Here is a 54,498-nt window from a genome sequence, read left to right as displayed (position 1 = left end):
AAGTCGGGCAAAACCGGCGCCATGGAACGGCTCCCCGCGGCAAAGCCTGCCCGCATATCCGTCCCCCCTCCGTTCCCGCACGCGACACGCGAAACTGGAAATTACTGGAACTGTCTGGAAGCTGCGCTACTCTCACCCGCATGCCCCCGTCCCAAGGCGTTCCGAGCCCCGAAGCACTGGAGGCGCGCATCGCGGAATTGCGCACCGGTGTGCGGCGCGCGATGGCACGGAACGACCGGCAGGCCGCCCGGACGCTGCGCGCGGAGCTGCGCCGGGCCGAGGACGCCTGGGACGACGCGGTGCTCGGCGAGGGCGGCGCGGGCCCGGCCGAGGCCCCCGAGCGCGGCCTGGTCCCGGTCCGCGACCAGGTGCACCAGGCGCTGACGCTGCTCGGCGTCCCGGCCGCGCCCAAGCTGATCGGCTCTGTGTACGCGGCGTTCTTCCCCGGCGAGATCGCCGGGACCCGGCTCACCAGCCTGCGGCGTGACGAGGAGCGCTCGTTCCGTACCGCGCCCTATGCCCGGCCCTACTACCTGTGCGCCGCGCTCACCGCCGACCTGCTCGCGCCCGCACGCGGCCTGATCACGGTGAGCACCTGGCCGCTGGAGCAGCGGATCGTCGGCCCGCTGAGCGCGCGCACCGACTTCCTGCACGCCGCGCTGCGGATCGCCGAGCACGCCCGGCGCGGCAACGGCGTGGTCGCCCCGGCCGTCCAGCGGCTGCTGTGGCGGTTCGCCTCCAACATCCCCGGCACGCCCGCGGGCTCGGTCGGCACCGTCGACCCGAACGCGCTGGCCGAGGCCGCCGAGGCCGAACTGGAGGTGCACCGCAGCGCCGACGGGCGGCAGCGGCGGCAGGCCGCCGACCGCGCCCGCACGCAGCTCGACGACGCCGACCGGCTCTTCGGCTCGCGGCTGCGGGCCATGCGGGTGGCGGCGTCGGGCACCGACGGCCCCGCACCGGTACCGCCGGCGGGCCCGCCCGCGCCGACGCCGCTGCGGCCCCGCCGCAACGCGGCGCCGAAGGGATCCCGCAAACCCCGCAGGGCCGACGCGCCGGCTTCCCCGGCGTCGCGGCCGCACCGCACCACCCATGAGGACGACCGATGACCGAAACCGCTCTGGACCTGGACCTCGACCGGCTGCGCGGCGGCACGCCGCCCCGCAACCACGACGCGCGCACCATCGCCGCGCTCACCGCCAACCCCGGTTGCGCGCGGCGCGGGGTGATGGACGCCGCCGGGGTCGACAAGGACTTCCTGGCCCGCGAGCTCGGCTTCCCCGCGCCGTTCGGCCAGTCCCAGTTCGCGATCACGCGCGGCAACGCGTTCGAGGCCCAGGTGAAGGCGGACGGCTGCGCCGAGCTGCTCACTCTCCTGCGCGAGACGCTCGGCCTGGACGTCCCCGAGGTCGCCTACGACGATCTCGAGGTGGTGGCCGGCAACGAGGGCCGCGAGCTGCGGCACACCCGGACGCGGCTGCTGCTGGCCCGGGCGCTGGAGTCCGGCGAGGGCACGCTGTTCGACCATCCGCTGCTGCGGCTGGAGATCGCGGGCCGGATCGCCTACCTGGAGCCGGACGTGATCGCGTTCCAGTACGCGGGCCGGCTGCACGTCATCGAGATCAAGTCGTTCGCGGTGGTGGACGGGCAGGCCGAGCCCGAGCAGGTGGCCGCCGCCGCGCGGCAGTCCGCGGTGTACGTGCTGGCCCTGCGCGATCTGGTGGAGGAGCTCGGACACTCGCGCGAGCTGGTCTCGCACGAGGTGTTCCTGGTCTGCCCGGAGAACTTCTCCAACCGCCCGTCGGCGACGCCCGTGGACGTCCGGCCGCAGCTGGCGGTGCTGCGGCGGCAGCTGGCCCGGCTCACCCGGATCGACCGGATCCTGGGCGAGCTGCCCGACGACCTCACGTTCGCGCCGGGCGAGGCCCTGCCGGGCGCCGTCCGGGCGGTCGAGGCCCGGTACGCGCCGGAGTGCATGGCCAGCTGCGAGATGGCGTTCTTCTGCCGCGACGAGGCACGGGCCTGCGGCGCCACCGGCACGCTCGGCCGCTCGGTCCGCGACGATCTCGGCGGGGTCGACTCGATCCCGACCGCGCTGGCGCTGGCCGACGGGACGCTGGAGCCGTCCGACGACCTTGCCGAGACCGCCGCCCAGCTGCGTGCCGCCGACCGGCTGCGCCGCGAAGTCCTGGGCGGCGCAGCATGAGCCGTGTGAGCCGTTTGAGCTGTGTGAGCCCGACGATCCGCCGCACGAGCCCCATGAGCCCCATGAGCCCCATGAGCCCTGCGAGCCCTGTGAGCATGTGCCCGAGGCCTATGGCCGGCACGAGGCCCATGAGCCGTCCGAGCCCGATGAGCACGACCGGCGCGACTCGACGTCCCCGTACCCGTACCCCGACCCCGGAGGTCACCGCGACGTGAGCGTGCTCACCTCGCTCGCCCAGCTGGAGGCGACCGCCACCGGCCGCGCCCAGCCGCTGGCGACGGTCCGGCACCTGCACGTGTCCGACGCGCCGCTGGTCGTCATCCCGCTCAAGCTGGCGGGCGAGGCCGCCGCGCCGCTGGCGGTGATGCTGGGCACGGATCCGGCCGATCCGACGCTGCTGATCGTCCCGCAGCCGCGCAACCGCGACCTGCGGTTCGCGTTCGCCGCCGACCTGGCCAAGCTCGTGCTCAACCATGTCGAGACGAGCCGGGGCGCGGTGGAGGAGCTGCCACCCGGCAAGGAGGGCGAGGATCGGATCCGGTACGGGGACGCCCCGCAGCTGATGGTGCCCAACCGGGGCGGCGTCGGGTTCCTGCGGCTGCTCGGCCGCTCGACCCGGTTCCGCCGGACCGATGGCCCGTACGCGGTGGAGGCCGCGGTGCCGGTGCTAGGCCGCTGGCTGACCTGGTACGCCGACCGCAACGACCATCCGGGCTCGTCGATGCTGCTGGCGATGACCGAGGCGCTGCGCATGCACTGGGCCACCGGGCAGAGCTCGCTGGAGGACGGCAACCTGGCCGCGCTGATGGGCTGGATCGACCCGCCCGCGGGGCTGGACGGCCCGGCCGCCGCCGCGCGCGCCGAGGATCCGCTGACCGCTCCCCCGGCCGGCCCCGCGACCGATCCGACGTTCGACAACGAGGTGCTGGCCCCCGCGATCGCCGGGTACGACCACGCGCGCCGCGATCCGCGCGCCGAGGAACGGATCCGCCGCGCGCTGTCGGAGCAGCTCCTGCCGAACTGGGAGCTGATGTGGCGGGCCGTGGAGGTGCTGCGGGCCCTGCCGCCAGGCGCGAGCGTGCCCGCGCGCTGGGAACGCGACCGCGACTCGTTCACCTACTACCACCAGACGTTCGGCGAGGCGTACCCGCAGGCCCGCCGCGACCCTCCGGTACGCGCCGCTCGGCGGCTGCACGATCTGGAACGCGCCCAGGACGCCTACGACGCCCAGCGCGCCTTCGACGACCCGCTGGTGATGGCCGAGCACCGCCTGGCCGGCCAGGCGTTCGGCGGGACGGTCGTCGACAGCGACCCCACCCGGCTGGACGAGACGGGCAAGCGCCCCAAGCTGCGCCCGCACCTGCGGGTCCGTACCGAGGACCCGGTCCGGCTCGACCTCGGCACCACGGTGTGCAGCGCTGACCGCCCCGCGCTCAAGGGCAAGGTCGTCGAGGTCGACCGGCGGACCGCCAGCGTGCTGCTGGAGCTGACCGGCGGGATGGGACGCAAGCTCGTCCCCGAGGCCGGCGTCGTCCCCGAGATCGGGACGCGGGTGGTGTTCACCTCGCACACCGCCGACTCCTGGGGCGCGGCCAAGTTCCCCGACCGGGAGGAGACGCCGTGGACGCACGGCGGCCCGCCCGAGGAGTACGTTCCCAGCAACGAGGACGCGGCGGAGGAGTGGTCATGACCATCGACCCCTCGGTGGCGGCGACCAAGGTCGTCGAGCAGGTGCTGGCCGATCTGGACGGCGGCCACCGCGGCGTGGTGGTCGACTCCCCGCCCGGCGCCGGCAAGTCCACCCTCGTCGTCAAGGCCGCCGCGCACCTGGCCGCGGCCGGCGAGCGGCTGATGATCGTCGCGCAGACCAACGAGCAGGTCGACGACCTCATCGACCGGATCGCCGGCAAGCACCCGGACGTGACGCTGGGCCGCCTGTCCGCCTCCACGTACACGATCTCCGACCGCGTGCTGGCCCATCCGGCGGTCAAGGTCGCGACCAAGGCCGACCAGCTCGCCGAGCACATGGTCGTCATCGCCACCGGCGCCAAGTGGGCCACGCTCACGGACGGCACGTGGCCCTGGGCGATCGTGGACGAGGCGTACCAGATGCGCTCGGACATGCTGCTGCGCATCGCGGGACGGTTCGAGCGCGCGCTGTTCGTGGGCGATCCCGGCCAGCTCGACCCGTTCTCCACCGTCGAGGTCGAACGCTGGGCCGGCCTGTCCTGGGACCCGATGCGCAGCGCCGTCTCCGTGCTGCTCGCGCACAACCCCGACCTCCCCCTGCACCGGCTGCCGGTCTCCTGGCGGCTGCCCGCCTCGGCCGCGCCGGTGGTGTCGGACGCCTTCTACCCGTTCACCGGCTTCCGCTCCGGCACCGGCCCGGGCGACCGCCGCCTGGAGTACGGGGCGCGCGGCATGGGCACCAGCTACGACCGGGCCCTCGACGAGGCCGCGGCGTCCGGCTGGGCCCTGTACGAGCTGCCCGCCCGGCACACGATCCGTACCGACGCCGAGGCCGTCCAGGCGACCGCCGCGCTCGCCGTACGGCTGCTGCAGCGCGGCCCCGTCGCCCACTCGGAGCACGGCTCCCACCCGGTCGGCGCGGACCGCATCGCGATCGGCGCCGCGCACCGCGACCAGGTCACCGCGATCCGCGCGGCGCTGGGCCCGCACGGGCAGGACATCACCGTCGACACCGCCAACCGCCTCCAGGGCCGCGAGTACGACGTCACGGTCGTCCTGCACCCCCTGTCGGGACGGCGCGACGCCACCGCGTTCCATCTGGAGTCAGGGCGTCTCTGCGTGCTGACGTCCCGGCACCGCCACGCCTGCGTCGTCGTGGCACGCGCCGGAATCCCCGAGCTCCTGGACGCCCATCCCTCGACCGAGCCGGTCCACCTGGGCGTCCCGGTCAAGTTCCCCGACGGCTGGGAGGCCAACCAGTCCGTACTGGCCCACCTGGGCGAGCATCGCGTACGAGCGCACGATTAACTCCACGACCGAGCTGAGCCCTGTTTCACAGTCCCTACCCAAGGTGAGACAGGTCCTGGCTCAAATGCCCGCTGTCCAGCGGCCGTTGCGCCGCGCGATCGCGATGGGGTGGTCGAAGCATTCGCTGATCAGCTCGGTGGTGAGGACCTCGTCGGCCGGGCCGGCGGCGAGGACGGCGCCGTCGCGCAGCAGGAGGGCGTGGCTGGTGCTGCTGGGCAGCTCTTCCAGGTGATGGGTGACCAGCACGGTGGTCAGATCCGGCTTACGTTCGCGGATCTCGTCGAGCGCGGACAGCAGGCGCTCGCGGGCGGCGACGTCCAGGCCGGTGGCGGGCTCGTCGAGCAGCAGCAGGGGCGGGTCCGGCATCAGGGCGCGGGCGATCAGCGCGCGGCCCCGTTCACCCTGCGAGAGGTGCGGCCAGCGGGCTTCGGCCCGCCGGGTGAGCCCCATCAGCTCGATCAACTCGCCGGCGCGGCGCAGCTGATCATCGGACGGGGTCCAGCGCGGCACCAGCTCGATCGTGCCGGTCGCGCCGGTGAGGACGATCTCCCGTACGGTACGCGCCGACTCCAGCGGGTGGCGCGGGTTGACCTGGCCGATCATCGTGCGCAGCGTGTGGACGTCGACCCGGCCGAGCCGGTGCCCGAGGATCTCGGCGGAGCCCCGGGTGGGATGGGTGTACGCGCCGAGAATGCCCAGCAGCGTGCTCTTGCCCGCGCCGTTGGGACCGAGCAGGGCCCAGTGCTCACCGGTCAGGACGGTGAGTGTCACCCGGTCGAGGAGGGTACGGCCATCCCGGACGAGATCGAGCTTGTCGGCGTTCAGCACGACACCGTGCGGCGCCGGGAAGTCATGATCGGACACGGCCGCCAGGGTAACCGACGGCCTGGCCGATCCGGCGCGGGGGCGTGGGGGCGTCCCCCGACGGCGAAACCCCGGATACTGTGAGAGCCGGGACCTCAGAGCGACCAGGGAGGGACATGGAGGAGATCGGCTTCATGTGCGCCCGCTGCGGCGGCGAGGTCCATGATGTGACGCACAACCGCGAGGGATCCCTGGACGGCGTCGGCTACCGGCACAACCGGCGGGTCGAGCCCTGGGACCACGAGCTGGAACTCGCCGTCGGCACGGCCGCACCGCGGGCTCGCTCCTGCGACTTCTGCGACGTCGTCGGGCCGAGCTGGCTCTACCAACCGACGCTCGACCCCGAGGACACCGACATGTTCGAGGTGGAGCTCGACACCACCCGGCTGTCGGACGACGACACGGCGGTCGCCGTGCTCAACATGCTCTATCCCTGGTACGCCTGCGACACCTGCTCGGTCCTGGTCGCCGACCGCAACATCGAGCTGCTGATCGCCCGCGCATTGGACCGTACCCCCGTCCCGGACGACGGACCGGTGGACGAGGAGACCGTACGGGCGCGCCTCACCGGCTCACTGTCGGTCTTCTTCACCACCCGCCCCGGACGCCCCCAGCCGTCCCGCGCCGTCTGAACCCGATCCACCGGGCCCTCGTCCCGCCGTCCCTCGCCGCGTGGTTCCCTCGTCGCGCCGTTCGCGCGTCTCGTCTCTTCCTCGTCCAAGAGGGCGGGGCGGACGACGCTTCGTCGGACCCGCTCATTAGGATCGGTCCGGTTTCAGCAGGACGGGTGTTTCAGCAGGACGGGTGAAGGTCCGGGGGATGCAAGATGATCATTGAGAAGCGGTACCACGGCCCCGAGGGGTCGGGGAACGGGGGATACGTCGCCGGCCTGCTCGCGGGGCACGTGTCGTCCGACACGGTGACGGTCACGCTGCGGCGCCCGCCGCCGCTGGAGACGGAGCTGCGGGTCGGCAGCGACGACGACCGGGGCATCGGCGCCCGGCTGTGGGACGACGGCGAGCGGCTGGTCGCGGAGGCGCTCGCGGGCGCCATCGTGGTGCCGGCCGTGCCGCCGGTGTCCTACGAGGAGGCGCTGGAGGCGGCGGAGAAGTACCGGGTGGCCGAGCGGCATCCGTTCCCGGGGTGCTTCGTGTGCGGGCCCGCGCGGGAGCCGGGCGACGGGCTGCGGCTGGCGCCCGGGCCGGTGGCCGAGGGTACGGTCGCCGCGCCGTGGACGCCGGAGCGGGTGCCCGAGCCGGAGATCATGTGGGCCGTGCTGGACTGCCCGGGCGGGCTGGCGTTCGGCCAGGACGACCCGCCGCTGGTGCTCGGCACGATGACCGCGCAGGTCACGGAGGTTCCGGAGGCGGGCGAGCGGTGCGTGGTGATGGGCCTGGCGCGCAGCCGCGAGGGCCGCAAGCTGCACGCGGCGACGGCCGCGTACGGCGCGGACGGCCGGCTGCTCGGCCGGGCAGAGCAGATCTGGATCGAGGTCGACGCCGCCCACTTCGGAGCCTGACGCGGTGCCCTAGGGAGCCGACGATTCGGTCCCGGCCACGGGGGCGGCCGGAAGGATTGATCGGAAATTCTCGGCAGGTCATCCGATTCTGCCGGAAATCGTGCGTTTGTGTCGCATGACACGGATGGATCCGGCGCGGCGTCGTTCAATCTAGGTTTCGCGACCGAGGAGGTCGGACCTGGATGAACGGAAACGGATTCTGGCTCATCGTCGTGGCGGCGCTCGCGGCCTACATGGGTACCTCGTGGGAGCGCGCCCGGCGGGCCGGCAGTGACGCGCGGCTCACCCGGCAGCGGATGTCCCGGCTGCGGGCGACCGCGGGCCGGGAGCGGCTGCACGCACTGATGATCGCCGCCGCGGCGCTGGCGGTGATCATGCTGATCGGCAGCCTGGGCTGAACCGGGCCTGAACCGGGCCGGACCCGCGAGGCCCGCGGCGCGACGGCCGCGGCCCGCGGGCCCGTCCGTCAGCGGCCGGTGTACAGGGGGTCGTTCGGGTCGCCCACGCCGTTGAGCGGGCGGCCCGACGGCACCTGCGGGTGCCCCCCGGTCCCGCCGTTCGGGATCGGCGGGGCGGGCGGCTGGGGCGGCTGCCCGGGCTGGCCCGGCTGGCCGTGGGCCGGCCCCATCTGCGGTACGCCCGAGCTCGGGTAGCGCCCGCCCGGGGGGACGTTCGACGACAGCGTGTTGTGGGTGAACTGGTCGATCTGCCGGCGGGCGCGGTCGGCCTCGGCGCGCGCGGCGTCCCGCTCCTCGGCCAGCGCCGACAGCGCGGCCTGCTGCTCGGCCACCGACTGCGAGAGCTGGCGCAGCTGCACGCCCTGGTCGTTGACCTTGCTCTCCAGCTCGTCCCGTTCGGCGACGGCCTGCTGGGCGCGCGCGAGGGCGGCGTCGCGCTCCTTGACCGACTCCTCGGTACGGGCGTGCGCACGAACGGCCTCGGCCTCGGCCTCGGACTGGGCGCGCAGCGCGGTGGCCCGTTCCGCCTCGGCCTTGCTGGCGGCCTGCATCGCGCGCTGGCGCTGCGCTTCGGTGTCGCGCATCGCGTTGCGCAGGTCCTCGGCGCCCTGCTTGGCCACCGCGGCCTCGACCCGCTGGGACTCGACGGCGCCCTCGGCCTCGGCGGCCTTGCTGTGCTGCGTGACCAGCTCGGCCCGCGCGGTCTCCAGCGCGGCCAGCAGTTCGGTCTCGCGGGCGGCGATCCGGTCCCGCTCGCTCTCGGCGGCGAGCTTGGCCGAGACGGCCTGCTGGGCGATCTGGTGCGCCTCCTCCCAGGCCTGCTGGGCGGCGTCGCGCTTGGCGGTGGCGAGCTTGGCCTCCTCGCGGGCGCGGGCGGACTCCCGCTCGGCGGTCTCGGCGCGCTGCCGGGCGGACGCGGCCTCGTGCCAGGCGTCCTCGGCCTGCCGCTGGGAGGCGTCCCGCTCGTTCTGCGCGGTCGCCAGCTCGCGCGCGGCCTCGGCCTTGACCGCCGAGACGCGCCGCTCGACCCCGGCGACGCTCAGCTCGGAGGTGAGCGAGTCGGCGAGCAGGTCGGCGGACTTCTCCAGGCGCTCGACCATCTCCCAGGTGGCGGCGACCTGGCCGGTCAGCCCGGGCGCGTCACGGCCGCGCTCGCGGCGGTCGCGGGCCTCGCGGTTGCACGCGCCGTCGTTGTCCAGGCAGTAGCGGACGGCGCGTACGGCGCCCATGGGCTGCGGTACGGGGCGGCCGCAGTTCGCGCACGGCCAGACCGTGACGGGCTCGCCCATCCGAGCCACCGCGGTCTCGGGCCGCGGCTCCGGTACCGATGATGAGCCCGGCTCACCGGCGGCCGAGAACGGGGATCCGGGCCCGGACGCGGATCCGGGGCCGCCGGCGGGTGCGGCTGCCGGTGCGGGGCCAAGGCTGCCGGCGGACGCGGGCTGAGGGCCTCCGCCTGCCGAGGACCGGCCCGGCTCCTGCCGCGGCGTGGCAGGGGTGGCGGGGGTGGCATCGTGGGTCGTTCCAGCCTCGGAGACCGCGCCCTCGGGAGACCCGCCCTGCCCCCGTGGGCCGCTTTTGTCTCGCTCATCACTCGTAGGCATGGAGTGAACGATACGCACTAGTAGCCGCAAACGCAGTGACTTGGGTGCCTTGTGTGACATGCCGCAAGTCACCCCGTGCCCTACCATCTCCCAGTGATAAACGGGATGAGATGCACGCACTGCGGAGCGACCGAGCTTCAGCCCGGATACCTGGAGGACACCGGTCAGGCGTCCAGAGGGTTCGTCCGCTGGGTCGCGGGTCCTCCGGAGATGGGGATCCGCAGGGCCAAGCGCTGGGGAAGGAAGCGGTTCCAGGTGGAGGTCTTCCGCTGTCCCCAGTGCTCGCATCTGGAATCGTTCGCCGTGAACCCCGACTGAGGTGCCCGTCCAAGGATTCCCGGCTGCGGCGCCTACCCCCCGACGACGCCGGTCAACTCGGGGATGCGCGGGCCGTAGCGGGCCAGCAGGGCCTGGTTGGCCTCGTCACCGCCCGGGATGTTGGCACTCGTCCAGCACGGCAGCGTGATCCCGCGCGCCTCGGCTAGGTCGTCCAGCTCGGCCAGCACGCGCGACCATGTGTACGCGCCCAGGATCGTGGAGACCGCCGCCGTACGCGGCGCGCTCGGCGGGTGGAGCACGTCGCCGGGCGGTACCGCCGTGTCGAGCACGATCGTGGCGTGGTCGGCCAGCACCGTGTCCGCGCGGGCGGGGGCGCGCAGTGCCGCCTGCGGAGAGGTCACGGCGATCACGGGGACGCCGCGGGCGGCGCACTCCTGGGCGATCTCGACGGGGTACGGGTTGCGCCCGCTGGTGGAGAACACCACCGCCACGTCAGGCGGGCTGGGAGCCGCTTCCTGGACCAGCGCGCGGCCGAGGCCCTCGCGCCGCTCGGCACGGGTACTGCGCAGCGCGTCCTGCAGCGGCATCACGGCCGGGTCCCACAGCGGCCGGACGGGAGCCAGCCCGCCGGCCCGGTAGAACGTCTCGCACACCATCGCGAGCGAGTGCCCGGCCCCGGCGACGTGCACGATGCCACCGGCCTCGATGGCCGGCAGCAGCAGCGCCGCCGCCTCGGCGATCGCGTCCCCGGATCTGGTGTCGAGCTCGTCGAGCAGGGAGCGGACCCGCTCGGGGTAGGAGGCCGCGGAGACCTCAGGCATCGGTACGGGCCTCCTTCTCCAGGGCCTTCTCCAGCTCGGCGACCATGGCCTCGCGGCCGGCGGCGGCGCGCAGCCGGTCGGCCAGGCCGGCCGACAGCGCCCGGGCCAGTGTGGACAGGGCCGAGACGTGCGCGTCGGCGTCCGGCGTGCAGAACGCCAGCAGCAGATCGACCGGATCGTTGTCGGGATGGCCGAACTCCACCGGCGCCGCCAGCCGCGTCGCGGCCACGCCGACGCCGATCGCGCCGTCCTCGGGCCGCGCGTGCACCAGGGCCAGGCCCTTGGTGAGCACGATGTACGGACCGTTCTGCTCGACGACGCGGACGCAGGCCGCGGGGTATCCCTCCCCCGCGACGCCCATCTCGACCAGCACCTCGGCGGCCGCGATGGTGGCGGCGCGCCAGTCGGCCGCCGCCACCCCGTCGCGCGCTCCGGCAGCCGTCACGCCAGCCACCCCTTCTCGGTCAGGCGCTCGCGCAGCTGGGCCTCCAGTCCCTCCTTGTCGAGGAAGTCGCTGACCGTGATCACGACGGGGGCGAGCTCGGCGATCTCGCTGGTGTGCATCCCCTGGCCGATGATCACGTCGACGGTCATCCCCCGGGCGGTGGACACGTCGGTGTTCTCCACCCGCGCGTCCACGTTCAGGGCGCGCAGCGCGTCCTCGGCGGTCATCTTCAGCATGAGGCTCGATCCCATGCCCACACCGCAGACGGCGAGCACCTCCAGCGTGCGGTCCATTGCCATGTCGTCGCCTCTCTAGTCTCTAGTCTTTGCCGGGAGTCTTTTGTCGGGCTTGTGGTCGGGCTCGATGTCGAGGCTCGTCGTGGGCTCGTTGTCGGGGGCTCGTTGTCGGGTCGCGCTCGTTGTCGGGTTGCCGGGTTTGCTGCCGGGCTCGCGGTGGCGCGGCGCACTCATGCGGTCGGCGGGACGACCGCGCGGCCCGTCCCCCGGAACGTTCCCGGAGGACGGGCGCGCGGGCTCAGGTCCGGTCGCCGCCCGTGCCGGGCTTGGCGTCCTGAGTTCCCTCTTCAGGCTTCTCTGCCCCCTCTTCGGCCCCCACTTCGGCCTCTTGCTCGGCCTTGGCGGCGGCCGCGCGGGCCTCGCGGCGGCCGAGGAGGAGCAGGGTGCCGGCCGTGATGACCAGCGCGACCACCGGAACGGCCCAGATGGAGGCGCCGCCGATGATCGGGTCCACCGCCTTGAGCAGCCAGGCGATGGCGTACCAGTCGGGGTCGGCCAGCGTCGCCAGCTCGGGCGCGGTCTTGTCGAACAGGCTCCAGGTGAGGGCCTGCCCGATGGCCAGCATCAGGCCGGAGATCACGCCGCCGATGATCGCGCCGCGCCAGCCGGCCACCACGTTGCCGAACAGCGCGGCGGCGCCGCCGACGAAGAACAGCATGATCATGGGCGGGGCCAGCGTGAACCAGCCGGCCGCGGCGAAGATGCCCAGGCAGGCCAGGAACACGATGGTGGAGGAGACGAAGCCCATCATCACCGCGGTCGGCGCCACCGGGAACACGGTCGGGGCGTCCAGCGCGGGCCGGGTCCCCGGGATCACCTTGTCGCTGAAGCCCTTGAACGCGGGCACGATCTCGGCCAGGAACATCCGGACACCGAACAGCAGGATCGCGATACCGCCCGCGAAGCGCAGGCCGATCAGCAGCGCCCACACCCAGGGCGACAGCTTCGGGTCCATCTCGGCGGCCAGCGTGCCGACCACCTGGTCGTCGGCGAACGCGACCGCGACCAGCATGATCACCGAGATCACCAGCGCGGTGCTGACGTTGACGTCCTTGAAGAACGACAGCTGCCGGGGCAGCTTGACCTTCTCGGTGTCGTGCTTCTCGCGGTCCCCGAACGGCCGTGCCACGTACCCGGTGACCAGCGCCGCGATCGAGCTGGTGTGCGCGAAGCCGAACCGGTCGTCGGGCATCACCCGGCGCATCAGCGGCCGCATCCACAGCGGCTGCAGCGTCCAGTACGCGGCCACGAACCCGGCGCCGCACAGCACCAGCGTCAGCTGGTCCGAGCCCGGCGCGATGGTGACCAGCGAGGCCACCACCACCGTGCTGATCCAGAACATCAGGTGCCCGGTCAGGTAGAGGTAGCGGGCGGCGGGGAACAGCCGCACGATCGCCACGTGCAGCAGGAACGCCACCGTGATGACCAGCGCGATCGTTCCGCCCTGCTGGTTCAGGAACTCGTTCAGCGTGTGGTCGGCCTTGGGCGGGGTGGTCCCCATCGCGTCGGCCAGCACCGCCTGGAAGCTGGACAGCCCGCCGGTGAAGATCTCCACGCCGATGAACAGGATGACCACGCCGATCGTGGCCCGCAGCGCACCGGCGAGGGTGTCCTCGAACCGCTTGCGCTGCAGCAGCAGCCCGACCAGGGTGATCAACCCGATCAGGATGGGGACCTGGCCGAACACGTTGTCGGCCAGGAAGGTGAGGATGTCCTTGATGATGTCCACGTCAGGTCTCCCTATCCTGCGGGGCACCGGTCCCCGCCGGCGCTGGCGGCGGCCGGGACCGGATCCGTCGGTGCGCCGGTGCCCCCGCCGGCGCGGTTTCGCTTTCGCTGTTGCTTTCGCTGTTGCTGTTGCTGTTGCTGTCGCTGTCGCTGTCGCTGTCGGAACGTGCGGCACGGCCGGCCGTATCGGCGCCCGTGCCCGCCCCCGTGCCCGTCAGCGCGGAACCGGTTTCAGCTCCAGTTCCAGCCGGTAGCGGTCGCCTCTGTAGAGCGACCGCACGTACTCCACCGGAGTGCCCTGCTCACTCCTGGATATCCGCTCGAACAGGAACGCCGGCGCGTGCACCGGTACGCCCAGCACCTCGGCCTCGTCGGCCGTGGTGACGGTCGGCTCGATCGTCTCCCGGCCGGAGGCCAGGATGACGCCGCGTTCCCGCAGCAGGGTGTAGAAGGACCCTCCCTCCAGATCCTCGCGGCGCAGCTTCGGCATCAGCGCCTTGGGGAGGTAGAGCGTCTCGATCGCCATGGTGGTGCCGTCCGCCAGCCGCAGCCGACGAATGGTAAATACCTCTTCCATGGGCGAGACGGCCAGCCGGCGGCCGATCCTGGCACCGGCCGGCTCGGTCCGGAACGACAGCACCCGGCCGCTCGGCTTCATCCCGCGGCGGATCATGTCCTCGGTGAACGAGGACATGGTCAGCGCCACCGCGATGCGTGGTTCGGCCACGTACGTCCCGCTTCCGTGGCGGCGGTCGAGCAGTCCCTGCCCGGCGAGCTCGTCGATCGCCGCACGCAGGGTGGGACGCGAGACGCCCAACTCCTCGGCCAGCCGCCGCTCGGACGGCAGCGCGTCGCCGACGTCCAGATCGTCGAGCATGGCCAGCAGCCTGCGGCGCACCGCCCGCCGTTTCGTGGTCGCGGGCTCGGGTTCGCCGCCGGATCGCACGCCGACCACCTCCCGTTCCACTCGTACCGTCGGTTCGTACCGCCGGTCACCCACACTATGTGCCGGACCTCAAGTGGTCAATACCACTTTGGAACGGTCACTGAAGTCAGGGAAGGCCGGTCACAGTCGGGGAAGGCAGGGTTCAGGAGGGGGCGGCTCAGGTGTACTGCGCCATCGCCTTGCGGATGCGCTTGTCCGATACCGGGTAGCGGGTGCCGATCTGCACGGCGAACAGGCTGACCCGCAGCTCCTCCAGCATCCAGCGGACCTGCCGTACGGCCTCGTCGCCCCGGCGGGCCGGGTGCAGCCGGCGCAGGAACTGCTCGTACTCGGACTCCAGCACCGCGACCTGGTTCATGAGCAGCCGGTCGCGGCCCGGGTTCTCGGGGAGCTTGTCGAGCCGGATCTGCAGCGCGCTCAGGTAGCGGGGCAGATCGGCCAGCCGCTGCCAGCCGGTCTCGGTGACGAATCCGGGATGGATCAGCGCGGCCAGCCGGGCGCGGATGTCGGTCAGCGCCGGGACGAGCACGAGGCTGGCGGTACCGCGCAGCCGCCGGTCGATCTCGTGGGAGGCGGCCAGGATGCGCTCCACCTGCGTGACGATCGCGGCGGTGGTGTCGTGCAGGCCCGCGCGGACGCGGTCGTACAGGGCCTGGAAGCCCGCCTCGTCCCACGCCGGTCCCCCGGCCTCGGCGATCAGCCGGTCGGCGGCCGCCGTCACGCAGTCGTCGAACAGGGCCGCCACCGAACCGTGCGGGTTGTGGCTGAGCGCCAGCTTGCCCTGGTTGGTGAGACGGCCCTGGATGAGCTTGACCGGGGACGGGGCGTTCAGCAGGATCAGCCGCCGCGTCCCGCGCCACATGGCCGCGCGCTGCTCGGCCTCGGTCTCGTACATGCGGACCGCGACGCTGTCGCCCTCGTCGGTCAGCGCCGGATACGCCCTGACCTCGTAGCCGGCCTGTTTCTGCGCGTACGTACGGGGCAGTTCGCCGATCGTCCACTCGCGCAGGCCACCGCGTTCGAGTCCACCGGCCGTGGCCGCCTTGGACAGCGTTCCGCGGACCTTGCCCTTGAGCTTGCGTTTGAGCTCGTCGAGGTCGGTGCCCTCGGCGAGGGTGCGCTTGCGGTCGTCCACCACCCGGAACGTGACGCGCAGGTGCGGGCCGAGGCGGTCCAGGTCCCATGCCTCGCGGGCCACCTGAACGCCGGTCATGTCGCGCAGCTCGCGTTCGAGGGCCTCCAGCAGGGGCTCGGAACGGGGCGAGAGGCGTTCCATGAGCTTGCGGGCGTAGTCGGGGGCCGGGACGAAGTTGACCCGCAGCTGCTTGGGCAGCGAGCGGATCAGCTCGGTGACCAGTTCCTTGCGCAGTCCCGGGACCTGCCACTCGAAGCCGTCGGGCTTGACCTGGTTGAGCACCTGGACGGGGATGTGCACGGTGACGCCGTCGGCGTCGGCGCCGGGCTCGAACTGGTACGTGAGCCGCAGCTTGAGCTGGCCCTGCCGCCAGGCGTCCGGGTAGTCGGATTCGCTGACGTCGCCGGCGCTCTCGTTGATGAGCATCGACTTCTCGAAGCTCAGCAGGTCGGGATCGGTACGGCCCGCCTTCTTCCACCACGAGTCGAAATGCCGTCCGGAGACGATGTCGTCGGGGACGCGCTCGTCGTAGAAGTCGAAGAGCGTCTCGTCGTCCACCATGATGTCGCGGCGCCGGGCGCGGTGCTCCAGCTCCTCGACCTCGTCCAAAAGCGCCCGGTTGTCGTGGAAGAACCGGTGATGGGTCTCCCAGTCGCCCTCGACCAGCGCGTTGCGGATGAACAGTTCGCGCGACAGTTGAGGATCGACACTTCCGTAATTGACGCTGCGCTGCGCGACGATCGGAACGCCGTACAGCGTGACCTTCTCGTACGCCATGACCGCGGCCTGTTTCTTGGACCAGTGCGGCTCGCTGTAGTTGCGCTTGACCAGGTGCCCGGCGAGCGGCTCGACCCACTCGGGCTCGATCTTGGCGTTGATCCGGGCCCAGAGCCGGGACGTCTCGACCAGCTCGGCCGACATCACCCATCGCGGTGGCTTCTTGAACAGCGCCGAGCCGGGGAACAGGGCGAACTTGGCCCCGCGCGCCCCGACGTACTCGTTCAGCTGGCGCCGCCGCTGACCGCCGCCGTCGTCTTTCTTGCCGTCTTTCTTGCCATCCTTCTTCGTATCGGTGTCCATCAGGCCGATATGCGACAGCAGACCGGCGAGCAGTGACACATGGATCCGGTCGGGTGGCGCCTCGGTCGAGTTGGGCGTGACACCGAGCTGCTTGGCGACCTGCTTGAGCTGGGAGTGCAGGTCCTGCCATTCCCGTACGCGCAGGAAATGCAGGAACTCGCTCTTGCACATCCGCCGGAACTGGCTGCCCGACAGCTCGCTCTGCTGCTCGCGCAGGTAGTTCCACAGATTCAGATAGGCGAGGAAGTCCGAGGTCGGATCGGCGAACCGGCGGTGCCGCTCGTCGGCGGCCTGCTGGTTGTCGGCGGGCCGTTCGCGCGGGTCCTGGATCGACAGCGCCGCCGCGATGATCAGAACCTCGCGGACGCAGCCGTTGGCCTCGGCCTCCAGTACCATCCGGCCCAGCCGCGGGTCGACCGGCAGCTGCGCCAGCCGCCGACCCTGCGCGGTCAGCCGCTTGCGCGGATCCTGCTCGGCCGGGTCGATCGCGCCCAGCTCGTGCAGCAGGTCGACGCCGGCCTTGATGTTGCGCCGGTCCGGCGGCTCGACGAACGGGAACGCGGCGATGTCGCCCAGCCCCAGCGCGGTCATCTGCAGGATGACCGAGGCCAGGTTGGTCCGCAGGATCTCCGGCTCGGTGAACTCGGGCCGGGACTCGAAGTCCTCCTCCGAGTACAGCCGGATGCAGATGCCGTCGGAGACCCGCCCGCAGCGGCCCTTGCGCTGGTTGGCCGACGCCTGCGAGACCGCCTCGATCGGCAGCCGCTGCACTTTCAGCCGGTGGCTGTAACGGGATATTCGCGCCGTGCCCGGGTCGATGACGTACTTGATGCCCGGAACGGTCAGGGACGTCTCGGCCACGTTGGTGGCCAGCACGACCCGCCGTCCCCGGTGGGATTGGAAGACCCGGTGCTGCTCGGCCGACGAGAGCCGCGCGTACAGCGGCAGCACCTCGGTGCCCCCACCCCGGCGCCCCTGCAGATGCTTGCCCAGCGCGTCCGCCGTGTCACGGATCTCGCGCTCGCCGCTGAGGAAGACCAGCACATCGCCGGGCGCCTCCAGGGCCAGCTCGTCCACCGCGTCCACGATCGCCTGGATCTGGTCGCGGTCGGGGTCCGCCTTGGGGTCGTCGGGATCGGTGACGGGCCTGTAGCGGACCTCGACCGGGTATGTACGGCCGGACACCTCGACGATCGGCGCGTCGCCGAAGTGCTCGGAGAACCGCTCGGGGTCGATCGTCGCCGAGGTGATGATCACCTTGAGATCGGGCCGCCGGGGCAGGATCTCCCTGATGTAGCCGAGCAGGAAGTCGATGTTGAGGCTGCGCTCGTGCGCCTCGTCGATGATCAGCGTGTCGTAGCGGCGCAGCAGCCGGTCGTTCTGGATCTCGGCCAGCAGGATGCCGTCGGTCATCAGCTTGACCAGAGTGCCGTCGCTGGACTTGTCGGTGAACCGCACCTTGTAGCCGACGGTCTCGCCCAGCTCCGTGCCGAGCTCTTCCGCGATCCGGTCGCCGACCGTACGGGCGGCCAGCCGGCGCGGCTGGGTGTGCCCGATCGTGCCGAGCACGCCCCGTCCCAGCTCCAGGCAGATCTTGGGCAGCTGCGTCGTCTTGCCGGAGCCGGTCTCACCGGCCACGATCACGACCTGGTGATCGCGGATAGCCGCCGCGATGTCGTCCCGCTTCTGGCTGATCGGCAGCTGCTCGGGATAGGTGATCGCCGGAACCGCCGCCCGCCGCCGGGCGACCCGCCGCTCGGCGGTCTCCACCTCGGCGGCGATCTCACCGATCGCCCGCTCGCGCCGCCCGGCGTCGCGCATCTTCTGGATGCCGTCGACGCGCCGGCCGAGCCGGTGCCGGTCCAGCGGCATCAGCTCGGGCAGGCGCGCGCGCAGTTCGGCGAGCGGCGAGGTCACAGGCGTTCCCATACGGTCGAAAGGATAGGTCGCGGGCCATGGTGATCTTGCGGTACGGCCCGGGCGATCACTCCCCGACCTAGGCACGGTAGCCGGACCACCAGGGCGGTGGCGATCCATTTTCCCGCTGAACACAACGTCGCCGGAGGCAACGGCATTCCATCGTCCGCGCCACCCCGTCCACCGTGCGCGACCCCGGCCGATCCCTCATCATGGGCCACCATGGGGACTCCGACCTCGGCGGGACGGCACCGGATCGACCGGCTGCTCGGTTCGGGCGGGTTCGCGTCGGTCTGGCTGGGCCACGACGACGAGCTCGACTCGCCGGTCGCGATCAAGATCCTCGCCGACCACTGGACGCTGCGCGAGGACGTGCGCGAACGGTTCGTCCGCGAGGCCCGGCTGCTCCGCCAGGTCGACTCGCACCGGCTGGTCCAGGTCTTCGACATCGGCGAACTGGACGACGGCCGACCCTACTTCGTGATGACCCATGCCGACCGCGGCAACCTGGAGGAACGGCTCGCCACGGGCGGACTGCCGCTGAACGAGGCGCTGCCGCTGGCCCGGGAGATCGCCGAGGGCGTGCGGGCCCTGCACGAGCGCGGCATCGTGCACCGCGACCTCAAGCCGTCCAACGTCCTGATCCGGTCCACCTCCGACGGCGGCGAGCGGATCATGCTCTCCGACCTGGGCATCGCCCGTACCGATGACCGGCTGTCGAGCCTGACGCTGCCCGCAGGTTCTCCCGGTTACATGGCCCCCGAGCAGGCTCAGATCGACGGCGCCCCGGACCAGCGCTCCGATGTCTACGGACTGGGCGCACTCACGTACCACCTGCTGACAGGCGAGCCACCGGGCGAGAAGCGCTCCCCGCCCAGCCGGCTGCAACCCGCGATCCCGCCGTCGGTGGACGAGATCGTCCTGCGTGCTCTGGAACCCGACCGCGACCGCCGCTGGCCCTCGGCCGCAGCATTCGGCGCCGCACTCGACCGGATCACCAGCAAGATCGACACTGATCCCCAGGCTGGTACCCACCTCACCCCGCGCCGTCCTGGCCGCCCTCGGCGGCGCGCATTGGCTGTCTTCACCGGCGCCGTGGCCGCCATCGCGGTAGCCGTGACCGGGGCCTTCGTGGTGTTGGGCCTCGACAACGGGGGCTCGGGCTCGGGTGCGGCCGCCCCTGGCGCCGCTTCAGGCAACGCCGATCCGCAGGGTCGCTCGCTCCGTACCGGCGCTGGAATCCCGGTGCAGTACCGGGGGCTGATCATCCAGGCGGGCACGTGGTGCGAACTGGACGGCCTCAGCCCTGCGTTGATCGCCGCCATGCTGCGGGCCGAGAGCAGCTTCGACCCGAACCTGTCCGACCCGGCCAAGGACGAATACGGCATCGCCCGCTGGACTCCGAACATCCTGGTGCACTGGCAGCCGGGTGGCCTGGACAACCCCGAGCCGAAGCCGGCGGAGATCACGCCGCAAATGTCGATACCGGCCATGGGCCGCTTTCTTTGCTACTGGGGCAAGGACTTGCGCGGCGTCCCGGGAGATCCGGCGCTCAACCTCGCCGCCATGTATCGGACTTCGTCCAAGACCGTCCGCAAGGCGGGTGGCGTACCGGACGAGTACAAGCCGTACGCGGCAAGGGTCCGCCACTACATCGAGGCGTACAAGCCCCGCTGATGGACGTCGATATTCACCGGCACAGGTATCTGCCATCCACCGGCCGCTGACGGTTGGCCGCCCGGCAGTCAGCGTTTCTCATAACCATGGTGCCGCGATCGACCGGTTGAGGTGAGCGCTCAATCTGGGTGGCGTTTGTTCGGTTGCCGTTCAGTTTGCGTCACGTTGGCTGAGGTGGCCGGTTGAGGAATTGTGATCATCCTTAAGGCCGTCGCGGGCTGAGCTTTTCCGGTGGCGGACGGGCTTTGTCGGTGGCGGGACTTTGTCGCGGTCGCGCGGCCGGGACTTCGTCGCGGTCGCGCGATTGGAACGCATGCCGCCACCCAACCTGGGCCGCCACCTCGCAGATCACCGACCCCTTACCACCGCAACCAACGTGACGCCCACCATCGGGAAGCCGCAGGCGAGGGCTGGCCTTGAAGGCCACCTCAGCCAGCCACCTACAGCACGCCCCAGAGTCGAGACCCGACTACGGCCACAGCAACCGGAACGTGCCGATGGACGACCACCACCGCAAGGGAAATGCCCCAAGTCGGACCATTCTGACATAACACAACCCCACTTTTTCGTCAAGGAAATATTGAGGTGAATACTGCTATCGATCATGCGTTCTAGTAGAATGAAGAGGTGACGGGAGGAGGGATCCAAATGGGGAATGGGAGTGTCGAGTTCGCCGGTGCCGCGACGCCTTGCGAGCGTCCCGCCACCATCCCTTCCGGCCCCCGGCTCGCGGCGTTCCTGGCCGACAACGAATCACTGGATCGGCTGGATGACGCCGAGCTGATCGAGCTGATGGCGGCGTCGCGACGGCAGACCGCCTGGGCCCAGGCCCGCGAACTGGCCGCGATCGCCGAGCTCACCGCACGGCGCGCCATTGAAGATGAGCGGCAGCCCGATCATCGAGTGCTGTCGGCAGGTGAATCCCTGATCGAGGAGATCGCCGCCGCGTTGGCCATCACCGGGAACGCCGCCGCCACCCTCATGTACACCGCCCGCCGGCTCGCCTCCACCCTGACCGGCACCCGCACCGCCCTGGAACAGGGACAAATCGATCTACTCAAGGCCCGGGTGATCTGCGACGCCACGGACGGGATGCCCGACGCCGCCGCCACACAGATCGAGACCGCGCTGCTGGCTCACGCCTCCCACCGGACCACCGGGCAGCTTCGCCGCCGCGCCAAGGTCCTGGCCCGACGGCTCGCTCCAGAGTTGTGTGAAGAACTGGCGGAGAAGGCCACCCGGCAGCGGCGAGTGGAAGTGTGGGACAACGCCACTGGCACCGCCGCCCTGGCCGTCCTCGACATCGCCCCCGAGGACGCCCACGCCATCCACAACAAGCTCACCGCCGCCGCGTCCGCGATCCGTACCGACGGCGACCCCCGCAAACTCGACCAGCTCCGCGCCGACCTGGCCACCCAACTCCTGCGCGGGCATCCGCTCCCCGACGCAGTCGGTTCTGTCCTCACCACACCCCCCGACCCGGCCTCCGCTTCCGCCGGAGTGGACGCCGACGTACGGCACCACGACACCGCGCTCCAAGACGCGCCAAACTTGCCCGGCCAGCCGAGCCCGCCGGATTCGCCGCCGAACTCGGTACTCCGTCGACGGCCCGGACAACGGAACGGCATGGACCAGAGCAGCACGGACCAGAGCCGAGAACACAACGAGCACCGAGACTCGGCCCAGGATCGGGCTATGGACCGAGCACAGGGTCCAGCCCGAGTACAGGGCCGCGAGCGGGATATGGACCGGGCACAGGATCGCGCCCGAGTACATGACCGGGAACGGGAACGGGCACGAGTACGGGGTCGAGACCGGGGTCGAGACCGGGGTCGAGACCGGGACCGGGAACGGGACCGGGACCGGACGCGGGAGCGCGTTGCAGCGGCGATCATCGCCTTGCTGAGTGAAGCCTCTGGCCCCGGCCGCCAGGCATGCCACCCCATCACCGGCGCGATCTCCAGTATGCAGACCCGGGCTGGTCGCCTCCTCTTCCCGCAGGGAAGCCAGAACCAACCTCACCGCTCCGCAGACAGACAACGTGGTGATCCAGCGCCATCGCTGACCCCGGCCAGCATCCATAGACCGCTGGCACGGCAATCTCCAACGTTGAGTCTGGTGGATGCGCTGGCCACTGATGCTCAAGCGCGACTAGCGGAGGTACGGGCGCGACTGCGCGCGACCGAGCGCCTTGCCGACTTGCCCGAGCTGGCTGCCCAGACGGTACGCCAACTGCATCAGAGCTTGATGCCCTATCGCGACACCTGGTGTGAGACCGACGAGCAGGGTCGCCACGGCCACCCCGGCTACCGGCCCCCTGCCGCGCTCCGGCGAGCGATCGGTGCACGCCACACGACCTGCGTCTTCCCCACCTGCAACCGGCACGTCCAGCACTGCGACCTGGACCACACGATCGCCTACGACGCCCACGGCCCCACCTGCGGATGCAACCTGGCGCCCCTGTGCCGCCGTCACCACCGCGCCAAGCAGAGCCCCGGCTGGTCCCTGTTCCAGCCCTGGCCCGGTCTGCTGATCTGGATCACTCCGGCAGGCACCTGGCACATCGTCCAGCCCGAGTAGGGGCCAGTTACTGAAGTTGCAAGTTCAACCTGACCGGGCTGGTCCGCACCTGCGAGAGCAAAGCGATTGGACGGCCATGAACCGGTGCCTCAGGTCGAGTGACAAGCCCTCGACCGCTACTGCCTTCGAGCCCGAGACATCATTGACGGCGGCCCGAGCGGGGGCGGGAGCGGGAGCGGGAGCGGGCTGAGGCTGGTCTCGGTGAGGTCCGGCTATGGGAGGAGGGCGAGCTGCCGGGACTGGGCGATCAGGGTGCCCTCGGAGTCCCAGATGTCGCAGTCTTCTTCGTGGAAGCCGCCGGTGAGGTGCCGGGTGTTGATCTGGCAGGCGAGCCAGCCGGGGGCAGGACGGTTGCGCAGATGGATGGTCAGTTCCACGGTGGCGGAGGGGAGTTCCCCCAGTTCCATGACGGCCGGGTAGGCGGCGTCGGCCAGGAACGGCAGGCTCGCCAGGTCGGGTTCACGGCCGTCGGCGAATCGCATCCAAAAGGTCATGCTGGGTTCACCGCTGGGCTCGCCACGCAGCCAGCCGGGCGGCTGGGTCACGCGGTATTCGACCCGCTCGGCGACGGTGATGCCCGGCAGGACGACGTCGGCCAGCGGGTCAACGAGCTCGTCCGGCGCGGGCAGGTCGGGCATGGGCGCCAGGGACAGGGTGCGGCCGTTGGCCTGGTCGAGGTCGGCGAACGTGGCGATGACGCGCAGGATCTCCTTGCCGTCCTGATGCATCCGGGCCTCGCCGGTGGACGTCCGGCGCCCTTGGCGGGCCGTCTCCACCTGGATCCGGGCTGGTCCGGGTGCCCCGGGCCGGAGAAAGAACGCTGAGGCCACCAGCGGATCGCGGAACTTGGACTGCTGCTGCAGAGCACGGACCGCCACCGCCATCAGGTAGCCACCGTTGGGGTTGCCGCTGGCGGTGTTCCAGCGGTCGGTGAGCTGGGCGGTAAAGGTGTCGACGCCGACCGAGGTGAGCCGGGTGTCCTGGTCGAAGAGATGTTCGGTGATCTGCTGCATGAGGCAGAAGCTACTGAACGGCCGAAAGCGTCCCGGACCTGGGGCGGGCGGACGGCGGGTCACGTCCGCCGCGCGATGGGAATCTCGGCGTCGGCTCCTCCGTCCCTCAGGCACTGCCACTCCGCAGCAACTCGACGATCAAAACACCCGACCGGAGCAGTCCCGCCACCCGCGCCCTTAACAAGTCGCATCGGGTGGCGATTCGGGGTCACCGAGGTGACGTACCGGACTTTGAGGAGCATCGTCGACGGATGTAAAGCCGGGTTCCGGCGCGTGATCAGCAGCGTCCGCCGGGGTGGGGGCAGATTCTCGCTCGAGACGACAAGGCTTGGATAGGGCCACGGCTGATCGTCGACACCTGGCACAGTGAGGCGGAGTGCCTGAAGCAGATCACGAAGTCCGTCCAGGACTCCTGAGCAGAACGGCCGCTGACCCTAGGCGTCCCGGACGTCGAAGCCGCCCGCCTTGATGCGGCCGGAGAGCTTGCGCCATGCCGCCGGTCCGAACGCCAGTACCGGCCCCGCCGGATCCTTGGAGTCACGGAACGCGATCACCGACGCGTGCTCCGCGCAGGCACACTCGACTCCAGTCACCTCGACGCAATCGCCGCCCTCGCCGCTGCTCCGCGCGCTCTTCAGCCACTGCGCAGTGCTGACCTGAGCCACCTCGACGCACTGGCCGCCCTGATCGCCGCTGTGGCTGCTCTTCATCCACTGCGTAGCGGTGAACTGCGCGATCTCGACACAGTCGCCGTACTGATCGCCGCTGTGGCTGCTCTTGCGCCATCGAATATCACTGCTCATGGCTCTCCGATCATCCCTGCGATCATCCGAACGGACTCGTCGGGCGGGAGCGCGTTCGCGCGCAGCAAGTCAAGCCGGAGCCGACACTCCTCGACCTCGTCCGGACGGCCGATGATCTGACCTCCCGCGAAGTTCTCAGAATAGGCCAGGTCGCCATGATCTGGAAGCGAGAACAAGGTCATCGACCCGCTCATGCCTGCGTGCGCTCCAATGGAGAAGGGCAGCATCTGGATAATGATGTCCGGAGACTCGGCTGCCCGCACCAGCCGGGTGCACTGTTCGCGCATGACCTCGACGCCACCCACCCGACGGCGCAGCACGGCCTCCTCAAGAATCACCCAGAGGAACGGCGGGTTATCACGGGTGAGAATCTCCTGGCGGCTCATCCGAGCCGCTACCTGCCGTTCGATCGTCTCGTCGGAGTCACGAACCCGTCCATTCCGGAACTGGGCGCGGGCGTAATCCTCGTTTTGGAGTAGACCCGGTACTGACTGCTGCTCATACTTCAGGATCGAGTCGGCTTCGGCTTCGACCTCCACGAACAGGCGGAACCACTCCAGGTAGGAGCTCTTGATTATGCGCTTCCAGAGACGGTCGAGAGCGCCACCGGTGTTGAGCGCCGTGTCGGCGGCATTGATGAAGTCTGGCTTCGGGGCCCGTCTGCCCGTCTCGATCATCGCGACGAGCGAGGAGGACACGAAGACCCGGCGTGCGAGATGCTCCTGCGTGAGACCTGCCTGTTCACGGTAATAGCGCAGTTCATCCCCCCAATAGGCGAGCGCTGCTCCGCCCGTGACCGTGATGGACGTGAATGGATTCCGGGGTGCCATCTCCGACTCCCTCACCTCGTCGCGACACACTCACAGGGGCGGCCGTGGCCTCACGGCTGGTCCACGTGAGATGTGAATACACACTCAGAGTAAGCACTCGACGTCATTCTGTGGAGCATGACGACGATTTTCGCCTCCGGGCGTCTCTGCGAGGAAGCCACCGAACTGGCCTTCGAGTACGCACCCCGGCGCTTCGCCCTCTGCTGGGTCGACTTCGACGAGGATGACGGCGGGATCCTCTGCTGGGGACTCCAGCTTGCGACCGACACCGCCACCATCTGCAGTGAAAGCGGGCGTACCCTTGGCCGCTTCTCGTCCGCCGAGGACGCCCGCCGATTCTTCGCCCGCAAGGAGGAAGTCCTCCTCATCTGGCTCGACGAAGAGGCCCAGACCGACGAACGTAGACCCGCGCGCTGAGCCTTCTGCTCGTTGACTCGTGGCGTGTTCGCGGTTCGCGGGCCGCTTGAACGGCGAACACGCCACGAGTCAACGGGTCAGGTACGCGGGACCAGGCGTAGGGCTAGGCCGGGGCATGCGGCTACGGCTCGGCGGGCGTCGGGTTCCAGGCGGGTGGGGATCGGCTCCTCTGGGATGACCGGGTAGTTGTGCTCGTCCATCCGGACGAGGCCGCGCAGGACGCCGGCGCAGAGGCCGTGGCCGTCGCAGCGGCTCCAGTCGACCTCCAGGCGGAGCCGGGCCTCGGTCTCGGCGGGGAGAACTCCGAGGACCGGGCGTCCGCAACTGCCGTGGGTCACGTGCCGGGACGCGTCGGCCGCGAAGACCTCCAGTGCCGACAGGACGAACCGGCCCGTACCGTCGGGATGCGAGCAGGCCCCGCGCCCGGCCGCCATCCGGGTGGCGCGGCGGATGGTCTCCTGGGCGGACGCGGCGTCGCGTCCCTCGGCCAGGGCGGCGAACGCTCCGGCGATGTCGGGCAGGCCGAGCCGGCAGGGGCCGCATTGCCCCGCCGACTCGGCGGCCAGGTAGCGGGCGACTCGTGCGCACTCCCCCAGCGGGCAGGTGCGGCGGCCGAGCGGCATGATGATGCCCGCGCCGAGTGTTCCGCCCGCCTCGCGTAGGCCTTGCCGCGAGATGCGGGCCCGGATCGCGGCCTCGCCGGTGATCCAGGCGCCGTGGTAGCCGCCGACCAGGACGCCTTCGGTGGCACGGGCTCCGCACAGGTCCAGCAGGTGGCCGAGTGGTGCCCCGGCCGGTGTCTCTACGACGGCGGGGAAGCGAGCCGAGCCGGTCACGGTCAGCAGTACGGTCCCTGGCTCGGCGGACGTTCCGACTCTGGCGTACCGGCGCGGCCCAAGGCCGGTGAGCACGGCGAGTTGGGCGTACGTCTCGGCGTTGGACAGGAGCGTGGGCAGCCCGTCCACGCCCCGGCTCGCGGCGCGGACCTTGCGGCCTGGCGGGATGGGCCGCTTGCCGTTGATGCCGCGGACGAGCGCGCCGCCCTCCCCGGTGATGAAGCGTTCGGGGAGCCGGACGACGCGGGCCCGGGCCGCCAGGCCGCGTTCGGTGATGGCGGCGTTCATCGAGGCGGCGGACTCCTCGTCGGTGACGCCGATGACGATCTCGCTGGAGCCGAGTGCGGTGGCGGCCAGCGTGGCACCGTCCAGGATCAGGTGCGGGACGCGGTGCAGCAGGACCTTGTCCTTGGCGCTGCCGGGCTCGCCCTCGGTGCCGTTGACGACCACGACCGTACGGCTGCGCCGCCGTACGGCCGCATCGGCGACCGCGCGTACCTTGCGGGCGAACGGGAACGCGGCGCCGCCACGGCCGTGCAGCCGTCCCGCCTCGGCGAGCGCGACGAGCTGGTCGCAGGTCAGGGGGCGTGGAGCAGGGTGGAGGCGGCGGTGCGCGTCCCAGTCGAGGCGTCCGGGGGTCTCCAGGCCGGCGGTCAGCCGGGGTGGGCCGATGTGGCGTACGGCGATCATGGCGCTCGCCTCCGCCGTATCTGGAGGACGAGCCGTACGGCCAGGGCGAGGGCCACGGCGACGAGGGAAGCGAGGTAGGCCATTCGGACGTAGCCGGGCGGGGTGCGCCCGACGGTGAGGCCGTGGCCGATCGCCAAAGGCCACGCCGCGTACGCGGTCAGGTGCAGGGCCCGCCACAGCCACGGACGGCGCGCCGGAGCGAACCGGCCGCGCGCGATGCCGCTGGCGACCGCGACGATCAGCAGGTAGAACGCCAGCGAGCCGGTGTGGATCGGCAGGAACGCATCGGTGAGGCCCACTCTGTGCCGCAGCAGCTGGGTGCCCAAGTGCAGCACGAGCATCGTGACGGCGGTGAACGCGGCGGCGCGGTGCATGGCCTGGGCGCGGACGCGGGCGCGCGAGGACATGACGGTACGGTCCGCCGCGAGCAGTCCGATCATGATCGACAGAGTCAGTGCCACCAGGGCGAAGACACCACAGTAGAAGTCGAGAAACCTTCCGGTGGTGGCGAGGGCCTGGACCGCCCAGCCGAGCGAGATCGCCATCCCGAGGAGCAGCCCGGCCGCAGCGGGGAGTGCGGCCCTGTACAGGACTGCCTTCCCGCTCGGTCGCCTGCGCCGGCGCCGCCCTGTGACGGCCGGAGGGCCCGTACCGACGCCGAAGCCCAGCGTCATCTCATGCGGCGGCCTCCTCCCCGCGTGGGGGGAGGCCGCGGATGGACGGTCGGGATCCATCGCCCGGCGGCACCGGCCTCTCGGAATCGTCGCTGGCGGTTCCTGTGGCCTCTACGATGCGCTCTGCGTCCCGGCGGTTCGGCGACAATCCCCTAGCCACGGCCGCTTCCGGTCGCCGACCGCCGGTCCCAGGCGCCCGAGGCCGCTGCCTCCTTGACATAGGCGGCGAACGGGCGGGGCTCACGGCCGAGGGCGCGGCGGACGCCGTCGCTCAGCGGCTCGCCGGTGCCCTTGGCGATGCCGTCCAGCAGACCGGCGATCGCGGCGGCGATCCCGTTCGGCAGGCCCTGCGCCTCCAGGAGCGCGGTGAACTCCCAGGCTTCCAGCGGCGTGTAGCGCAGCTCCCGGCCGGCCGCCTCAGCGATCATGGCGACGGCCGTACGGAACGACAGCGCCTCGGGCCCCGACAGCTCGTAGATCTCGCCGGCGTGGCCGTCGCCGGTGAGCGCGGCGACCGCGACATCCGCGATGTCATCGGCGTCGACGAACGCCTCCCGGCCCTCGCCGGTCGGAAGCGCGAGCTCTCCCGCGACCAGCGGTTCATGGAACAGGTCCTCGCTGAAGTTCTGCGCGAACCAGGCGGGACGCAGGATCGTCCACTCGGCACCCGATTCGCGGACGGCGCGTTCGGCCGGGAGCTGGCTCGGGGACGGGCCGTCCGCGCCGCGCGCCGAGAGCAGGACCAGCCGCTGGACGCCGGCCTGCACGGCCTCCCGGACGAACTCCGCCACGACGTCGTCCTCAACGGACTCGATCATCGGGACCAGGTAGGCGACGCCCGCTCCCTCCAGAGCGGGTGCCCAGGTCGTTCCGTCGTGCGTTCCATCGGATATGCGGGCATGTTCTCGTGCGTGGACTCGGTCATGTGAAGATCACATCAGGGGCGAGCGAGACGATCCATGGCCGTACGTCTTGTCCGCATGTGAGATCGTCTCTGCGATGGATCTTCTGGACGATCACCTCGCGAGTGTGCGGGCCCAGGGCGCGGTCTTCTGCCGTTCGGTGGCCGATCCCCCGTGGGCCCTGCGTTTCGCGGCGCCCGCGCCGCTCACCCTCGGCACGATGCTGCGCGGTGAGGCCTGGATCACGCCCGAGGGCGGAGAACCTCTGCATCTGCGGGAGGGGACATCCTCCTGGTGCGCGACACCCGGCCGTTCACCGCCGGCGACCACCCGGAGACCGGAGTGCAGGTCGTGGTGGAATCGGACGAGGCCTGCTGGGGGACGGCGGACGGGCCCGCCACGGCAGGCCGAGACTTCGTCCTCGGGCCGCGCTTGTACGGGTTCGCGCCCGGCGGCTCGGACATGCTGGTCACGGCCGAGTACCCCATGCGGGGCGACGTGTCCGACCGGTTGCTGCACGCGCTGCCGGGCCTGGCACTGATCCCGAGAGAGCCCGCGTTCGGTCCCCTGCTGGATCTGCTGGTCACCGAAATGGATCTCGAGGAGCCGGGCCGGCAGGTCGTCCTCGACCGGCTGCTGGACCTGCTGCTGGTCCGGGTGCTGCGCGCGTGGTTCGCCCGTCCCGAGGCGGACCCGCCGGTCGGCTACCGCGCGCTCGCCGACCCACGGATCGGGCACGCCCTGCGGCTGCTGCACCAGTGGCCCGCCCGGCCGTGGACCGTGGCGGCGCTGGCCGCCGAGGCGGGCATGTCGCGGGCCGTGTTCGCGCGGCGCTTCACGGCGCTGGTGGGCCGGCCGCCGCTCGGCTACCTCACCGAGTGGCGGATGGCCCTGGCCGCCGACCTGCTGCGCGAACCCGGGGCCGGCGTCGCGGCGGTGGCGCGACGGGTCGGGTACGCCGACGGGTTCGCGTTCAGCAGCGCCTTCAAGCGGGTCCGCGGTGAGACTCCCAGCGCACTCCTCCGTACGGCTCGCGCGAATCGACTCGCACCGTAGACAGCCCAGGGGCCGGGGCCTGGGCCAGCAGGTCCTTCACGACGGCCCGTGCACGTCAGCTCGCGCCATACACCGGCTCGGGGGCGGGGGCCTGGGAGAGCAGGTCCTTGACCACGGCGCCGACGTCGGCGGTGTCCCAGCGGGCGCCCTTGTCGACGGCGGGGCCGTGCCGGAAGGCGTCCATGACGCAGATCTTGCCGCCCTCGGCCTCGAAGACCCGGCCGGTGATGCCGGCAGAGTCGGCCGAGCCGAGCCAGACGACCAGGGGCGAGACGTTCTCCGGGGCCATGGCGTCGAACTCGCCCTCGGCGGGCGCGGCCATGGTCTGCGCGAAGACCTCCTCGGTCATCCGGGTCCGGGCGGCGGGCGCGATCGCGTTGACGGTGACGCCGTACCGGCCCAGCTCGGCGGAGGCGACCAGGGACAGGCCGACGATCCCGGCCTTGGCGGCGGAGTAGTTGCCCTGGCCGACGCTGCCGAGCAGGCCGGCGCCGGACGAGGTGTTGATCACGCGGGCGTCCACGGGACGGCCCGCCTTGCTCTCGGCGCGCCAGTACTGGCCGGCGTGCTTGAGCGGCAGGAAGTGCCCCTTGAGGTGGACCCGCATGACCGCGTCCCACTCGTCCTCGGACAGGTTGATCAGCATCCGGTCGCGCAGGAAGCCGGCGTTGTTGACCAGGACGTCCAGGCGGCCGAACGTCTCGACGGCGGTGGCGATCAGGGCGGCGGCGCCCTCCTCGGTGGCGATGTCGTGCGGGCTGGCCACGGCCTGGCCGCCGAGGGCCTCGATCTCCTCGACGACGTCCTGGGCGGGGCCGCCGGAGGCGTTCCCCGAGCCGTCCCGGGCGACGCCCAGGTCGTTGACGACGACCTTGGCGCCCTGGCGGGCGAACTCCAGCGCGTGCGCGCGGCCGAGGCCACGGCCGGCTCCGGTGACGACGACGACGCGGTCCTTGCAGATCACTTGTGTCCTCCGTGTTGGCGGTGTTCGTGGTGCCGGCAGTGCCGTTGGCGGGTGCTCTTGGCAGTGTGGTCGGCGGGTGCTGCCGGCGGGTGAACTTGACAGTGGCGGTTCTTGCGGGCTCTGCTACGGTCTGTTCTAACAAATGTTTGGTGGAAAGGTAGCGCATGGGAATCTCCACCACGACCCGCCCCGGCGGGGTCGCCGAGATCGTGGTCGACGCGCCGCCGGTCAACGCGCTGACCGTGCAGGGCTGGTACGACCTGGCCGACGCGGTCACCGCGGCCGGCCGTGATCCCGAGGTCGGGGCGGTCGTGCTCCGCTCGGAGGGCCGCGGCTTCAACGCGGGCGTCGACATCAAGGAGATGCAGTCCTCCGAGGGCCACACCGCTCTGGTGGGGGCCAACCGGGGCTGCTACGCGGCGTTCGCCGCCGTCTACGACTGCGAGGTCCCGGTCGTCGCGGCCGTGAACGGGTTCTGCCTGGGCGGCGGCATCGGCCTGGTGGGCAACGCCGACATCGTCGTGGCCGCCGAGGACGCCTACTTCGGGCTGCCCGAGGTCGACCGCGGCGCGCTCGGCGCCGCGACCCATCTGGCCCGGCTCGTCCCGCAGCATCTGATGCGTGCGATGGTCTACACGTGCCGCAACGTCACCGCCGCGGAGCTGCACCACCACGGCTCGGTGCTGGAGGTGGTACCGGCCGACGAGCTGCGCGACAAGGCGCTGGAGGTGGCGGGGAACATCGCCGCCAAGGACCGGTACGTGATCCGCCGCGCCAAGGAGTCGCTGAACGGGATCGACCCGGTCGACGTCAAGCGCAGCTACCGGTTCGAGCAGGGCCTCACGTACGAACTCAACCTGGTCGGCGCGGGCGACGAGCACCGCGACGCCTTCGTCCGGCAGGGAGGAGGCCGATGAGCGCCAAGGTCCAGAGCATCGACGAGATCGTCGGCTCGCTGGAGAGCGGGATGACCATCGGGATCGGCGGCTGGGGGTCGCGGCGCAAGCCGATGGCCCTCGTCCGGGCGATCCTGCGGTCGGATCTGACGGATCTGACCGTGATCTCCTACGGCGGGCCCGACGTGGGCCTGCTGTGCGCGTACGGCAAGGTCAGCCGGGTCATCGCCCCGTTCGTCACGCTCGACTCGGTACCGCTGGAGCCGCACTTCCGCGCCGCGCGCCGGGACGGCACGGTGACGTTCACCGAGTACGACGAGGGCATGTTCATGTTCGGGCTGTACGCGGCGGCCCACCGGCTGCCGTTCCTGCCCACCCCGGCGGGGCTCGGCTCGGACGTGCTGAAGGTCAACCCGCAGCTCAAGACCGTACGGTCCCCGTACGAGGGCGGCGAGGAGCTGATCGCGGTACCGCCGCTGACCATGGACGTGTCACTGATCCACATGAACCGCGCCGACGTCCGCGGCAACGCCCAGTACCTCGGGCTCGACCCGTACATGGACGACCTGTTCGCCAAGGCCGCCGAGCGCACCTACGTCTCGTGCGAGCGCCTGGTCGACACCGCCGACCTGATGAAGGAGGGACCCGTGCAGTCCCTGCTGATCAGCCGGTCGCACGTGACCGGCGTGGTGGAGACGCCCGGCGGCGCGCACTTCACCGCCTGCGAGCCCGACCACGATCGGGACGAGGCGTTCCAGAAGCACTACGTCAAGGCGGCCGGGGACCCCGAGCAGTGGGCGGCCTTCCGTGACCGCTTCCTGTCCGGCGACGAGGCCGCGTACCAGCAGGCCGTCCGGGACTTCCGGGAGGAGAGCCGATGAGTATGACCACGGCGACTCGGGCTGAGGTTTGCTCGGTGGCGTGCGCTGAGATGTTCCGGGGTGACGGCGAGATCGTCGCGGCGGCGGTCAGCGGCACGGTGGCGGCGGTCGGGGCCCGGCTGGCGCGGATGACGTTCGAGCCCGGCCTGCTGACGACCGACGGCGGCCCGCAGCTGACCGCCGAGGCGATCCCGCTGGGGGCGCCGGCCGGTGACGTGGAGGGCTGGCTGCCGTTCCGCGACCACCTGTGGCTGGTCCTGAACGGGCGGCGGCACGTGGTGCTGGGCGCCAGCCAGATCGACGCGTACGGCAACTCCAACATCTCGTGCATCGGCGAGTGGGAGCGGCCCAAGTCGCAGCTCCTGGGCGTGCGCGGGGCTCCGGGCAACACCAAGCTCAACACCACCAGCTACTGGATCCCCAAGCACTCGACGCGGGTCTTCAGCGAGAAGGTCGACTTCGTGAGCGGCATCGGCTGGGACCGCGGCGCGTACGAGATCCGCGTCGTGGTGACGAACCTGGCGGTGCTGGACTTCGCGACGCCCGACCACCGGATGCGGCTGCGCTCGGTGCACCCGGGCGTGAGCGTGGACGACGTCGTCGCCGCGACCGGCTTCGAGCTCGTGATCCCCGACGAGGTGCCCGAGTCGCGCCTGCCGACGGCCGAGGAGCTGCGGATCATGCGCGAGGTACTGGACCCGCGCGGGCTGCGGGAGCGCGAGGTCCCCGCGTGACCGCGCAGCTGCTGGACACGCCGCTGACCCGGCTGGTCGGCGTGCGGCACCCGGTCGTCCAGACCGGGATGGGCTGGGTCGCCGGGCCGAAGCTGGCCTCGGCCGTCGCCAACGCCGGCGGGCTGGGCATCCTGGCCTCGGCCACGATGACGCTCGACCAGCTGGCGGTGGCGATCCGCGAGGTCAAGGAGCGGACGGACGCGCCGTTCGGGGTCAACCTGCGGGCGGACGCCGGGGACGCGGGCGCGCGGGCCGACCTGCTCATCAAGGAGGGCGTCAAGGTCGCCTCCTTCGCGCTGGCGCCCAAGCAGGAGCTGATCGCCAAACTCAAGGACGCCGGGCTCGTGGTGATCCCGTCGGTGGGCGCCCGCCGGCACGCCGAGAAGGTCGCGGCCTGGGGCGCCGACGCCGTGCTGGTCCAGGGCGGCGAGGGCGGCGGGCACACCGGGGCGGTGGCGACCACGCTGCTGCTCCCGCAGGTCGTGGACGCGGTCGACATCCCGGTGATCGCGGCCGGCGGCTTCTTCGACGGCCGGGGCCTGGCCGCGGCGCTGGCGTACGGCGCGGCGGGCGTGGCGATGGGCACCCGCTTCCTGCTCACCTCCGACAGCTCGGTCCCGGACGAGGTCAAGAAGGTCTACCTCGGTACGGGCGAGACCGTGGTGACCCGGCAGGTGGACGGCATGCCGCACCGGGTGCTGCGCAGCGAGCTGGTCGACACGCTGGAGCGCTCGGGGCGGATCGGCGGCCTGGTCCGGGCCGTCCGCAACGGCGGCAGGTTCAAGAAGCTGTCCGGGATGTCGTGGCGGGAGATGATCGCCGACGGCAAGGCGATGAAGCACGGCAAGGACCTGTCGTGGTCCCAGGTGCTGATGGCCGCCAACACCCCGATGCTGCTGAAGGCCGCGATGGTGGACGGCCGTCCCGATCTCGGCGTGATGGCGTCCGGGCAGGTCGTGGCGCTGATCGACGACCTGCCCAGCTGCGCGGAGCTGGTCGCCCAGATCGTCGAGGGCGCCGCCGAGGCGATCGCCGCCCAGCAGTCCCATCTGGCCGCCCCGCGTTGACTCGTGGCGTGTTGGCCCGGTGGCGGTGTGAAAACGGCGCACACCCCCCCACACGACCGATGGGCGCCGGGGTCGTCAGTAGCGGCTGCCGACCGGTGCGGGGATGCCGTCCAGCTGGGCCAGGTCGGCCTCGGTGAGGTCCAGGGCGGCCGCGCCGGCGTTCTCGCGCAGGTAGCGCGGCTTCTTGGTGCCGGGGATCGGCAGGACGTGCGCGCCCTGTGCGAGCGTCCAGGCGATGGCGACCTGCGCGGGCGTGGCGCCGTGCCGTGCGGCCACCTCCTTGACCACGTCCACGATCCGGAGGTTGGCCTTCAGCGCCTCCTCCTGGAATCTCGGGTTCGCGCCGCGGAAGTCGGTCCTCTCGAAGTCGGCGGAGGTGACGGTGCCGGTGAGGAAGCCCCGTCCCAGCGGTGAGAACGGCACGAACGCCGCGCCGTTGGCCGCGCACCAGCCGACGACGTCGCCCGGCCCCTCCCCCGCGGAGACATCACCGGAGAAGGCGCCCGCGCTGCCGCCCGGAGCGCCCATCGCGTCCCGGGTCCACAGCGACAGTTCCGACTGGATCGCGGCGACGGGATGGAGGGCGTGCAGGTCCTCCGCCTGCGCCACGGTGACCTCCGAGAGCCCGAGGTGGCGGACCTTGCCCTCGGCGACCAGGTCGGCCATCGCGCCCCAGGTCTCGGCGATCGGCACGCCGGGGTCCACGCGGTGCAGGTAGTACAGGTCGATCACGTCGGTGTCCAGGCGGCGCAGGCTCTCCTCGGCCGAACTCTTGACGAACTCGGGCCTCGCGTCCCGGCGCATCCCACCAGGCGCGTCCCTGTCGACCAGTAGGCCCGTCTTGGTGGCCAGTACGGCACGTTCCCGGTGGCCGCCGGCCAGGGCCCGCCCGACCAGTGCCTCATTGTGGCCGTCCCCGTACACCTGGGCGGTGTCCAGGAACGTCACGCCCAGGTCGAGCGCCTCGCGGATCAGCGCGATGGAGACGTCGTCGTCGCGCTCGGAGGTCGTGTAGGCCCAGCTCATCCCCATGCAGCCGAGCCCGACTGCCCCGACGGGGGTTCCGGCGAAGGTACGGCTGCGGATCGCCCTGCTGTTCTCTTCGGTCGTCATGCTGACGATCCTGGACGATTTGGTCCGGAACGGACAGTGTCAGGTCAACCTAGGCGTGGCACCACCACCCTGACCCTGGGACCTGCGGCCCGGGCACCTGCGGCCCGGCTCAGCCGGTCTCGGCCAGGCGCGGGCCGCCCATCAGCCGTTCGAGCCGGGCCTCGGTGCCGCTGCCGGGCTTGGGGTTGTGCAGGACGAGGTTGAGCCCGGGCCGGTCGGGCAGCGGCAGCAGCGTCGACTCGAAGACCAGCGCACCGACCTCGGGGTGCTCGACCGCCTTGACCACCGGGCCGCCCGAGGAGACCTCGTGCCGTGCCCACAGCCCGGCGAACTCCTCGCTGCCGGCCAGCATCTCCTCGATCAGGCGGCCGAACGCCGGATCGTCCGGATAGCGCGCCGCGTCCGCCCGGAAGCGGGCGACCACGCCGGGCGCCGCCGCGTCCCAGTGGGAGTGCACCGACCGGTAGCGCGTGTTGGTGAAGAACGACATCAGGCAGTTGCGGTCGTCGTCGCCGTACCCGAAGACGGCCCGGGCCGCGTCGTTGATCGCGACGAAGTTCCAGTACCGGTCGCGGACGTACCCGGGGCGCGGCGACCAGGACTCCAGGACCCGCCGCAGCTCGGGCGGGACGGCGGCGAGGTCGTCCCCGCCCCGCGCCGGGGGGTTGAGACCGGCCAGCAGGTAGAGATGCTCGCGCTCGGCGTCGTCCAGCCGCAGCGCGCGGGCGATGGCGTCCAGGACCGCCTCGGAGGCCCTGATGTCGCGGCCCTGCTCCAGCCAGGTGTACCAGGACACCCCGACCCCGGCGAGCACCGCGACCTCCTCGCGCCGCAGCCCGGGCGTACGGCGCCGGCCCGCGTCCGGCATCCCGACGTCGGCCGGGGAGAGCCGGGCACGGCGGGTCCGCAGGAAGTCGCGCAGCTCGTCGCGGCGCCGGCCCCCGGCCGCGGTTCCGGTGGCGGGCGGGGAAGATTTCGGGAGGGCCATGCCGCCCACGATATCCGTGGCGGCCATGTGTTGATCGGCTGCGCAGTGTGGAATCGGGTGCCCAGGTGAAACTGCTGCCCGGCGTGAAACTGTCCCCCGCCGGGGATCAGACGAAGGCCTTGCCCTTGTGCAGGCGGCGGCGGGTGTCGCGCAGGTAGATGTTCCACGGGAACGCGCGAAGCGCCGGCGGCAGAAGCCGGTTGATGGCGGCGGCGGTACGGGTGAAGCGCTCGAAGCGCTCCTGCTGCCGGTCGGACCAGGGCAGGCCCAGCTCGGTACGGAACTCCTGCGGCAGGAATCCCATCGTGACGAAGCGGCTGAACGGCCCGAGCGTCCAGCGGACCGGGGCGGGCAGGAATCCGAGCCGGGCCAGGCTCTGCAGGTAGGCCCGGGTCAGGCCGTCCATCTCCAGCTTCTGGAGCGTGGCGTCCCAGTACTTCTCGAACGCCTCGCGGTCGGCGGGCCACATGTCCGCCGGCACCTGGAGCGTGGTGCCGAGGCGGGAGGCGTGCTTGTAGAGCGCGTCGAGTACGTCGGGTGCGGGGCGGCCGTACAGGGCCGTGAGGACGTCCTCGGTCCCCCGGTACAGGCACGCCGCGACCCACAGTTGGAGCTCGCGGTCGAAGGCGTTGTAGCGGACCGCCTCCCCCGGCTCGGAGTGGACCGCCCGGTGCGCGCGGTTGACCTCGGCGCGCAGCAGGTCGCGCTCCTCGTCCGTGCCGTGCCAGGCCACGGCCACGTAGCTGAGCGTGGTGCGCAGCCGCTTGATCGGGTGCTTGTCCACGCGGCCGCTGTCGACCTTGCTCTTGGCGACGCCGTGGCCGACCGGGAGCAGCGACAGCTGCATGACCACGTTCGCGGTCGCCGCGCTCAGCGCGAACCAGCTGAGCGCGTTGTCGATCGTCCGCGCCGCCTGCCTGCCGCCGCCCGGTCCGGTGACCCGCACGAGCCGCCCGCCGGGGACGGCGGCCTGCTCGGAACCCGTGGAGAGGCGGCCGGCTGCTTCCGTGGACATGGAACCTCGTTTCGGTACGCGGGCGGGGCGCCTCCACGGTGACAGCAGTAAGTGGACACTTGCAACGTGACGTGGGCCACCCGGCCCGTTCAGGCGACCGTGCCCTCGGCGCGCAGCCGGCCGATCGCGTCGCCGTCGCGGCCCAGTTCGGCGAGGACCGCGTCGGTGTGCTCGCCCAGCGCCGGGATCGGGTCCATCCGCACCTCGGTGTCGCCGAACGTGATCGGCGGCAGGATCGCGCGCAGCGCGCCGACCGGCGAGCCCACCTCCCGCCAGCGGTCGCGCTCGGCCAGCTGCGGATGGGCGGCCAGGCCGTGCCCGTCGTTCAGCGAGGCGTTCGCGACGCCCGCCGCGTCGAGCCGGCGCAGCAGCTCGGCCCGCGCCATCCGCGACGTCGTCCCGGCGATCAGCGCGTCCACCTGGGCGCGGTTGCCGACCCGGGCCCGGTTCGTCGCGTACTCGGGGTCGGTCACCAGGTCGGGGCGGTCGAGCACGCCGGTCGCCAGGGCCGCCCAGCCGCGGTCGTTCTGGACGCCGATGACCACGTCGGGGCCGTCGGCCGTCGGGTACGCGTCGTACGGCGAGATGACCGGATGGCCCAGCGCGGTACGCGCCGGAGGAGCCCCCGTGTAGAGCGTGGTGTAGAGGGCCTGCCCCATCCATTCGGCGACGGCGTCGAACATCGACACCTCGATCGATGCCCCCTCCCCCGTCGTCCCGCGCCGTACGAGCGCGGCCAGCGCCCCGGAGAACGCGTACATCCCGGCGGCGATGTCGGCCAGCGGCGATCCGGCCTTGACAGGCGTCTCGGGGGTGCCGGTGACCGAGATCAGCCCCGCCTCGGCCTGGACGAGCATGTCGTAGGCGCGCTTGTCGCGGTACGGCCCGCCGCTGCCGTACCCGGACATGTCGATCACGATCAGCCGCGGATCGGCCGCGCGCAACTCCTCGGCGGACAGCCCCATCCGGGCCGCCGCGCCGGGGGCGAGGTTCTGCAGGAAGACGTCGGCGCCCGCGATCAGCTCGGCGAGGATCGCCCGCCCCTCCGGCCGCTTGACGTCGAGCGCGACCGACTCCTTGGACCGGTTGAGCCAGGCGAAGTGCGTCCCGAGCCCGCCCCGTACGCCCGAGTCGTACGCGCGGGCGAAGTCGCCGCCGTCCACTCGCTCCACCTTGATCACCCGAGCGCCCAGGTCGGCGAGCTGGCGGGTGGCGAAGGGCGCGGCCACGGCCTGCTCCAGCGCGACGACCGTGATCCCTTCGAGGGGAAGCGGCACCGGTCAGCCTTCCAGCAGCCGGCGGCCGATGATCATCTTCTGGATGTCGGCGGTGCCCTCGCCGATCAGCAGCATCGGCGCCTCCCGGTAGAGCCGCTCGATCTCGTACTCCTTGGAGTAGGCGTAGCCGCCGTGGATCCGGAACGAGTCCTCCACGACCTCCTTGCAGTACTCGCTGGCCAGGTACTTGGCCATCCCGGACTCCAGGTCGTTGCGCTCCCCGGAGTCCTTGCGGCGGGCGGCCATCACCACCATCTGGTGCGCGGCCTCCACCTTGGTCGCCATCTCCGCCAGCCGGAACATCACCGCCTGGTGCTCGGCGATGGGCTTGCCGAACGTCTCGCGCTCGCGGGCGTAGGCCAGGGCCAGGTCGTAGGCGCGGCGGGCGACGCCGGCACCGCGCGCGGCCACGTTGACCCGGCCGACCTCGACGCCGTCCATCATCTGGTAGAAGCCGCGGCCGGGCTCCCCGCCGAGGATCTGCGCGGCCGGGATCCGGTGGCCGTCGAAGAGGAACTCGGTGGTGTCGACGCCCTTGTAGCCCATCTTCTCGATCTTGCCGGGCACGGTCAGGCCGGGCGCGACCTCGCCGAACCCGGGGGTCTTGTCCACCAGGAACGTGGTCATCCCCTTGTGGCCCGCGTCCGGGTCGGTCTTGACCAGGGTGGCGACCAGGTTGGCCGAGGCGCCGTTGGTCAGCCACATCTTCTGCCCGGTGATCAGGTAGTCGGTGCCGTCCGGGACGGCCCGGGTCCGGATCGCCGACACGTCCGAGCCGCAGTGCGGCTCCGACATCGAGAACGCGCCCCGGATCTCGCCGGCGGCCATCTTCGGCAGGTAGTGCGCCTTCTGCTCGGGCGTGCCGTGCTGGGCGACCATCCAGGCGACGATGAAGTGGGTGTTGACGATCCCCGACACGCTCATCCAGCCGCGCGCCAGTTCCTCCACCACCAGGGCGTAGGTCAGCAGCGACTCGCCGAGCCCGCCGTACTGCTCATCGATCACCAGCCCGAAGAGCCCGAGATCGCGCATCCCGTCCACGATCGCCTGCGGGTAGGTGTCGGTACGTTCCAGCTCGGCGGCGACCGGCAGGATCTCCCGGTCGACGAACGCCCGTACCGTCGCCAGGATCTCGCGCTGATCGTCGGACAGCCCGTAGGTCTGCTGCAGCCTGCTCACGTTCGGTGTCTCCTTGTCATGGACGATCTCCGCCGCCGTCGCGTTCACCGTCGCCGGTCCCAGCGCTTTCGTCCTCGTCGTCCCAGAAGCCCTGGGCCTCCAGGTGCGCGATGAGCAGCGTCCCCGCATGCCGGATGTGGGTGCGCATCGCCTGCCGCGCCGCGGCGGCGTCCCCGTCCCGGAGCGCTGCGAGCACCTGGTGGTGGTCGTCCACCGACGCTTGGTCCCAGCCCTGGATGCTGGAGTAGAACCGGCGCGGCGCGTACCGCACCACCAGCTGCAGCAGCCAGGCGGTCTTCGGCGACCGGGCCGCCAGGTTGATCAGCCGGTGGAAGTCGTGGTTGGCGCGCTCGATGCCGTCGGAGTCGCGCGTCCGGGACGCCCGTTCCAGCTGCTCCTGGGTCCGGTCGAGGGCGGCCAGGCCGTCCTCGGTGACATGCTCGGCGGCGCGGGCGGCCAGCTCGCCGGCGAAGTACGCCTGGGCCTCGAACAGATCCTGGACGTCCTGCCTGGACAGCGGCGCCGGCATGAACCCGCGGCGCGGCTCGAGCCGGACGAACCCCTCCCCGCGCAGCGACAGCAGGGCCTCGCGTACCGGGGTGACGCTGACCCCGAGGTCCTCGGCGATCCGTTCCATGCGCAGGAACTCGCCATGCCTGACCTGCCCGGACATGATGAGATCCCGGACGTACGCGGCCACTTCGTCGCTGAGCTGGCGGCGCCGTCCGAGGGCCTGGTCACCCACGCTCATCGTCTCCCGTACGGTCGGATAGAATTCAACATAATATATGAAATAGGAACCGGATAGAGAGCGAAGGCGCTCCCGTACCCGGCACCTACCGGGCGGCGGGGATCTCCGGGCAGCGCGTCCCGGTGTAGATCGTGGGCATGCACCGGTTGCAGTGAATGCACAGCGACGGGGTTGCCGCGTCCGCCGCGATCCGGTTGATCAGGTCCGGCTCGCGCAGCAGCGCCCGCCCCATCGCCACGAACGCGAACCCCTCGTCCATCGCCAGGTCCATCGTCTCCCGCGTGGTGATGCCGCCCAGCAGGATCAGCGGCAGGTCCAGCTCGGCCTGGAAGCGCCTGGCGTGCTCCAGCAGGTAGGCGTCCTGGTACGGGTAGGCGTGCAGGAACCGCTTGCCGAACATCCGGATGCCCAGCCGCAGCGGCAGCGGGAAGTTCGCGGCGAACTCGGGGATCGGCGCGTCCCCGCGGAACAGGTACATCGGATTGAGCAGCGAACTGCCGGCGGTCAACTCCAGCGCGTCGACCGAGCCGTCCTCCTGCAGCCACCGCGCGACCTGCAAACTGTCGTCCACTTCCAGGCCCCCGCGCACGCCGTCGCGCATGTTGAGCTTGGCGGTCACCGCAATGGTGTCGCCGACCTCGTCCCGTACGGCGCGCGCGATGCCCCGGACGACCTTGGCGCGGTTGACCAGGGAACCGCCGAACTCGTCGTCGCGCCGGTTGAGCTTGGGGCTCAGGAACGAGCTGGCCAGGTAGTTGTGCCCGAAGTGCATCTCCACGGCGTCGAACCCGGACTCGACCGCCAGCCGTGCCGCCGTCGCGTGCGCCTTGGTGACCCGCTCGATGTCGGCCGCCGTCGCGGGCTTGGTGTACTTCATGCCGATCGGGTTGAAGAAGCGTCCCGCCGACAGGCCAGGCAGCCCGTTGGACTTGGCGTCGGCGACCGGGCCCGCATGCCCGATCTGGGCCGACACCGCCGCCCCTTCGGCATGCATCGCCTCGGTGAGCCGCCGCAGTCCGGGCACCGCCTCGGGGCGCATCCAGATCTGCCGACGCTCGGTCCGCCCCTCGGGCGCCACCGCGCAGTACGCGACGGTCGTCATGCCCACACCGCCCGCGGCCGGGCGCCGGTGGTACTCGATCAGCTCGTCGCTGACCAGCGCGTCCGGGGTCATCCCCTCGAACGTGGCGGCCTTGATCACGCGGTTGCGCAGGCTGACCGGCCCGAGCTTGGCGGGCGCGAGAACGTCGGGGGCCATGGTTCTCCTCGAGATGCAAGTGCTGAGAGACGCCGGTGGTGAGGCCGGCGGGTGGTGGAACGGCGTGCCGCCCGTCCAGGCCCCCGAGGGGACGGCACGCCGCAGGGTGATCGTCAGAGCCGCGACCTCGGACTCGCGCGGTCCGAGACGCTGGATCCGAGACGCTGGGTCAGAAGCGCTGGATCAGAAGCGCTGGATCAGAGCCGCTCGATGACGGTGACGTTGGCCTGGCCGCCGCCCTCGCACATCGTCTGCAGCCCGTACCGGCCGCCGGTGCGCTCCAGCTCGTGCAGCAGCGAGGTCATCAGCCGGGCACCGGTCGCGCCGAGCGGGTGGCCGAGCGCGATCGCGCCGCCGTTGGGGTTGGTGCGCTCCGGGTCGGCGCCGGTCTCCTTCAGCCAGGCCAGCACGACCGGCGCGAACGCCTCGTTGATCTCCACGGCGTCGATGTCGCCGATCGTCATGCCGGCCTTCTTGAGCGCGTACGCGGTGGCCGGGATCGGCGCCGACAGCATCCGGATCGGGTCCTCGCCGCGCGCGGAGATGTGGTGGATCCGGGCCCGCGGGGTCAGGTTGTGCTCCTTGACCGCGCGCTCGGACGCGATCAGCAGCGCGGCCGCGCCGTCGGTGATCTGCGAGGCCAGCGCGGCGGTCAGCCGGCCGCCCTCGACCAGGGTCTTCAGCCCCGCCATCTTCTCGCGCGTGGTGTCGCGGCGCGGTCCCTCGTCGGTCCCGAAGCCCTCGTACGGGGCGATCTCGCGCTCGAACCGGCCCTCGTCGATGGCCCGGATCGCCCGCTGGTGGGAGGTGTAGGCGAACTCCTCCATCTCCTCGCGGGTCAGGTCCCAGTCGCGCGCGATCATCTCGGCGCCGGCGAACTGCGACACCTCGCGGTCGCCGTACCGCCGCGTCCAGCCCTTGGAACCCGCGAACGGGCCCTCGGTGAAGCCCAGCGGCTCGGCGGCGGTCATCGCGTACGAGATCGGGATCTGCGACATGTTCTGCACGCCGCCCGCCACCACCAGGTCGGACGTACCCGACAGGACGGCCTGGGCGGCGAAGTGCACCGCCTGCTGGGACGAGCCGCACTGGCGGTCCACGGTCACGCCGGGGACCTCCTCGGGAAGTCCGGCGGCCAGCCACGCGGTCCTGGCGATGTCGCCGGCCTGCGGGCCCACCGCGTCCACGCAGCCGAAGACGACGTCCTCGACCGCCGCCGGGTCGGCCTTCGAACGGTCCATCAGGGCGGTCAGCACGTGCGCGCCCAGGTCGGCGGGGTGCACCGCGGACAGCGCGCCACCGCGACGCCCGACCGGCGCGCGGACCGCTTCGACGATGTAGGCCTCGGCCATGGGGGTGTCTCCGTAGCTGTCGGCGGCCCGAACGAGGGCCGGGTGTCAACTTGCCTGGTCTTGCTGGTCTTGCTGGTCTTGCTTGCGGTCTTGCTGGTCTTGCTTTCCGCATTGGTCTTGCTTGTGTCTTGCCTGGCTTGCTTGTCGTGCCTGTTGCCCTGTTGCCCTGTTTGGCCTTTTGCTGTGCCTGTTGCGTCTTGTACGGGTCGCGTCTCGTACGGGTCGCTAGGTCGCCCGGATCCCTTCCAGGACCATGGCGAGGTACTGCTTGGCGATGTCGTCGGCGGACAGCCGTCCGCCGCGCTGGTACCAGTTGGCGGCGAGCCAGACGGTGTCGCGGATGAAGCGGTAGACCAGGGTCCGGTCGAGATCGTCGCGGAACGCCCCCTCCCGCACGCCCCGTGCCAGCAGCGAGGTCCACATCTCCTCGAAGCGGCGGTGCGAGTCGAGCAGGTAGCCGAAGCGCTCCCCGGCGGCCAGGTGCTTGGACTCGTTCTGGTAGATCACGACGGCGGGGCGGTGCCGGTCGATGGAGCGGAACGACTCGACGACCAGGGCCTCCAGCGTCTCGCGGGCACCGAGCCCGGAAGCCAGAACGCGGTCGTAGGACGCCCACATCTCGTCCAGGAAGTTCGACAGTATCTCGTCGGCCATCGACTCCTTGGAGTCGAAGTGGTAGTAGAGGCTGCCACCCAGGATCCCGGCGGCGTCGGCGACCTGGCGGACCGTGGTGGCCGAGTACCCCTGCGAGGCGAACACCTCCGCGGCGGTGGCGAGCAGCTCGGCACGCCGCTCCCCGCGCGCGACCGCAGTGCCCTCGGCGTCACGCCGTCGTGGACTCATGGTGGCGGGATCCCTTACGGATGCTGGCTGGAGACGGAGAGGACCTCGCCCGTCATGTACGAGGAGTAGTCACTGGCCAGGAAGACGATGACGTTGGCCACCTCCCACGGCTCGGCGTAGCGCCCGAAGGCCTCCCGGCTCGTGAGGTCGTCCAGCAGCTCCTGCGAGGTCACCTTGACCAGGTGCGGGTGCATCGCCAGCGACGGCGAGACGGCGTTGATCCGTACCCCGTACTCGGCGGCCTCCAGCGCGGCGCAGCGGGTGAGCGCCATGACCCCGGCCTTGGCGGCGGCATAGTGCGACTGGCCCTTCTGCGCGCGCCAGCCGATCACCGACGCGTTGTTGACGATCTTCCCGGAGCCCTGCTCCCGCATGATCCGCAGGGCGGCGCGGGTGCAGCGCATGGTGCCGTTCAGCGTGATGTCCAGGACCCGGTCCCAGGCGTCGTCCTCCATGTCCACCAGGTCGGACGTACCGCCGAGCCCGGCGTTGTTGACCGCCACGTCGATCCGGCCGTACCGCTCGACGGCCAGCGCGTACAGCGCCCGGACCTGCTCCTCGGAGGTGACGTCGCAGGGCAGTGCGGCCACCCGGTCGGCGCCGAACTCCTTCTCCAGCTCGGCCAGCGTCGCGTTCAGCCGCCGCTCGTGCGCGTCGGAGATCAGGACCTTCGCGCCCTCCTCCAGCGCGCGGCGCGCGGTGGCGCCGCCGATCCCGGCACCGGCCGCGGCGGTGATCACCACGATCTGGTCGCGCAGCAGCCCGTGGGCCTGCGGATAGGGCGGCGGGGGGGTCATGAACGTGCCTCTCTGCTCATTCGGTCGCGCTCGGTCGCTCGCCGGTCCCTCACTCGTTCCCCCTCGGCTCTCGGGGAAGCCCGAGCACGCGCTCGGCGATGATGTTGCGCTGGATCTCGTTCGAGCCCGCGTAAATGGTGTCAGAGCGGGAGAACAGGAACAGCCGCTGCCAGTCGTCCAGATCGTACGGCTCGCCCTCGGCGACCAGCCCGGCGGCGCCGAGCACGTCCATGGCCAGCTCGCCGAGCTCGCGGTGCCAGGTGCCCCAGACCAGCTTGGAGATGGACGACTCGGGCCCGGGCGCGCCGGCCGCGACGCCGGCCATCGTCCGGGTCGCGTTCAGCCGCATGATCTCCAGGCCCATCCAGGACCGGGTGAGCCGGTCGCGCAGCAGCGGATCGTCGATGGCGCCGGTACGGCGGGCCAGCTCGAGCACGCCCTGCAGCTCGCGCCGGAACCCGACCTGCTGGCCCAGCGTCGCCACCCCGCGCTCGAAGCCGAGCGTGGCCATCGCGATCTTCCAGCCCTCGCCCGGCGCGCCCACGAGGTGGCCCGCGTCGGTACGGGCGCCGTCGAAGAACACCTCGTTGAACTCCGAGGTGCCGGTCAGCTGCACGATCGGGCGGATCTCCACGCCGTCCTGGCGCATCGGGACCAGCAGGTAGGACAGGCCGGCGTGCCGCTTGGAGCCCGGCTCCGTACGGCAGACCACGAAGCACCAGTCGGCCTCCAGCGCCAGCGACGTCCAGACCTTCTGGCCCGTGACGCTCCAGCCCCGCTCGTCCTGCTGGGCGCGGGTCTGCACGTTGGCCAGGTCGGAACCGGCGTCGGGCTCGGAGTAGCCCTGGCACCACAGCTCCTCGACCGCCACGATCGGCGGCAGGAACCGTTGCTTCTGCTCCTCGGTGCCGAATGCGATGATCGTCGGGCCGAGCAGGTTCTCGCCGATATGGCCGACCCGCGCCGGCGCGTCGGCCAGCGCGTACTCCTCGTTGAAGATCACCTGCTGCTCGACGCTCGCGCCGCGTCCGCCGTACTCCTCGGGCCAGCCGATGCAGGTCCAGCCGGACGCGGCCATGTGCCGCTCCCAGGCCAGCCGCTCCTCGTGCGCCTCATGCTCGCGTCCCGGCCCGCCCAGCCCTCGGGCGTGCGCGAACTCGCCCGACAGGTTGGTCTCCAGCCAGTCGCGGACCTCCGCGCGGAAGGCCCGTTCCTCGGGGGTCTCGTTCTGCTCCACGCCGGGCACTCTACCAAACAGTTGTTAGAAAGAATCGATCCGCATCGCGAACAGCGTGGTGTCGTCGGCCGTACGGTCGTACTCCATCTGCTCCAGTACCTCCTCCACCACCGGGTCCGGGGGCCCCGCGCACCCGGACAGGACCTCCGTCAGCCGCTCGATCCGTTCCTCCAGATCGACGTCCCGCCGTTCCACCAGGCCGTCGGTGTACAGGAACAGCAGGTCACCCGGCAGCATCGGGGTCGAGATCGTCGAGTAGCCGTACCCCGGCACCGCGCCCAGCATCGGTTCGGGAGTGACCCGCAGCGGGGACGCCTGGCCGTCGCGTACCAGGATCGGCGGCAGATGCCCGGCCGAGGTCCACTCCATGAGGCGCGTCCCCGGGTCGTACAGCGCGACCAGGGCCGTCCCGGTCGCGACCCGCTCCGGTACGAGCTCGCCGACCATCTCGTTCAGCCAGCCCACCAGCCGTCCCGGGCACTCGCCGGTGTAGGCCAGCCCCAGCAGCCCGTTGCGGGTCCGCGCCATCGCCGCCGCCGCCGGCAGCCCGTGCCCCGCCACGTCCCCGATCGCCAGCAGCGTCCGCTGGTCCGGCAGCGGCCTTGAGACGAACCAGTCGCCGCCGATCCGCGCCGCGCTCTCGGCCGCCAGGCTGCGCACCGCGAAGCCCAGCCCGGGCACGTCCGGCAGATCCTCCGGATCGGGCAGGATCGCCCGCCGCAACGTGACCGCCACCTCCCGCTCCTGCGCCACCTGGGCCTGCTGGCGCAGGATCTCCCGCCGGGTCTCCACCAGCGCCTTCTCGATCCCGCGCCGCCGGGTGATGTCCTGGGACAGGATGTTCACCGACACCGGGCGGCCAGCCCCGTCCAGCACCGGCTCCGCGAACACCCACAGATGCCGCTGCTCCCCGTCCCCGGCGACCACCCGGTGCTCCAGCTCCACCGGCTCGCGGCGGCTGAGCAGCGTCTGGAACCGCTCCTCGACCATCGGCCGGTCCTCGTCCACGACCACCTTGGACAGCTCGTCCAGCAGCGGCGGCCCCGCGGTCAGCCCGTAGTTGGCCGCCATCTGCGGCGTCCACTGCAACTCGTCGGTGGCCAGGTCGTACTCGCCGAACCCCAGCGAGGCCAGCCGTCCCGCCCGCTCCAGCCGGCGGCGCATCCGGTCCTCGTCGTCGTAGTAGTGCCAGACCGTGCAGACACCCGTGGGAACCGCCACGCAACGGACCGACATCCGCGCCGTACGGGTCAGTCCCTCCTGTGCGGTCGAGAACTCGAACGGCCCCCTTTCATAGGGCCTCCCGGTCTCCAGGACCTCCACATAGGCCGGGAACAGCCCGAGCAGCGCCGATCCGGGATCCATCCGGAGCAACCGCTGCCCGGCCAATTCCGCCGCGCCCCGCCCGAACAGATCCCGGGCCGATTCGTTCAAGTTCGCATAAAGGAAATCGAGCACCTTCCCATCGGCCCCCCGCACGGGCACCAGATGCGCCGCCGCGTTGATCGCCACGTCCAGGACGGCCCGCGCCGCCGGATCGTCCGGCACCGCGGCCAGCCTCCCGGCGTCCTCGGCCACGTCCGCCTCCGGCGCCGGGAACGCGTCCACCAGCGGCGTCACCGTCTGCGGCAGCACCGCGGCATGGGCACCGATCCCCCCCTGCTCCGGCTCCGGCGCCGCCTCCCCGCGGACGCCGGTCACCATCGCCGCGGCCTCCTTGAGTTCCACGTCCAGGTCGCGCGCCAGCCAGATCAGATGCTGCAGCGCCTCGTCGGGCCGCACCCCCAGCCGCCCGGCGAGCACGACCCGGGCCTCGGCGATGATCGCGCGGTCCCGTGCGGCCCCGCGCAGATCCGCCAGTTCCGGTATCAGCGGCGTGCTCTCCGTTTCCCTCACACGAATCCCCCATCGATGGAAGAACCGTATATAAGGCTATGAGGAGCACTATTCACTATCGGTGTCCGGGGAGGCCTATTTTGCCGCCCACTAGAAAGGTCAGCGCCGCCGCTTTACCCCGCGGCCCCGAACACCTGCTTGGTCAGCGTCGTCAGCCGTTCCGCCGCCACCTTGAACGACGACCCGGCCGGATGCAGCGTGAGCACCACCACGATCCGACCCCCAACCACCCCGGTCGTATGCAGCACCGGCCGCCCGATCCCCAGACCCGGCGCCGCCGCGGGCCTGTACGAGGATCCCTCGCACGGCACCGCCGGCACGTCCCCGAACCCCGACCACCCCTGCTTGACCGCCCAAGGCCGCGGCACCGCCCGCGGGATCCCGAAGTACTGGTCGTACCGGTCCTTCCCGCACGGCGTCGCCTTACCCAACTCCCCCATGATGAGATCCCGATGGGCCTTCGGCGCCTTCTCCAGGACATACCGGTACGTCTTGGCCACATCCAGAGCGCTCAGCGCCGTGTATCCCCAGAACCCGGGCTTGTCCGCCGGCGGCGGCTCCGTCTCCCCCAGCCCGATCCGCCGCGCCATCCGCTCCACGATCGCGCCCTGCCCGCCCCGCTTCCAGAACGCGGTGGCGGCCCCGTCGTCACTCGACCTGAGCATCGGCCGCAGCAACGCCAGATCCTTCTCCGGCACATCCTCCGTGCCCCGCAGATAGTCCAGCGTGACAAGGATCTTCACCACCGAGGCCGACCGGAACGTCCGCCGCGCCCCGTACTGGAGCACCGTCCTCCCGGCCTCCAGGTCGTACACCACGTACCCGGCCCGCACCCCCGGCGGCACCCTGACCGCAGGCCTCTCCGACGGCGTACTCACCACCGCCTCCGGACCCTTCGCAGTCCTCGTCCCATCCCCACCACAACCGCCCAGGATCATGGCACCGGCGACGACCGGCCCCACGCGCCCCACCAACGAGATCACCCGGCCATGCCTACCAGATCCCACCCCGCCCAATACCGAGTACGCACCCACGCCCGCACTGCGCTAGAGTAATCACGCCCGCTCAACCGGGCACCGGGACGTAGCGCAGTTTGGTAGCGCACTTGACTGGGGGTCAAGGGGTCGTGGGTTCAAATCCCGCCGTCCCGACGCAGGTCAGAGGCCGGATCCGATCATCGGACCCGGCCTTTGTCGCGCCCTGGGTGACCAACTGAGTGACTAAGTCCCCTGACCTACCCGCGCAATCGGTGTCGTGCGGTGCCGTACACCTCTTGAGATGGCCCACAGACTCGCGCCCTCACCACCGCGGCGGCTCGGGAGTCGGCAACCGTGGAAGTCGGTCAGCAACAAGAGAGCTGCACCGTTCGCGACGAGCCAGTACGGGCAACCGGGTACCGCCCGTTCGCCAGACTTGGCCAGGACTCGCCCCTGTGGGGCTTCAAAACCCCGATTCCGGCCTTGACCTGCCGGTTTCCCTGCGGGGTCATGCGGCGGTCGGGCAGGCTGGATCGCCATGGTGTGGTCGCTGTTGTACGACCTGACGCGCACCTCGCTGGGCGTGATGCTGCTTCGGCTCCGTGGGGACACGGCCAAGGACATCGAGATCCTGGTGTTACGTCATCAGCTTGCGGTGTTGCGGCGGCAGGTGAACCGTCCTGCTCTCCGACCGGCCGATCGGGTCCTGCTGGCCGCGTTGTCGCAGCTGCTGCCCCGGTCGCGCTGGAACACGTTCATGGTGACGCCCGCGACGTTGCTGCGGTGGCACCGGGAACTGGGCGCCAGGAAGTGGACCTACCCGCATAAGGCACCCGGCCGGCCACCGGTTCAGCGGGAAATCCGCCAGTTGGTGCTGCAACTGGCCGGCGAGAACCCGGGTTGGGGCCACCGCCGCATCCACGGAGAGTTGATCGGGCTTGGTTACCAGGTGTCGGCGGCCACCGTGTGGCGGATCCTGCGCCGCGCCGGTGTCGATCCGGCACCGCGACGGACCGACGCGTCCTGGACCAGGTTTCTGCGGGCCCAGGCCTCCGGCATCCTGGCCTGCGACTTCTTCACCGTCGATACCGTCTTCCTCCAGCGGATCTACGTGTTCTTCGTGGTGGAGATCGCCACCCGCCGGGTCCACGTGCTGGGCGCCACCCGCAACCCGACGGGCGCCTGGGTGACGCAGCAGGCCCGGAACCTGCTGATGGACCTGGACGAGAGCGCTCAGCGTTTCCGCTTCCTCGTCCGCGACCGGGACACCAAGTTCACCGACGCCTTCGATGCCGTCTTCGCAGCGACCGGCATCACCGTACTGCGGACACCACCGCAAAGCCCACGAGCAAACGCCTTCGCCGAGCGGTGGGTCGGCAGCGTCCGCCGCGAGTGCACCGACCGGTTACTGATCTTCTCCCGACGCCATCTGGAAGCCGTGCTCAGGATCTACGCCGATCATTTCAATGGTCACCGTCCGCATCGTTCCCTAGGGCAACGACCGCCTACTCCCCCGCCCGAACCGACTCCCATCAGCAACAACGCCGCCATCCGCCGGACACGCCTCCTCGGCGGTGTGATCAACGAATACCGCAACGTCGCATAGCGGTCACCACGTCTGAAGCGACACGGAGCCCCAGGTCAAAGGCAGAACCGAATATTGAAGCCCCACACCCAGATCGCCTCGAACAGCACGTCGCGGGTCAAGACCCGGGTCGCGTTGCGCACGAGGACCTGCAGGAGGGAGAACTCGGTCCGGGTCAAGCGCAGCGGCCGCCCGCCACGCCACGCCTCGAACCTGTCGGGATCGAGCCGGACGTCGGCGAACGACAGGATCTGCGACTCCTCGTCGGGCGGCGTGCGTCGGCGCAGCAGGGCCCGCACCCGGGCCAGCAACTCCTCGGTGGCGAACGGCTTGGGCAGGTAGTCGTCGGCGCCCGCGTCCAGCCCCGCGACCCGGTCGGAGACCTGGTCACGGGCGGTCAGCATCAGCACCGGAAGATCTCGACCCGCGGCCCGCAACCGCCGGCAGGTCTCCAACCCGCCGACGCGGGGCATCATCACGTCGAGGATCAGCAGATCCAGCGTGTCACCGCCGGCCCCACCGACCCCGTCGAGCACGGCGAGACCGTTGGCGACGGTGCTGGTGTCGTAACCCTCGACCTGGAGCACCCGCTCCAGCGACTCACGGATGGCCGCGTCATCATCCGCGATCATGATCCGCACGCCGGCCCGCCCCCATCCAGTCGATGCTTTTGCCGCTCATTGTCCCCGATCAACCTGAGACCAGGATTAGCGCGTCGCTGGGGAATGCGTGTGGGGTGAAGCCGGTTGTCTGGAAGTCTGGGTGATGCTCGGCCAGCTCGGCGCAGCGTCGGCGGAGCATGACCAGGACGGCGGCAGGCGAGATTCAGTCCGCAGAAGCGCACCGCGTTCCGAGGCTGCTTTCGGGCAGGGCATCATAGGCGGCCAGGATCCGGGCCTTATATGCCTTGGTGAACGTCCGCCGCTTGGGCCGGTCCGGCCGCTGATCGGTCACACGACCATCCTGCCCCGTCATAGCGGCCTGGTCGGGTGCGCCGTCACACCGCCCAGGTGGAGTCTGCGGGTGCCGTGCTCGATGAACACCAGCACGTACAGCCGCTGGAGCAGCGCGGTCCCCACGCCCAGGAAGTCGCACGCGATGGTCGCGTGAGCCTGGGCGGTGCGGAACCGCCGCCACGTCGGACCGGAACGCCGGGGAGCGGGATCGACACCGGCAGCGTGCAGGATCTCCCAAACGGTGGACGCGGCTTAGCGGCGACTACACGCCAGTCTCTGGGAGGAGGTCATCTGTCGAGGGATCCGTGATCACGGCCGATGGCGGAAGCTGATGCGCATCAGCCGACTGTCGGCCCAGTCTTCGAGCCGGGTCGGCCGGATGGTGCCGGGGTCGTGGGGCTGATTGAGATCCGCGACGATCTCCGCCAGCACGGCCTGACGTTCAGCTGGATCGGTGACAGGCGTGGCCCGTGCAGGCAGATCCGCGCGGGTCCCGTGCTTGAGGTGGAAGGTGAAGTTGGGATCGGCGAGAAGGTTCGCATGCCAATCGGTCGCGGCACCGCCGGCGCCGCTACACAGGTAGGTGGTGCCCGCAGCTCGGTAGAAGAAGATCTCGATGCGGCGTGGCCGGCCGGTGCGGCGCCCCAGCGTCGTGATGTCGATGATCCGTTCGCTGGTGCCTGCGGCGGGGGTGATCTCGATGGCTTGCCAGATGTGGTCGGGCAGGTGCGACAAAGACGCGTCCCGTGCGGAGTCGTTGGATCCGGTCGTGTCTGAAGTGCTCATGCGGTCTGGGTCTGCAGGGCGGGCCCGAGGAGGAGTCCACCGTCGATGACGTACTCCGACCCCGTGATGAACGACGCGTCCGATGACGTGAGGAACAGGAGAAGCCGGGTGACGTCGGTCGGCTCCCCGAGCCGGGGGATGGCGAACGGCTCGGGTGAGTAGAAGTCGGCGATTGCCGCGACTGCGCCGGCTGCTGGTTCGTGGATGAAGGGGGTCGCGATCACGCCAGGGTGGATGGTGTTCACCCGGATGTGGTCGCGGCCGAGCTCGAGCGCTGCCGTTCGGGTCAGGCCTCGCACGGCCCACTTGCTGGCAACGTACGGCGCGTAGTGAGCCGTACCGCCCAGGCCCATCGTCGAGGCGATGTTGACGATGGCTCCCCCTGCTGCGCGGCGCAGAGCGGGGGCGGCGACCTTGATGCCGAGGAAGGTCCCTGTGAGGTTGATGTCGAGGATGCGCGACCACGTGGCCTGCTCCGTGTTCTCGATCGGCGCCGGCGGGTTCTGCACGCCCGCGTTGTTGACGAGCACGTTCAGGGCCCCGAACGCACTCTCGGCGGCTCGCACAGCGGCGGACCACAAGCTCTCGTCGGTGACGTCGAGGCGGGCGAAGCGAGCGCGGGACCCGAGCTCGTCGGCGAGAGCGGCGCCGCGTTCGGTGTCGATGTCGCCGATCACCACGTTCGCTCCCTCCGCGTGAAAGGCGCGCACGTGGCTCGAGCCCTGGCCGCCGGTCCCACCGGTCACCAGCACGGTCTGGTTGTCGAAGCGTGGCATCAGATGTTTCCTTCGGTACGTGGGTGACTGACCGGGATCACCAGTGATGAACGGCGGCCAGTGGTGAGTCGGGCGACTCGCCATCCCCTTGACAGTAGGTCGACGGCAGTGGCGAGTCAAGCCACTCATCTCGTATGCTCAGTCCATGAGCAGGGTCGTACCGACGTACCACCAGCGCGTCGCCCAGGAGAAGCGCGCGCTAATCGTGACAGCCGCGACCGCACTGTTCCTGGAGTTGGGCTACGACCGGACGTCGCTGGCGCGGATCGCAGAGCGCTCGGGTGTCTCGCGGGCCACCTTGTTCAAGCAGTTTCCGAGCAAGGCTGTCCTGTTCGACGCCATCGTGACCGAGTCCTGGTCGACCGCTGACGAGGGGGATCCTCCGCCGGCAGGCAACGTCGTCGACGGGCTCAGCATCATCGGTCGCCGCTACGCCGAACTACTAGGCCGTACCCAGATGACCGACCTGTTCCGGATCGTCATCGCCGAGCTGCCACGGTTCCCTGAGCTGGCCCATGCGCAGTTCTCGCACGGGAAGATGCCCTACTTCGAGTCCGTACGCGGCTACCTCCTGGCTGAGCACGAGGCGGGAACGGTGCGGGTCGAGGACGTGGACCTCGCAGCCACCCAGTTCCTGGGCATGATCTCCAACTACGTCTTCTGGCCGACACTCCTGGTGCCGGGCTGGAAGGTGAGCGCCGAACGCGTCGCTCAGGTAGTCGACGAGGCCGTCCGCACCATCGCCGCCCGGTACGGGGTCGATACTGGGGGGCTCGCGTAACCGTTCAGCGCGTATTCGGGTGATCGATCTTCTGGTGATCACTTTGTGTGGTCGCCAGGGGCATAGCGGTTCCAGCTTCCTCCGGCTTCGGCGGCGATGCGGGTGGTGCTCTTGTCGTGGAAGCCGAGGGAGCGGGCGATGACCGGTGCGGGAGCTTGGAGGACGAGCCGGCGGAGGGCTGCTGGGCGGGCCTTGCCGATCATGTAGCCGTGCTGACGTAGGTGCTCTCGCAGGGTGCCGGGGTTGAGGGGCTGGCCGCCGCGGCGTCCGGGGAACAGCCATCGGGTATTCGGGCTGGTTGCGGTGTTCATGTTCGAGCGGTTGGCGGCCTGCGCTGTGCGCGACCGATAGTTCCGCCAGCAGCAGGTGGCCCAGCAGCGGGTCCAGATACCGCCGGACGTGATCGGCGTACCCGGCCCCGACAGCACAGCATCGGACCAGGGCGGCACGAGTTTCTCCCGGCTCGGCTCCCATCCCGGAAGCCGGGATAGCTCTCTGGCGCGGCGTCAGACGCTGTGGTTGGGGTCGAATCGGTCCGCGAGTTCTGCGAGCACCGCGGACCGGTCCCGGTCCTGCCCTGCCTGGGCGGCCAGCATCCGGAGCCGTGGCACAAGCC

General features: G+C 71.0%; 51 protein-coding genes, 1 tRNA gene and 1 pseudogene. 20 read left to right on the top strand and 33 right to left on the bottom strand.

Translation table 11 applies throughout. The features are described from left to right. The first annotated feature begins 140 nt into the window (after positions 1–140). The 4 genes from ACH34Q_RS43605 (at position 141) to ACH34Q_RS43590 (ending at position 5,203) form a co-directional block, all read left to right on the top strand. Entirely contained in the window at positions 141–1,109 is a 969-nt protein-coding gene (locus ACH34Q_RS43605; RefSeq protein ID WP_395989117.1) for a hypothetical protein, read from the top strand. After that, positions 1,106–2,206 (top strand): hypothetical protein, encoded by a 1,101-nt coding sequence (locus ACH34Q_RS43600; RefSeq protein WP_395989116.1) that lies wholly within the window; start codon positions 1,106–1,108, stop codon positions 2,204–2,206. The genes ACH34Q_RS43605 and ACH34Q_RS43600 overlap by 4 nt, the downstream gene beginning before the upstream one ends. A gap of 97 nt (positions 2,207–2,303) precedes the next feature. Next, positions 2,304–3,896, top strand: a complete 1,593-nt coding sequence (locus tag ACH34Q_RS43595; RefSeq protein ID WP_395989115.1) for a hypothetical protein — start codon at positions 2,304–2,306, stop codon at positions 3,894–3,896. Then, a complete protein-coding gene (locus ACH34Q_RS43590; RefSeq protein ID WP_395989114.1) occupies positions 3,893–5,203 on the top strand; it encodes an AAA domain-containing protein in 1,311 nt (436 codons plus the stop codon). The genes ACH34Q_RS43595 and ACH34Q_RS43590 overlap by 4 nt, the downstream gene beginning before the upstream one ends. A 60-nt stretch (positions 5,204–5,263) precedes the next feature. Here ACH34Q_RS43590 and ACH34Q_RS43585 read toward each other — a convergent pair whose 3' ends face one another. Next, positions 5,264–6,067, bottom strand: coding sequence for an ABC transporter ATP-binding protein (locus tag ACH34Q_RS43585; RefSeq protein WP_395989113.1), 804 nt, complete (start codon positions 6,065–6,067; stop codon positions 5,264–5,266). A 116-nt stretch (positions 6,068–6,183) separates the two neighbouring features. On the opposite strand from ACH34Q_RS43585, the gene ACH34Q_RS43580 reads away from it, so the two are divergent. The 3 genes from ACH34Q_RS43580 (at position 6,184) to ACH34Q_RS43570 (ending at position 7,984) form a co-directional block, all read left to right on the top strand. Next, positions 6,184–6,699 carry a hypothetical protein gene (locus ACH34Q_RS43580; RefSeq protein WP_395989112.1) on the top strand — a complete coding sequence of 172 codons (516 nt, stop codon included), beginning with the start codon at positions 6,184–6,186 and terminating at the stop codon, positions 6,697–6,699. Positions 6,700–6,893: 194 nt separating this feature from the next. Beyond that, positions 6,894–7,586 carry a hypothetical protein gene (locus ACH34Q_RS43575; protein WP_395989111.1) on the top strand — a complete coding sequence of 231 codons (693 nt, stop codon included), beginning with the start codon at positions 6,894–6,896 and terminating at the stop codon, positions 7,584–7,586. Between the two features lie 182 nt (positions 7,587–7,768). After that, on the top strand, positions 7,769–7,984 hold the full coding sequence (locus tag ACH34Q_RS43570) for a hypothetical protein (protein ID WP_395989110.1): 216 nt from the start codon (positions 7,769–7,771) through the stop codon (positions 7,982–7,984). A 68-nt stretch (positions 7,985–8,052) separates the two neighbouring features. Here ACH34Q_RS43570 and ACH34Q_RS43565 read toward each other — a convergent pair whose 3' ends face one another. After that, positions 8,053–9,333, bottom strand: a complete 1,281-nt coding sequence (locus ACH34Q_RS43565; RefSeq protein ID WP_395989109.1) for a chromosome segregation ATPase — start codon at positions 9,331–9,333, stop codon at positions 8,053–8,055. 420 nt (positions 9,334–9,753) lie between these two features. Between ACH34Q_RS43565 and ACH34Q_RS43560 the strand changes: the two genes are divergently transcribed. Next, positions 9,754–9,966 (top strand): hypothetical protein, encoded by a 213-nt coding sequence (locus ACH34Q_RS43560; RefSeq protein WP_395989108.1) that lies wholly within the window; start codon positions 9,754–9,756, stop codon positions 9,964–9,966. A gap of 32 nt (positions 9,967–9,998) precedes the next feature. Here ACH34Q_RS43560 and ACH34Q_RS43555 read toward each other — a convergent pair whose 3' ends face one another. From ACH34Q_RS43555 to hrpA, 6 genes are all read right to left on the bottom strand, one after another. Further along, the gene (locus ACH34Q_RS43555) at positions 9,999–10,748 is read right to left on the bottom strand and encodes a sugar isomerase domain-containing protein (protein WP_395989107.1); all 750 of its coding nucleotides are present in this window, start codon (positions 10,746–10,748) and stop codon (positions 9,999–10,001) included. Beyond that, positions 10,741–11,193 carry a PTS sugar transporter subunit IIA gene (locus ACH34Q_RS43550; protein ID WP_395989106.1) on the bottom strand — a complete coding sequence of 151 codons (453 nt, stop codon included), beginning with the start codon at positions 11,191–11,193 and terminating at the stop codon, positions 10,741–10,743. The genes ACH34Q_RS43555 and ACH34Q_RS43550 overlap by 8 nt, the downstream gene beginning before the upstream one ends. Then, a complete protein-coding gene (locus tag ACH34Q_RS43545; RefSeq protein ID WP_395989105.1) occupies positions 11,190–11,492 on the bottom strand; it encodes a PTS sugar transporter subunit IIB in 303 nt (100 codons plus the stop codon). Before ACH34Q_RS43545 ends, ACH34Q_RS43550 begins: the two co-directional genes overlap by 4 nt. A gap of 235 nt (positions 11,493–11,727) precedes the next feature. Then, complete coding sequence (locus tag ACH34Q_RS43540; protein ID WP_395989104.1) at positions 11,728–13,218, bottom strand: PTS ascorbate transporter subunit IIC; 1,491 nt, start codon at positions 13,216–13,218, stop codon at positions 11,728–11,730. Between the two features lie 213 nt (positions 13,219–13,431). Next, the gene (locus ACH34Q_RS43535; protein ID WP_395989103.1) at positions 13,432–14,163 is read right to left on the bottom strand and encodes a GntR family transcriptional regulator; all 732 of its coding nucleotides are present in this window, start codon (positions 14,161–14,163) and stop codon (positions 13,432–13,434) included. A 157-nt stretch (positions 14,164–14,320) separates the two neighbouring features. Beyond that, the gene (gene hrpA / locus ACH34Q_RS43530) at positions 14,321–18,307 is read right to left on the bottom strand and encodes an ATP-dependent RNA helicase HrpA (protein ID WP_395989102.1); all 3,987 of its coding nucleotides are present in this window, start codon (positions 18,305–18,307) and stop codon (positions 14,321–14,323) included. A gap of 210 nt (positions 18,308–18,517) precedes the next feature. Here hrpA and ACH34Q_RS43525 point away from each other — a divergent pair, with 210 nt between their 5' ends. After that, positions 18,518–19,972, top strand: coding sequence for a serine/threonine-protein kinase (locus ACH34Q_RS43525; RefSeq protein WP_395989101.1), 1,455 nt, complete (start codon positions 18,518–18,520; stop codon positions 19,970–19,972). Between the two features lie 648 nt (positions 19,973–20,620). Then, positions 20,621–22,552, top strand: a complete 1,932-nt coding sequence (locus tag ACH34Q_RS43520; protein ID WP_395989100.1) for a DUF222 domain-containing protein — start codon at positions 20,621–20,623, stop codon at positions 22,550–22,552. Between the two features lie 212 nt (positions 22,553–22,764). On the opposite strand, the gene ACH34Q_RS43515 is transcribed toward ACH34Q_RS43520, so the two are convergent. From ACH34Q_RS43515 to ACH34Q_RS43505, 3 genes are all read right to left on the bottom strand, one after another. Continuing rightward, positions 22,765–23,565: a thioesterase family protein gene (locus ACH34Q_RS43515; protein WP_395989099.1), complete on the bottom strand. Its 801-nt coding sequence runs from the start codon at positions 23,563–23,565 to the stop codon at positions 22,765–22,767. Positions 23,566–23,999: 434 nt separating this feature from the next. Beyond that, positions 24,000–24,368, bottom strand: a complete 369-nt coding sequence (locus ACH34Q_RS43510) for a DUF397 domain-containing protein (RefSeq protein WP_395989098.1) — start codon at positions 24,366–24,368, stop codon at positions 24,000–24,002. Beyond that, entirely contained in the window at positions 24,365–25,198 is an 834-nt protein-coding gene (locus tag ACH34Q_RS43505) for a Scr1 family TA system antitoxin-like transcriptional regulator (protein WP_395989097.1), read from the bottom strand. The genes ACH34Q_RS43510 and ACH34Q_RS43505 overlap by 4 nt, the downstream gene beginning before the upstream one ends. Positions 25,199–25,315: 117 nt before the next feature. Between ACH34Q_RS43505 and ACH34Q_RS43500 the strand changes: the two genes are divergently transcribed. After that, positions 25,316–25,615, top strand: coding sequence for a hypothetical protein (locus tag ACH34Q_RS43500; protein ID WP_395989096.1), 300 nt, complete (start codon positions 25,316–25,318; stop codon positions 25,613–25,615). 77 nt (positions 25,616–25,692) lie between these two features. Here the strand turns inward: ACH34Q_RS43500 and ACH34Q_RS43495 are convergent, their stop codons facing one another. The 3 genes from ACH34Q_RS43495 to ACH34Q_RS43485 all read right to left on the bottom strand — a co-directional run bounded on the left by ACH34Q_RS43495 (position 25,693) and on the right by ACH34Q_RS43485 (position 28,708). Then, positions 25,693–27,141: an NADH-ubiquinone oxidoreductase-F iron-sulfur binding region domain-containing protein gene (locus tag ACH34Q_RS43495; protein ID WP_395989095.1), complete on the bottom strand. Its 1,449-nt coding sequence runs from the start codon at positions 27,139–27,141 to the stop codon at positions 25,693–25,695. Further along, positions 27,138–27,815: a hypothetical protein gene (locus tag ACH34Q_RS43490; RefSeq protein ID WP_395989094.1), complete on the bottom strand. Its 678-nt coding sequence runs from the start codon at positions 27,813–27,815 to the stop codon at positions 27,138–27,140. The genes ACH34Q_RS43495 and ACH34Q_RS43490 overlap by 4 nt, the downstream gene beginning before the upstream one ends. 152 nt (positions 27,816–27,967) lie before the next feature. Then, on the bottom strand, positions 27,968–28,708 hold the full coding sequence (locus ACH34Q_RS43485; protein WP_395989131.1) for an NAD(P)H-binding protein: 741 nt from the start codon (positions 28,706–28,708) through the stop codon (positions 27,968–27,970). Here ACH34Q_RS43485 and ACH34Q_RS43480 point away from each other — a divergent pair. Both ACH34Q_RS43480 and ACH34Q_RS43475 read left to right on the top strand, forming a co-directional pair. After that, positions 28,707–29,335: pseudogene (locus ACH34Q_RS43480) on the top strand (cupin domain-containing protein); the annotation flags it as partial. The gene ACH34Q_RS43485 and the pseudogene ACH34Q_RS43480 sit on opposite strands and share 2 nt — an antisense overlap. Next, entirely contained in the window at positions 29,309–29,773 is a 465-nt protein-coding gene (locus ACH34Q_RS43475; RefSeq protein WP_395989130.1) for a helix-turn-helix transcriptional regulator, read from the top strand. The pseudogene ACH34Q_RS43480 and the gene ACH34Q_RS43475, both read left to right, overlap by 27 nt. 55 nt (positions 29,774–29,828) lie before the next feature. On the opposite strand, the gene ACH34Q_RS43470 is transcribed toward ACH34Q_RS43475, so the two are convergent. Then, positions 29,829–30,737: an SDR family oxidoreductase gene (locus ACH34Q_RS43470; protein ID WP_395989093.1), complete on the bottom strand. Its 909-nt coding sequence runs from the start codon at positions 30,735–30,737 to the stop codon at positions 29,829–29,831. Between the two features lie 164 nt (positions 30,738–30,901). Between ACH34Q_RS43470 and ACH34Q_RS43465 the strand changes: the two genes are divergently transcribed. The 4 genes from ACH34Q_RS43465 to ACH34Q_RS43450 are packed head-to-tail and all read left to right on the top strand — an operon-like array spanning position 30,902 to position 34,315. Continuing rightward, positions 30,902–31,654 carry an enoyl-CoA hydratase family protein gene (locus ACH34Q_RS43465; RefSeq protein ID WP_395989092.1) on the top strand — a complete coding sequence of 251 codons (753 nt, stop codon included), beginning with the start codon at positions 30,902–30,904 and terminating at the stop codon, positions 31,652–31,654. Then, complete coding sequence (locus ACH34Q_RS43460) at positions 31,651–32,514, top strand: CoA transferase subunit A (protein WP_395989091.1); 864 nt, start codon at positions 31,651–31,653, stop codon at positions 32,512–32,514. The genes ACH34Q_RS43465 and ACH34Q_RS43460 overlap by 4 nt, the downstream gene beginning before the upstream one ends. A gap of 2 nt (positions 32,515–32,516) precedes the next feature. Then, the gene (locus ACH34Q_RS43455) at positions 32,517–33,248 is read left to right on the top strand and encodes a CoA-transferase subunit beta (protein WP_395989129.1); all 732 of its coding nucleotides are present in this window, start codon (positions 32,517–32,519) and stop codon (positions 33,246–33,248) included. After that, positions 33,245–34,315 (top strand): NAD(P)H-dependent flavin oxidoreductase, encoded by a 1,071-nt coding sequence (locus ACH34Q_RS43450; protein ID WP_395989090.1) that lies wholly within the window; start codon positions 33,245–33,247, stop codon positions 34,313–34,315. The genes ACH34Q_RS43455 and ACH34Q_RS43450 overlap by 4 nt, the downstream gene beginning before the upstream one ends. Before the next feature lie 75 nt (positions 34,316–34,390). Here the strand turns inward: ACH34Q_RS43450 and ACH34Q_RS43445 are convergent, their stop codons facing one another. The 13 genes from ACH34Q_RS43445 to ACH34Q_RS43385 all read right to left on the bottom strand — a co-directional run bounded on the left by ACH34Q_RS43445 (position 34,391) and on the right by ACH34Q_RS43385 (position 48,899). Beyond that, positions 34,391–35,401 carry an aldo/keto reductase gene (locus ACH34Q_RS43445; RefSeq protein WP_395989128.1) on the bottom strand — a complete coding sequence of 337 codons (1,011 nt, stop codon included), beginning with the start codon at positions 35,399–35,401 and terminating at the stop codon, positions 34,391–34,393. Positions 35,402–35,537: 136 nt separating this feature from the next. After that, a complete protein-coding gene (locus ACH34Q_RS43440) occupies positions 35,538–36,443 on the bottom strand; it encodes a helix-turn-helix transcriptional regulator (protein ID WP_395989089.1) in 906 nt (301 codons plus the stop codon). A 79-nt stretch (positions 36,444–36,522) separates the two neighbouring features. Then, positions 36,523–37,431, bottom strand: coding sequence for an oxygenase MpaB family protein (locus ACH34Q_RS43435; protein WP_395989088.1), 909 nt, complete (start codon positions 37,429–37,431; stop codon positions 36,523–36,525). A gap of 89 nt (positions 37,432–37,520) precedes the next feature. Continuing rightward, positions 37,521–38,708, bottom strand: a complete 1,188-nt coding sequence (locus tag ACH34Q_RS43430) for a CaiB/BaiF CoA transferase family protein (protein WP_395989087.1) — start codon at positions 38,706–38,708, stop codon at positions 37,521–37,523. 3 nt (positions 38,709–38,711) lie between these two features. After that, entirely contained in the window at positions 38,712–39,887 is a 1,176-nt protein-coding gene (locus ACH34Q_RS43425; protein ID WP_395989086.1) for an acyl-CoA dehydrogenase family protein, read from the bottom strand. A gap of 16 nt (positions 39,888–39,903) precedes the next feature. After that, positions 39,904–40,638 (bottom strand): GntR family transcriptional regulator, encoded by a 735-nt coding sequence (locus ACH34Q_RS43420; protein ID WP_395989085.1) that lies wholly within the window; start codon positions 40,636–40,638, stop codon positions 39,904–39,906. An 85-nt stretch (positions 40,639–40,723) separates the two neighbouring features. After that, positions 40,724–41,896, bottom strand: coding sequence for an NADH:flavin oxidoreductase (locus ACH34Q_RS43415; protein ID WP_395989084.1), 1,173 nt, complete (start codon positions 41,894–41,896; stop codon positions 40,724–40,726). A gap of 197 nt (positions 41,897–42,093) precedes the next feature. After that, positions 42,094–43,248 carry an acetyl-CoA C-acetyltransferase gene (locus ACH34Q_RS43410; RefSeq protein WP_395989083.1) on the bottom strand — a complete coding sequence of 385 codons (1,155 nt, stop codon included), beginning with the start codon at positions 43,246–43,248 and terminating at the stop codon, positions 42,094–42,096. A gap of 225 nt (positions 43,249–43,473) precedes the next feature. Beyond that, positions 43,474–44,091 carry a TetR/AcrR family transcriptional regulator gene (locus tag ACH34Q_RS43405; RefSeq protein ID WP_395989082.1) on the bottom strand — a complete coding sequence of 206 codons (618 nt, stop codon included), beginning with the start codon at positions 44,089–44,091 and terminating at the stop codon, positions 43,474–43,476. Between the two features lie 14 nt (positions 44,092–44,105). Next, a complete protein-coding gene (locus ACH34Q_RS43400) occupies positions 44,106–44,888 on the bottom strand; it encodes an SDR family oxidoreductase (RefSeq protein ID WP_395989081.1) in 783 nt (260 codons plus the stop codon). Positions 44,889–44,937: 49 nt separating this feature from the next. Further along, positions 44,938–46,125, bottom strand: coding sequence for an acyl-CoA dehydrogenase family protein (locus ACH34Q_RS43395; protein ID WP_395989080.1), 1,188 nt, complete (start codon positions 46,123–46,125; stop codon positions 44,938–44,940). Positions 46,126–46,149: 24 nt separating this feature from the next. Then, a complete protein-coding gene (locus ACH34Q_RS43390; protein ID WP_395989079.1) occupies positions 46,150–48,021 on the bottom strand; it encodes a SpoIIE family protein phosphatase in 1,872 nt (623 codons plus the stop codon). A 113-nt stretch (positions 48,022–48,134) separates the two neighbouring features. Beyond that, the gene (locus ACH34Q_RS43385) at positions 48,135–48,899 is read right to left on the bottom strand and encodes a hypothetical protein (RefSeq protein ID WP_395989078.1); all 765 of its coding nucleotides are present in this window, start codon (positions 48,897–48,899) and stop codon (positions 48,135–48,137) included. Between the two features lie 199 nt (positions 48,900–49,098). On the opposite strand from ACH34Q_RS43385, the gene ACH34Q_RS43380 reads away from it, so the two are divergent. Both ACH34Q_RS43380 and ACH34Q_RS43375 read left to right on the top strand, forming a co-directional pair. Further along, positions 49,099–49,172 (top strand) — tRNA-Pro (locus ACH34Q_RS43380). 364 nt (positions 49,173–49,536) lie between these two features. Continuing rightward, on the top strand, positions 49,537–50,604 hold the full coding sequence (locus ACH34Q_RS43375) for an integrase core domain-containing protein (protein ID WP_395989077.1): 1,068 nt from the start codon (positions 49,537–49,539) through the stop codon (positions 50,602–50,604). Positions 50,605–50,639: 35 nt separating this feature from the next. Here ACH34Q_RS43375 and ACH34Q_RS43370 read toward each other — a convergent pair whose 3' ends face one another. From ACH34Q_RS43370 to ACH34Q_RS43355, 4 genes are all read right to left on the bottom strand, one after another. Continuing rightward, on the bottom strand, positions 50,640–51,215 hold the full coding sequence (locus ACH34Q_RS43370; protein WP_395989076.1) for a response regulator transcription factor: 576 nt from the start codon (positions 51,213–51,215) through the stop codon (positions 50,640–50,642). A 193-nt stretch (positions 51,216–51,408) separates the two neighbouring features. Then, positions 51,409–51,537, bottom strand: a complete 129-nt coding sequence (locus ACH34Q_RS43365; RefSeq protein ID WP_395989075.1) for a hypothetical protein — start codon at positions 51,535–51,537, stop codon at positions 51,409–51,411. A 311-nt stretch (positions 51,538–51,848) separates the two neighbouring features. Further along, positions 51,849–52,325 (bottom strand): nitroreductase/quinone reductase family protein, encoded by a 477-nt coding sequence (locus tag ACH34Q_RS43360; RefSeq protein ID WP_395989074.1) that lies wholly within the window; start codon positions 52,323–52,325, stop codon positions 51,849–51,851. Continuing rightward, the gene (locus ACH34Q_RS43355; protein ID WP_395989073.1) at positions 52,322–53,101 is read right to left on the bottom strand and encodes a glucose 1-dehydrogenase; all 780 of its coding nucleotides are present in this window, start codon (positions 53,099–53,101) and stop codon (positions 52,322–52,324) included. Before ACH34Q_RS43355 ends, ACH34Q_RS43360 begins: the two co-directional genes overlap by 4 nt. Positions 53,102–53,246: 145 nt before the next feature. Here ACH34Q_RS43355 and ACH34Q_RS43350 point away from each other — a divergent pair, with 145 nt between their 5' ends. Continuing rightward, entirely contained in the window at positions 53,247–53,882 is a 636-nt protein-coding gene (locus tag ACH34Q_RS43350) for a TetR/AcrR family transcriptional regulator (protein WP_395989072.1), read from the top strand. A 38-nt stretch (positions 53,883–53,920) separates the two neighbouring features. Here the strand turns inward: ACH34Q_RS43350 and ACH34Q_RS43345 are convergent, their stop codons facing one another. Next, positions 53,921–54,193, bottom strand: a complete 273-nt coding sequence (locus ACH34Q_RS43345) for a hypothetical protein (protein WP_395989071.1) — start codon at positions 54,191–54,193, stop codon at positions 53,921–53,923. Between the last annotated feature and the right edge of the window lie 305 nt (positions 54,194–54,498).

The sequence above is a fragment of the Actinomadura sp. 9N407 genome (assembly GCF_044326315.1).
Lineage (GTDB): Bacteria > Actinomycetota > Actinomycetes > Streptosporangiales > Streptosporangiaceae > Spirillospora.
The sequence above is the reverse complement of the archived record's forward strand: the minus strand, read 5'-3'. Positions and strand labels throughout refer to the sequence as shown.

What these genes read in the sequence shown, in the direction of transcription:
- ACH34Q_RS43605 (WP_395989117.1), top strand. Translation starts at nt 141, where the DNA reads ATGCCCCCGTCCCAAGGCGTTCCGAGCCCCGAAGCACTGGAGGCGCGC.
- ACH34Q_RS43600 (WP_395989116.1), top strand. Translation starts at nt 1,106, where the DNA reads ATGACCGAAACCGCTCTGGACCTGGACCTCGACCGGCTGCGCGGCGGC.
- ACH34Q_RS43590 (WP_395989114.1), top strand. Translation starts at nt 3,893, where the DNA reads ATGACCATCGACCCCTCGGTGGCGGCGACCAAGGTCGTCGAGCAGGTG.
- ACH34Q_RS43580 (WP_395989112.1), top strand. Translation starts at nt 6,184, where the DNA reads ATGGAGGAGATCGGCTTCATGTGCGCCCGCTGCGGCGGCGAGGTCCAT.
- ACH34Q_RS43575 (WP_395989111.1), top strand. Translation starts at nt 6,894, where the DNA reads ATGATCATTGAGAAGCGGTACCACGGCCCCGAGGGGTCGGGGAACGGG.
- ACH34Q_RS43570 (WP_395989110.1), top strand. Translation starts at nt 7,769, where the DNA reads ATGAACGGAAACGGATTCTGGCTCATCGTCGTGGCGGCGCTCGCGGCC.
- ACH34Q_RS43565 (WP_395989109.1), bottom strand. Translation starts at nt 9,333, where the DNA reads ATGGGCGAGCCCGTCACGGTCTGGCCGTGCGCGAACTGCGGCCGCCCC.
- ACH34Q_RS43560 (WP_395989108.1), top strand. Translation starts at nt 9,754, where the DNA reads ATGAGATGCACGCACTGCGGAGCGACCGAGCTTCAGCCCGGATACCTG.
- ACH34Q_RS43555 (WP_395989107.1), bottom strand. Translation starts at nt 10,748, where the DNA reads ATGCCTGAGGTCTCCGCGGCCTCCTACCCCGAGCGGGTCCGCTCCCTG.
- ACH34Q_RS43545 (WP_395989105.1), bottom strand. Translation starts at nt 11,492, where the DNA reads ATGGCAATGGACCGCACGCTGGAGGTGCTCGCCGTCTGCGGTGTGGGC.
- hrpA (WP_395989102.1), bottom strand. Translation starts at nt 18,307, where the DNA reads ATGGGAACGCCTGTGACCTCGCCGCTCGCCGAACTGCGCGCGCGCCTG.
- ACH34Q_RS43525 (WP_395989101.1), top strand. Translation starts at nt 18,518, where the DNA reads ATGGGGACTCCGACCTCGGCGGGACGGCACCGGATCGACCGGCTGCTC.
- ACH34Q_RS43520 (WP_395989100.1), top strand. Translation starts at nt 20,621, where the DNA reads ATGGGGAATGGGAGTGTCGAGTTCGCCGGTGCCGCGACGCCTTGCGAG.
- ACH34Q_RS43515 (WP_395989099.1), bottom strand. Translation starts at nt 23,565, where the DNA reads ATGCAGCAGATCACCGAACATCTCTTCGACCAGGACACCCGGCTCACC.
- ACH34Q_RS43510 (WP_395989098.1), bottom strand. Translation starts at nt 24,368, where the DNA reads ATGAGCAGTGATATTCGATGGCGCAAGAGCAGCCACAGCGGCGATCAG.
- ACH34Q_RS43505 (WP_395989097.1), bottom strand. Translation starts at nt 25,198, where the DNA reads ATGGCACCCCGGAATCCATTCACGTCCATCACGGTCACGGGCGGAGCA.
- ACH34Q_RS43500 (WP_395989096.1), top strand. Translation starts at nt 25,316, where the DNA reads ATGACGACGATTTTCGCCTCCGGGCGTCTCTGCGAGGAAGCCACCGAA.
- ACH34Q_RS43495 (WP_395989095.1), bottom strand. Translation starts at nt 27,141, where the DNA reads ATGATCGCCGTACGCCACATCGGCCCACCCCGGCTGACCGCCGGCCTG.
- ACH34Q_RS43490 (WP_395989094.1), bottom strand. Translation starts at nt 27,815, where the DNA reads ATGACGCTGGGCTTCGGCGTCGGTACGGGCCCTCCGGCCGTCACAGGG.
- ACH34Q_RS43475 (WP_395989130.1), top strand. Translation starts at nt 29,309, where the DNA reads ATGGATCTCGAGGAGCCGGGCCGGCAGGTCGTCCTCGACCGGCTGCTG.
- ACH34Q_RS43465 (WP_395989092.1), top strand. Translation starts at nt 30,902, where the DNA reads ATGGGAATCTCCACCACGACCCGCCCCGGCGGGGTCGCCGAGATCGTG.
- ACH34Q_RS43460 (WP_395989091.1), top strand. Translation starts at nt 31,651, where the DNA reads ATGAGCGCCAAGGTCCAGAGCATCGACGAGATCGTCGGCTCGCTGGAG.
- ACH34Q_RS43455 (WP_395989129.1), top strand. Translation starts at nt 32,517, where the DNA reads ATGACCACGGCGACTCGGGCTGAGGTTTGCTCGGTGGCGTGCGCTGAG.
- ACH34Q_RS43440 (WP_395989089.1), bottom strand. Translation starts at nt 36,443, where the DNA reads ATGGCCGCCACGGATATCGTGGGCGGCATGGCCCTCCCGAAATCTTCC.
- ACH34Q_RS43435 (WP_395989088.1), bottom strand. Translation starts at nt 37,431, where the DNA reads ATGTCCACGGAAGCAGCCGGCCGCCTCTCCACGGGTTCCGAGCAGGCC.
- ACH34Q_RS43420 (WP_395989085.1), bottom strand. Translation starts at nt 40,638, where the DNA reads ATGAGCGTGGGTGACCAGGCCCTCGGACGGCGCCGCCAGCTCAGCGAC.
- ACH34Q_RS43415 (WP_395989084.1), bottom strand. Translation starts at nt 41,896, where the DNA reads ATGGCCCCCGACGTTCTCGCGCCCGCCAAGCTCGGGCCGGTCAGCCTG.
- ACH34Q_RS43410 (WP_395989083.1), bottom strand. Translation starts at nt 43,248, where the DNA reads ATGGCCGAGGCCTACATCGTCGAAGCGGTCCGCGCGCCGGTCGGGCGT.
- ACH34Q_RS43405 (WP_395989082.1), bottom strand. Translation starts at nt 44,091, where the DNA reads ATGAGTCCACGACGGCGTGACGCCGAGGGCACTGCGGTCGCGCGCGGG.
- ACH34Q_RS43400 (WP_395989081.1), bottom strand. Translation starts at nt 44,888, where the DNA reads ATGACCCCCCCGCCGCCCTATCCGCAGGCCCACGGGCTGCTGCGCGAC.
- ACH34Q_RS43375 (WP_395989077.1), top strand. Translation starts at nt 49,537, where the DNA reads ATGGTGTGGTCGCTGTTGTACGACCTGACGCGCACCTCGCTGGGCGTG.
- ACH34Q_RS43370 (WP_395989076.1), bottom strand. Translation starts at nt 51,215, where the DNA reads ATGATCGCGGATGATGACGCGGCCATCCGTGAGTCGCTGGAGCGGGTG.
- ACH34Q_RS43360 (WP_395989074.1), bottom strand. Translation starts at nt 52,325, where the DNA reads ATGAGCACTTCAGACACGACCGGATCCAACGACTCCGCACGGGACGCG.
- ACH34Q_RS43355 (WP_395989073.1), bottom strand. Translation starts at nt 53,101, where the DNA reads ATGCCACGCTTCGACAACCAGACCGTGCTGGTGACCGGTGGGACCGGC.
- ACH34Q_RS43350 (WP_395989072.1), top strand. Translation starts at nt 53,247, where the DNA reads ATGAGCAGGGTCGTACCGACGTACCACCAGCGCGTCGCCCAGGAGAAG.
- ACH34Q_RS43345 (WP_395989071.1), bottom strand. Translation starts at nt 54,193, where the DNA reads ATGAACACCGCAACCAGCCCGAATACCCGATGGCTGTTCCCCGGACGC.